The sequence below is a fragment of the Homoserinibacter gongjuensis genome (assembly GCF_030161875.1).
GTDB lineage: Bacteria > Actinomycetota > Actinomycetes > Actinomycetales > Microbacteriaceae > Homoserinibacter > Homoserinibacter gongjuensis.
On the sequence record NZ_BSVA01000001.1, the window covers coordinates 221,616 to 277,260 of the forward strand.

The 55,645-nt window shown below is 70.5% G+C and carries 56 protein-coding genes, 1 tRNA gene and 7 pseudogenes (2 of these 64 only partly in view); 20 read left to right on the top strand and 44 right to left on the bottom strand.

Translation table 11 applies throughout. The annotated features are described in order from the left end of the window. Positions 1–52, bottom strand: a pseudogene (locus tag QQK29_RS01290) (acetylxylan esterase); it reaches 916 nt to the left of the window's first position. Positions 53–104: 52 nt separating this feature from the next. Between QQK29_RS01290 and QQK29_RS18325 the strand changes: the two are divergent. Further along, positions 105–745: pseudogene (locus QQK29_RS18325) on the top strand (MBL fold metallo-hydrolase). Beyond that, positions 742–1,068 (top strand): rhodanese-like domain-containing protein, encoded by a 327-nt coding sequence (locus QQK29_RS01300; RefSeq protein ID WP_284297140.1) that lies wholly within the window; start codon positions 742–744, stop codon positions 1,066–1,068. Before QQK29_RS18325 ends, QQK29_RS01300 begins: the two are co-directional and overlap by 4 nt. Here the strand turns inward: QQK29_RS01300 and QQK29_RS01305 are convergent. Together QQK29_RS01305 and QQK29_RS01310 are read right to left on the bottom strand one after the other, a co-directional pair. Next, positions 1,062–1,295 (bottom strand): sulfite exporter TauE/SafE family protein, encoded by a 234-nt coding sequence (locus QQK29_RS01305; protein ID WP_284297142.1) that lies wholly within the window; start codon positions 1,293–1,295, stop codon positions 1,062–1,064. The two genes, QQK29_RS01300 and QQK29_RS01305, sit on opposite strands and share 7 nt — an antisense overlap. Positions 1,296–1,387: 92 nt before the next feature. After that, a complete protein-coding gene (locus QQK29_RS01310; RefSeq protein WP_284297144.1) occupies positions 1,388–2,356 on the bottom strand; it encodes a hypothetical protein in 969 nt (322 codons plus the stop codon). Between the two features lie 311 nt (positions 2,357–2,667). On the opposite strand from QQK29_RS01310, the gene QQK29_RS01315 reads away from it, so the two are divergent. After that, positions 2,668–3,087, top strand: coding sequence for a GNAT family N-acetyltransferase (locus tag QQK29_RS01315; RefSeq protein WP_284297145.1), 420 nt, complete (start codon positions 2,668–2,670; stop codon positions 3,085–3,087). Between the two features lie 16 nt (positions 3,088–3,103). Here the strand turns inward: QQK29_RS01315 and QQK29_RS01320 are convergent, their stop codons facing one another. The 5 genes from QQK29_RS01320 to QQK29_RS01340 form a co-directional block, all read right to left on the bottom strand. Beyond that, positions 3,104–4,054 (bottom strand): alpha/beta fold hydrolase, encoded by a 951-nt coding sequence (locus QQK29_RS01320; RefSeq protein WP_284297147.1) that lies wholly within the window; start codon positions 4,052–4,054, stop codon positions 3,104–3,106. A gap of 52 nt (positions 4,055–4,106) precedes the next feature. Next, positions 4,107–4,463, bottom strand: coding sequence for an alpha/beta fold hydrolase (locus QQK29_RS01325; protein WP_284297149.1), 357 nt, complete (start codon positions 4,461–4,463; stop codon positions 4,107–4,109). After that, complete coding sequence (locus QQK29_RS01330) at positions 4,460–4,843, bottom strand: alpha/beta fold hydrolase (protein WP_284297151.1); 384 nt, start codon at positions 4,841–4,843, stop codon at positions 4,460–4,462. Before QQK29_RS01330 ends, QQK29_RS01325 begins: the two co-directional genes overlap by 4 nt. Positions 4,844–4,880: 37 nt before the next feature. Next, positions 4,881–5,732: an alpha/beta hydrolase gene (locus tag QQK29_RS01335; protein ID WP_284297153.1), complete on the bottom strand. Its 852-nt coding sequence runs from the start codon at positions 5,730–5,732 to the stop codon at positions 4,881–4,883. A gap of 187 nt (positions 5,733–5,919) precedes the next feature. After that, positions 5,920–6,870, bottom strand: a complete 951-nt coding sequence (locus tag QQK29_RS01340; RefSeq protein WP_284297155.1) for an RNA polymerase sigma-70 factor — start codon at positions 6,868–6,870, stop codon at positions 5,920–5,922. Positions 6,871–6,962: 92 nt separating this feature from the next. Here QQK29_RS01340 and QQK29_RS01345 point away from each other — a divergent pair, with 92 nt between their 5' ends. From QQK29_RS01345 to QQK29_RS01365, 5 genes and pseudogenes are all read left to right on the top strand, one after another. Continuing rightward, positions 6,963–7,514 carry a MarR family winged helix-turn-helix transcriptional regulator gene (locus QQK29_RS01345; protein WP_284297156.1) on the top strand — a complete coding sequence of 184 codons (552 nt, stop codon included), beginning with the start codon at positions 6,963–6,965 and terminating at the stop codon, positions 7,512–7,514. Then, the gene (locus QQK29_RS01350) at positions 7,511–8,392 is read left to right on the top strand and encodes an RNA polymerase sigma-70 factor (protein WP_284297158.1); all 882 of its coding nucleotides are present in this window, start codon (positions 7,511–7,513) and stop codon (positions 8,390–8,392) included. The genes QQK29_RS01345 and QQK29_RS01350 overlap by 4 nt, the downstream gene beginning before the upstream one ends. Positions 8,393–8,435: 43 nt before the next feature. After that, a complete protein-coding gene (locus tag QQK29_RS01355; RefSeq protein ID WP_284297160.1) occupies positions 8,436–8,744 on the top strand; it encodes a sigma-70 family RNA polymerase sigma factor family protein in 309 nt (102 codons plus the stop codon). Between the two features lie 86 nt (positions 8,745–8,830). Then, positions 8,831–8,890 (top strand): annotated as a pseudogene (locus QQK29_RS01360) (hypothetical protein); the annotation flags it as partial. A gap of 140 nt (positions 8,891–9,030) precedes the next feature. Further along, the gene (locus tag QQK29_RS01365; protein ID WP_284302041.1) at positions 9,031–9,588 is read left to right on the top strand and encodes an SDR family oxidoreductase; all 558 of its coding nucleotides are present in this window, start codon (positions 9,031–9,033) and stop codon (positions 9,586–9,588) included. A 9-nt stretch (positions 9,589–9,597) separates the two neighbouring features. On the opposite strand, the gene QQK29_RS01370 is transcribed toward QQK29_RS01365, so the two are convergent. The 4 genes from QQK29_RS01370 to QQK29_RS01385 are packed head-to-tail and all read right to left on the bottom strand — an operon-like array spanning position 9,598 to position 11,682. Then, positions 9,598–9,870: a DUF6510 family protein gene (locus QQK29_RS01370; RefSeq protein WP_284297162.1), complete on the bottom strand. Its 273-nt coding sequence runs from the start codon at positions 9,868–9,870 to the stop codon at positions 9,598–9,600. A gap of 2 nt (positions 9,871–9,872) precedes the next feature. Then, positions 9,873–10,568 (bottom strand): FAD-binding oxidoreductase, encoded by a 696-nt coding sequence (locus QQK29_RS01375; protein ID WP_348533769.1) that lies wholly within the window; start codon positions 10,566–10,568, stop codon positions 9,873–9,875. A 32-nt stretch (positions 10,569–10,600) separates the two neighbouring features. Beyond that, positions 10,601–11,191 (bottom strand): molybdopterin-dependent oxidoreductase, encoded by a 591-nt coding sequence (locus QQK29_RS01380; protein ID WP_284297166.1) that lies wholly within the window; start codon positions 11,189–11,191, stop codon positions 10,601–10,603. A gap of 23 nt (positions 11,192–11,214) precedes the next feature. Next, positions 11,215–11,682, bottom strand: a complete 468-nt coding sequence (locus QQK29_RS01385) for a carboxymuconolactone decarboxylase family protein (protein WP_284297168.1) — start codon at positions 11,680–11,682, stop codon at positions 11,215–11,217. 130 nt (positions 11,683–11,812) lie between these two features. On the opposite strand from QQK29_RS01385, the gene QQK29_RS01390 reads away from it, so the two are divergent. Next, positions 11,813–14,200 (top strand): phosphoketolase family protein, encoded by a 2,388-nt coding sequence (locus tag QQK29_RS01390; protein WP_284297170.1) that lies wholly within the window; start codon positions 11,813–11,815, stop codon positions 14,198–14,200. Between the two features lie 48 nt (positions 14,201–14,248). Here QQK29_RS01390 and QQK29_RS01395 read toward each other — a convergent pair whose 3' ends face one another. The 10 genes and pseudogenes from QQK29_RS01395 to QQK29_RS01440 form a co-directional block, all read right to left on the bottom strand. Then, complete coding sequence (locus tag QQK29_RS01395; protein WP_284297171.1) at positions 14,249–15,487, bottom strand: ROK family transcriptional regulator; 1,239 nt, start codon at positions 15,485–15,487, stop codon at positions 14,249–14,251. Continuing rightward, positions 15,484–16,935, bottom strand: coding sequence for a glycoside hydrolase family 5 protein (locus QQK29_RS01400; protein ID WP_284297173.1), 1,452 nt, complete (start codon positions 16,933–16,935; stop codon positions 15,484–15,486). Before QQK29_RS01400 ends, QQK29_RS01395 begins: the two co-directional genes overlap by 4 nt. Positions 16,936–16,950: 15 nt before the next feature. Continuing rightward, positions 16,951–17,834 (bottom strand): annotated as a pseudogene (locus tag QQK29_RS17615) (carbohydrate ABC transporter permease). Continuing rightward, positions 17,821–18,699, bottom strand: a complete 879-nt coding sequence (locus QQK29_RS01410; RefSeq protein ID WP_284297175.1) for a carbohydrate ABC transporter permease — start codon at positions 18,697–18,699, stop codon at positions 17,821–17,823. Before QQK29_RS01410 ends, QQK29_RS17615 begins: the two are co-directional and overlap by 14 nt. Positions 18,700–18,755: 56 nt before the next feature. After that, entirely contained in the window at positions 18,756–20,000 is a 1,245-nt protein-coding gene (locus QQK29_RS01415) for an extracellular solute-binding protein (RefSeq protein WP_284297177.1), read from the bottom strand. Positions 20,001–20,036: 36 nt separating this feature from the next. Then, a complete protein-coding gene (locus QQK29_RS01420) occupies positions 20,037–21,395 on the bottom strand; it encodes a GH1 family beta-glucosidase (RefSeq protein WP_284297179.1) in 1,359 nt (452 codons plus the stop codon). A 212-nt stretch (positions 21,396–21,607) separates the two neighbouring features. Continuing rightward, positions 21,608–21,679: transfer RNA gene (locus QQK29_RS01425), tRNA-Gln, on the bottom strand. Between the two features lie 175 nt (positions 21,680–21,854). Next, a complete protein-coding gene (gene gltX / locus QQK29_RS01430) occupies positions 21,855–23,366 on the bottom strand; it encodes a glutamate--tRNA ligase (RefSeq protein WP_284297182.1) in 1,512 nt (503 codons plus the stop codon). Between the two features lie 35 nt (positions 23,367–23,401). Continuing rightward, positions 23,402–23,788, bottom strand: a complete 387-nt coding sequence (locus QQK29_RS01435; RefSeq protein ID WP_284297184.1) for an EamA family transporter — start codon at positions 23,786–23,788, stop codon at positions 23,402–23,404. Next, the gene (locus tag QQK29_RS01440) at positions 23,788–24,273 is read right to left on the bottom strand and encodes a hypothetical protein (RefSeq protein ID WP_284297186.1); all 486 of its coding nucleotides are present in this window, start codon (positions 24,271–24,273) and stop codon (positions 23,788–23,790) included. Before QQK29_RS01440 ends, QQK29_RS01435 begins: the two co-directional genes overlap by 1 nt. Before the next feature lie 98 nt (positions 24,274–24,371). On the opposite strand from QQK29_RS01440, the gene QQK29_RS01445 reads away from it, so the two are divergent. Beyond that, positions 24,372–24,794, top strand: a complete 423-nt coding sequence (locus QQK29_RS01445; protein ID WP_284297188.1) for a pyridoxamine 5'-phosphate oxidase family protein — start codon at positions 24,372–24,374, stop codon at positions 24,792–24,794. A 21-nt stretch (positions 24,795–24,815) separates the two neighbouring features. On the opposite strand, the gene QQK29_RS01450 is transcribed toward QQK29_RS01445, so the two are convergent. From QQK29_RS01450 to QQK29_RS01465, 4 genes are all read right to left on the bottom strand, one after another. Then, positions 24,816–25,232 (bottom strand): hypothetical protein, encoded by a 417-nt coding sequence (locus QQK29_RS01450; protein ID WP_284297190.1) that lies wholly within the window; start codon positions 25,230–25,232, stop codon positions 24,816–24,818. Between the two features lie 90 nt (positions 25,233–25,322). Then, on the bottom strand, positions 25,323–26,096 hold the full coding sequence (locus tag QQK29_RS01455; RefSeq protein WP_284297191.1) for a DarT ssDNA thymidine ADP-ribosyltransferase family protein: 774 nt from the start codon (positions 26,094–26,096) through the stop codon (positions 25,323–25,325). Positions 26,097–26,201: 105 nt separating this feature from the next. Then, positions 26,202–27,809, bottom strand: coding sequence for a M28 family metallopeptidase (locus tag QQK29_RS01460; protein ID WP_284297193.1), 1,608 nt, complete (start codon positions 27,807–27,809; stop codon positions 26,202–26,204). Positions 27,810–27,930: 121 nt separating this feature from the next. Then, positions 27,931–28,308: a DUF5997 family protein gene (locus QQK29_RS01465; protein WP_284297195.1), complete on the bottom strand. Its 378-nt coding sequence runs from the start codon at positions 28,306–28,308 to the stop codon at positions 27,931–27,933. 23 nt (positions 28,309–28,331) lie between these two features. Here QQK29_RS01465 and QQK29_RS01470 point away from each other — a divergent pair, with 23 nt between their 5' ends. After that, positions 28,332–28,862, top strand: a complete 531-nt coding sequence (locus QQK29_RS01470; RefSeq protein WP_284297197.1) for a LysR family substrate-binding domain-containing protein — start codon at positions 28,332–28,334, stop codon at positions 28,860–28,862. 364 nt (positions 28,863–29,226) lie between these two features. On the opposite strand, the gene araA is transcribed toward QQK29_RS01470, so the two are convergent. From araA to QQK29_RS01490, 4 genes are all read right to left on the bottom strand, one after another. Further along, complete coding sequence (araA, locus tag QQK29_RS01475) at positions 29,227–30,732, bottom strand: L-arabinose isomerase (RefSeq protein ID WP_284301875.1); 1,506 nt, start codon at positions 30,730–30,732, stop codon at positions 29,227–29,229. 11 nt (positions 30,733–30,743) lie between these two features. Continuing rightward, positions 30,744–31,457 (bottom strand): L-ribulose-5-phosphate 4-epimerase, encoded by a 714-nt coding sequence (locus tag QQK29_RS01480; RefSeq protein WP_284297199.1) that lies wholly within the window; start codon positions 31,455–31,457, stop codon positions 30,744–30,746. Then, a complete protein-coding gene (locus QQK29_RS01485; protein ID WP_284297200.1) occupies positions 31,454–33,061 on the bottom strand; it encodes an FGGY-family carbohydrate kinase in 1,608 nt (535 codons plus the stop codon). Before QQK29_RS01485 ends, QQK29_RS01480 begins: the two co-directional genes overlap by 4 nt. Before the next feature lie 257 nt (positions 33,062–33,318). Further along, positions 33,319–34,311 carry a LacI family DNA-binding transcriptional regulator gene (locus tag QQK29_RS01490; protein WP_284297202.1) on the bottom strand — a complete coding sequence of 331 codons (993 nt, stop codon included), beginning with the start codon at positions 34,309–34,311 and terminating at the stop codon, positions 33,319–33,321. Between the two features lie 301 nt (positions 34,312–34,612). Between QQK29_RS01490 and QQK29_RS01495 the strand changes: the two genes are divergently transcribed. From QQK29_RS01495 to QQK29_RS01525, 7 genes and pseudogenes are all read left to right on the top strand, one after another. Next, entirely contained in the window at positions 34,613–35,587 is a 975-nt protein-coding gene (locus tag QQK29_RS01495; protein ID WP_284297204.1) for an ABC transporter substrate-binding protein, read from the top strand. An 87-nt stretch (positions 35,588–35,674) separates the two neighbouring features. Next, the gene (locus tag QQK29_RS01500; RefSeq protein ID WP_284297206.1) at positions 35,675–37,225 is read left to right on the top strand and encodes a sugar ABC transporter ATP-binding protein; all 1,551 of its coding nucleotides are present in this window, start codon (positions 35,675–35,677) and stop codon (positions 37,223–37,225) included. Then, positions 37,222–38,250: an ABC transporter permease gene (locus tag QQK29_RS01505; RefSeq protein ID WP_284297209.1), complete on the top strand. Its 1,029-nt coding sequence runs from the start codon at positions 37,222–37,224 to the stop codon at positions 38,248–38,250. Before QQK29_RS01500 ends, QQK29_RS01505 begins: the two co-directional genes overlap by 4 nt. Beyond that, positions 38,247–39,266 (top strand): ABC transporter permease subunit, encoded by a 1,020-nt coding sequence (locus tag QQK29_RS01510; protein ID WP_284297210.1) that lies wholly within the window; start codon positions 38,247–38,249, stop codon positions 39,264–39,266. Before QQK29_RS01505 ends, QQK29_RS01510 begins: the two co-directional genes overlap by 4 nt. 46 nt (positions 39,267–39,312) lie before the next feature. After that, a pseudogene (locus QQK29_RS18330) lies at positions 39,313–40,844 on the top strand (sugar ABC transporter ATP-binding protein). Continuing rightward, entirely contained in the window at positions 40,841–41,152 is a 312-nt protein-coding gene (locus tag QQK29_RS01520) for a LacI family DNA-binding transcriptional regulator (protein ID WP_431308641.1), read from the top strand. The pseudogene QQK29_RS18330 and the gene QQK29_RS01520 overlap by 4 nt, the downstream one beginning before the upstream one ends. Positions 41,153–41,161: 9 nt before the next feature. After that, positions 41,162–41,851 carry a substrate-binding domain-containing protein gene (locus QQK29_RS01525; RefSeq protein ID WP_284297211.1) on the top strand — a complete coding sequence of 230 codons (690 nt, stop codon included), beginning with the start codon at positions 41,162–41,164 and terminating at the stop codon, positions 41,849–41,851. Between the two features lie 13 nt (positions 41,852–41,864). On the opposite strand, the gene QQK29_RS01530 is transcribed toward QQK29_RS01525, so the two are convergent. The 4 genes and pseudogenes from QQK29_RS01530 to QQK29_RS01545 form a co-directional block, all read right to left on the bottom strand. Further along, positions 41,865–42,083, bottom strand: coding sequence for a hypothetical protein (locus QQK29_RS01530; protein WP_284297212.1), 219 nt, complete (start codon positions 42,081–42,083; stop codon positions 41,865–41,867). A gap of 155 nt (positions 42,084–42,238) precedes the next feature. Next, on the bottom strand, positions 42,239–43,312 hold the full coding sequence (locus QQK29_RS01535) for a YeiH family protein (RefSeq protein WP_284297213.1): 1,074 nt from the start codon (positions 43,310–43,312) through the stop codon (positions 42,239–42,241). Then, the gene (locus QQK29_RS01540; RefSeq protein WP_284297214.1) at positions 43,309–44,565 is read right to left on the bottom strand and encodes an MFS transporter; all 1,257 of its coding nucleotides are present in this window, start codon (positions 44,563–44,565) and stop codon (positions 43,309–43,311) included. The genes QQK29_RS01535 and QQK29_RS01540 overlap by 4 nt, the downstream gene beginning before the upstream one ends. Next, a pseudogene (locus QQK29_RS01545) lies at positions 44,562–45,343 on the bottom strand (fumarylacetoacetate hydrolase family protein). Before QQK29_RS01545 ends, QQK29_RS01540 begins: the two are co-directional and overlap by 4 nt. A gap of 62 nt (positions 45,344–45,405) precedes the next feature. Here QQK29_RS01545 and QQK29_RS01550 point away from each other — a divergent pair. Next, on the top strand, positions 45,406–46,035 hold the full coding sequence (locus QQK29_RS01550) for an alpha/beta hydrolase family protein (RefSeq protein ID WP_284297215.1): 630 nt from the start codon (positions 45,406–45,408) through the stop codon (positions 46,033–46,035). A gap of 3 nt (positions 46,036–46,038) precedes the next feature. Here QQK29_RS01550 and QQK29_RS01555 read toward each other — a convergent pair whose 3' ends face one another. Next, the gene (locus QQK29_RS01555) at positions 46,039–47,145 is read right to left on the bottom strand and encodes a branched-chain amino acid aminotransferase (protein ID WP_431308764.1); all 1,107 of its coding nucleotides are present in this window, start codon (positions 47,143–47,145) and stop codon (positions 46,039–46,041) included. Positions 47,146–47,201: 56 nt separating this feature from the next. Continuing rightward, a pseudogene (locus QQK29_RS01560) lies at positions 47,202–48,247 on the bottom strand (3-isopropylmalate dehydrogenase). A 165-nt stretch (positions 48,248–48,412) separates the two neighbouring features. Here QQK29_RS01560 and QQK29_RS01565 point away from each other — a divergent pair. Beyond that, positions 48,413–48,667, top strand: coding sequence for a DUF6458 family protein (locus QQK29_RS01565; RefSeq protein ID WP_284297220.1), 255 nt, complete (start codon positions 48,413–48,415; stop codon positions 48,665–48,667). A gap of 92 nt (positions 48,668–48,759) precedes the next feature. Here the strand turns inward: QQK29_RS01565 and QQK29_RS01570 are convergent, their stop codons facing one another. The 8 genes from QQK29_RS01570 to QQK29_RS01605 all read right to left on the bottom strand — a co-directional run. Then, the gene (locus tag QQK29_RS01570) at positions 48,760–49,017 is read right to left on the bottom strand and encodes a hypothetical protein (RefSeq protein WP_284297222.1); all 258 of its coding nucleotides are present in this window, start codon (positions 49,015–49,017) and stop codon (positions 48,760–48,762) included. A 179-nt stretch (positions 49,018–49,196) separates the two neighbouring features. After that, positions 49,197–50,792 carry a phosphoglycerate dehydrogenase gene (gene serA, locus QQK29_RS01575; RefSeq protein WP_284297224.1) on the bottom strand — a complete coding sequence of 532 codons (1,596 nt, stop codon included), beginning with the start codon at positions 50,790–50,792 and terminating at the stop codon, positions 49,197–49,199. 177 nt (positions 50,793–50,969) lie between these two features. After that, complete coding sequence (locus QQK29_RS01580; RefSeq protein ID WP_284297226.1) at positions 50,970–51,239, bottom strand: hypothetical protein; 270 nt, start codon at positions 51,237–51,239, stop codon at positions 50,970–50,972. A 51-nt stretch (positions 51,240–51,290) separates the two neighbouring features. Further along, positions 51,291–51,785: a hypothetical protein gene (locus QQK29_RS01585; RefSeq protein ID WP_284297228.1), complete on the bottom strand. Its 495-nt coding sequence runs from the start codon at positions 51,783–51,785 to the stop codon at positions 51,291–51,293. A gap of 133 nt (positions 51,786–51,918) precedes the next feature. After that, the gene (locus QQK29_RS01590; protein ID WP_284297230.1) at positions 51,919–53,049 is read right to left on the bottom strand and encodes a mannitol-1-phosphate 5-dehydrogenase; all 1,131 of its coding nucleotides are present in this window, start codon (positions 53,047–53,049) and stop codon (positions 51,919–51,921) included. 87 nt (positions 53,050–53,136) lie between these two features. Next, the gene (locus QQK29_RS01595; protein WP_284297233.1) at positions 53,137–53,376 is read right to left on the bottom strand and encodes a helix-turn-helix domain-containing protein; all 240 of its coding nucleotides are present in this window, start codon (positions 53,374–53,376) and stop codon (positions 53,137–53,139) included. Continuing rightward, a complete protein-coding gene (locus QQK29_RS01600; protein WP_284297235.1) occupies positions 53,373–53,966 on the bottom strand; it encodes a tetratricopeptide repeat protein in 594 nt (197 codons plus the stop codon). Before QQK29_RS01600 ends, QQK29_RS01595 begins: the two co-directional genes overlap by 4 nt. Next, positions 53,948–55,645, bottom strand: partial view of an AAA family ATPase gene (locus tag QQK29_RS01605; protein ID WP_284297237.1) — the 3' portion only. 234 nt of this gene lie beyond the right edge of the window; only the last 1,698 of its 1,932 coding nucleotides appear in the window; its start codon lies beyond the right edge, outside the window; it ends in the stop codon at positions 53,948–53,950. Before QQK29_RS01605 ends, QQK29_RS01600 begins: the two co-directional genes overlap by 19 nt.

A 55,645-nucleotide genomic window follows, 5' to 3' on the forward strand; every position in this document is an offset into this window, starting at 1 on the left:
CCTGCGCGCTGCGGTAGGCGCGCAAATCGGCTTCGGGGAGATCGACGAACATGGCATCCCTTCACTACGGTCCGCCCTCACCCTAGAGGCATAGAGTCGGCTGCATGAACGTGACGAAGTACGAGCACTCCTGCATGGTCGTGAGCAAGGGCAACGCCCGACTCGTGATCGACCCCGGCATGTTTCTGGCCACCCTGCCCGACGCCGCGGGGGTGGTCGCGATCGTGATCACGCACGAGCACGCCGATCACTTCTCCGTCGACCGCGTGAGCGAGCTGCTCGAGGCGAATCCCGATGCCCGCGTCTTCGGGCCGCAGGGGTCGCGGATGCCGCTGCGGCATCCGGCATCGAGGTCGAGGTCGTGCACGCGGGCGACACCGTCGAGGTGGAGCCGTTCTCCCTGCGCTTCTTCGGCGAGACGCACAACGTGATCCACTCCTCGATCCCCGTGATCGACAACGTGGGCGTGCTCGTCGACGACGAGTTCTTCTACGGCGGCGACTCCTACACCGAACCCGGCGTCGAGGTCGAGCTCATGGCGGCCCCGGTCGGGGCGCCGTGGCTCAAGATCGGCGAGGCGATGGACTACGTGCTCGCGGTGAAGCCGCGGCGGGCCTTCCCGGTGCACGACATGACCCTTTCGGTGGCAGGCAAGAAGATGCAGGCCGACCGGCTCGCGTGGGCGACGGAACAGGGCGGTGGGGAGTTCCACGTACTCGAGCCGGGCGAGTCGATCGACCTGTGAACGAGCCCGAGGAGGTCACCCCGAGCGAGCTCGCTGCGCTGATGGAGTCGGGCGAGCCGCTGCAGCTCGTGGATGTGCGGGAGACCTGGGAGGTCGAGCTCGCGGCGATCCCCGGCGCCATGGTGCTACCGCTCGGGCGCTTGCCCGAGCTCGTCGACGCGCTCGATCCCGAGGTGCCGATCGTGGCGTACTGCCACCACGGCATCCGTTCTGCGCAAGCCGCGAGCTACCTGATGGCCCGGGGCTTCGACGAGGTGCGCCACCTCGCGGGCGGGATCGACGCGTGGGCCGAGGAGATCGATCCGCAGTTGCGACGCTACTGAGTCGCCTCGCGGTTCGCCTCAGAGCAACCATCCGGGCAGCGCGGGGCATGCAGCCCCGCGGTGAAACCCACGATGACGACGGCGAGTCCTGTGGCGTAGCCGATGAGATAGGCGAACGCGGATGCCTGACCACGCGGTGCGAGCAGCAGCACGACCATCGCTATGATCGGCACGCTCGAGAGGGCGACGGCGATCGAGATCGGCAGCAGTACGCCGAGCACGTCCATCCGAGCGCTCCTTCCCCGGATGGGGTCACCCTACTCGCGGAACGCCGAAGGCCCCCACCCCCGGACAGGGTGAGGGCCCAGCGGCGCGAAGCTCAGCCGATCGCGACGAAGATGTCGTTTCCGAAGATCGAGTTGAGTTTGAGCTGCGACCCGGCGACCGCGCTCGTGGGCACCTCGAAGACGAGGTTCACCTCGGCGGTGTCACCGGTGCCGAGCTCCGCCGCGTCGTAGATCGAGTTCGGGTACTCGGCGTAGCTCGTGTCGTAGAGCTCGGCGTCACTCCCGACGATCTGGGTGAAGATCAGGAACGGCGAGCCGCTGTCGGATCCCACGTAGGTGTAGGTAACCGGCACGACGAGGTACTGGTTGCCGGCCGCCGGCTCCGCGTTGTACTCGTCGGCGGCGAGCACGTCGGCCGTCGCGTCGAGCACCGGGGCGCCGACCACGACCTGCCACTCGTCGGTGCCCTCGAAGTCGGTGAAGGTGATCGTGTCGCCGGGCGACGCGGGGTTGTTGGCCGAACCGAGGGCGTTCGGGTCGCCGTCGTTCTGCGTCTGACCGCCGTCGGGGTCGGTGATCACCGGGTCGTCGGGACCGAAGTCCTCGATGCTCTGCTGGATGCTGGTGAACACCACGAGCATGAAGATGCTGATGATCGCGGTGAGCAGCAGGGCGATGCCCGACACGATCGTGCCGGCGATCGCGAGACCCTTGCCCTTGTTCTTGGCGAGCAGCCCCACGATTCCCAACACGAGGCCGACGAGGGCGATGAAGACGAACGCGAAGCCGACGAACGGGATCCATCCCGCGGTCACGCCCAAGAGGAACGCGAGCCCACCCGCGATGAGCGAGATGAGCCCCATCACGTTGAGACGCGAGGGCGCGGCCGGAGCCCCGGTGTAGACGGGGGCCGCGGGAGCGGCACCGTACGGGTTCGGCTGCTGCTGCGGGGCCGCGTACGGATTCTGTTGCGCCTGCGGCTGGCCGGCCTGCGCGGCGTAGGGGTTCTGAGCGGGCTGCGCGTAGGGGTTCGCCGGGGCCGCGGGAGCGGCATCGGTCACGGGCGGGGCCGGAGGCACCGGGGGCGCGGGCGGTGCCGGGGGCGCGGGCGGTGCCGAGGGTGCCGGCGGCACCGGCGGAACGGGCGGCACCTCGGTGCCGGAAGCGGGCGGGATCGGGGGATCTGGTCGCCGGTGGCGCCAGGCTGCTGCGGATCGGACATGAGCACGAGTCTGCCGTGTCGAGGGCGCCGCGACCAATCGAAGTGCCGGGGAGGGCTCCCCATGTGCCGATCGGCGTCACAACCCGCCCCGCCGCACTGTCTTCATCGGTATGAAGTTCGTCCTCACCCGCTTCAGCGAAGGGATCCACGATGTCACGTGACGGTTTCGAGTACCCCGATGCGGCCGGCTATCCCGACGGCATGGGCTTTCTCGATGAGGGAACGGCAGAGGAGCTCGCCGAGGGTGCCGGCTCCGCCGAGTACGTGACCCCGAGCGCCGACGCGGCCGACGATCTGCGCATCGTCGACGACGCCGCTGTGGGCCGGTATCGAGCGCTCATCGGCGACCGCGAGGTGGGTGTCATCCGCTACTCGCAATCGGGCACGCACACCGTGCTGCACTCCACCTACGTCGACCCCGAGCTGCGTGGCTTCGGCATCGCCACCGCGTTCATCGTGCACGTGCTCGACGAACGCCGCGACCGTGGCGAGGCGCTTGTCGTGGAGTGCCCCGTCATCCGCCGCTTCCTCACGAGCCACAGCGACTACGCCGACATCGTCGTGCGTTGACGCGGCGCCTCGCGGGTCAACTCACCGCGAGACGCCGCGCTCCCTCGATCTCGGCGAGCCGCGCCACCTCGAGCACGGCCTGCGCGAAGGCGAACGGCGCCTCCTGTGGCAGGTTGTGCCCGGCGTGCGGAATCTGGTGATGCACCCGCGGCCCCGCGAAGCGCGAGGCGGATGCCGAGCCGTCGCCGGCCGGGAAGTTGCCGTCCGCCATGCCGTCGAGCGTCACGGCGGGCACGCGGATCGGCGGCAGGGCCGCGAGCGCCGACTGCTCGGCCACGTACTCGTCGGCCCCGGGCGCGTAGCCGAGACGATGCCGGTAGGAGTGGATGACCACGTCGACGTAGTCGGGATTGCGGAAGGCCTCGGCCGCCCGATCGAGCATCGCCTCGTCGAAACGCCAATCGGGCGAGTTGCGCCGCCAGATGACCTCGGCGATCTCGCGGCGGTGGCGGTCGAGACCCGCGAAGCCGCGATCGGTGAGGAAGTAGAAGAAGTACCAGAAGCCGGCCTCGAGCTCGGCGTCCAGCGGCATCATCGCGGAGGCCAGATCCTGGATGAGGTAGCCGTTCACCGAGACGAGACCCTCGACCCGTTGCGGCCACAGGGCCGCGGCGACGCACGCGGCACGCCCGCCCCAGTCGTAGCCGGCGAGGATCGCGCGCGGCACGTCGAGCGCGTCGAGCAGCTCGACCACGTCGCGTCCGAGGGCGGCCTGCTCGCCCGAGCGCGGCGTCGTGCGCGAGAGGAAGCGGGTCGGCCCGTGCCCGCGCAGGTACGGCACGAGCACGCGGTAGCCGCGCCCGGCGAGGATCGGCGCCACGTCGATGTAGCTGTGGATGTCGTAGGGGTAGCCGTGCAAGAGCACCACGGCGGGGCCGTCGGCTGGTCCGAGTTCGGCGTAGGCGATCTCGAGCACGGGCGTCGTGACCGTGTGCAGCGGTTCGAACCGCGTCTGCGCGTCTTTCATGGGCGGGTCCCGTCGAACGGGTGGCGCCGCGCGCGACGCCACCCGGATCGGATCAGGCGACGGCGGCGCCGCGGTCGGCCGCACGCACGGTCGCGACGGCCTCGAGGATGACCTCGGCGACCTCGACCGGCTGCGAGACGCTGATGGCGTGCGACGCACCCGGCAGCTCGCGCACCACGCGGGCGCCGGCGCGCGCGGTCTGGAAGCGCTGCAGCTCGGCGGGGATGTTGAGATCTTCATCCCCGTAGACGAACCACGTCGGCCGCGCACGCCAGGCGGGCGTCTCGGTGGGCAGCGGCTCGGTGAGCGCCGCCTCGGTGACGGGGCGCTGGGTCGCGCCCATGAGGCCCGCGACCTGCACAGGGACGTCCGCCGCGAACTGGTGGTGGAACGCGTCGCGACGGATCACGAACTCGTTGCCCCCGTCGACACGGGGTGCGCGTCGAGCGCCTCACCGAGGCTGCTGCCGGGGAACTTCGTCGAGAGCTCGAAGGCGTTCTCGCCGTGATCGGGCGCGAACGCGCCCACGTAGACGAGCGCCTCCACCGACGGGTGCGATCCCGCCTCGGTGATGACGAAGCCGCCGTAGGAGTGCCCCACGAGCACGATGGGCCCGGGGATGCTGTCGAGCACGTCGCGCAGGTAGGCCGCGTCGATCGTCACGCTGCGCAGCGGGTTGGCGACGGCGACCGAGGTCACCTCGTTCTGATAGAGGTGCCGGATGACGTCGTTCCAGCTCGCGGACTCGGCGAAGGCGCCGTGCACGAGCACGACCGTGGGTGTAGCCATGGTTCTCTTCTTTCTGTTGGGGTGGATGGATGGACGATCAGTCGGTGCCGAGAGCGTGGCGCAGCACGGTGACGGCCTGCGCGATCGCGGCCGAGGTCGCGGCTGTCGCGCGCAAGGGGTTCAGCATCATGAAGTCGTGAACCGTGCCGTTGTAGCGCACGCTCACGGTGCGCACGCCCGCCTCGGTGAGCTTGCGCGCGTACGCCTCGCCCTCGTCGCGCAGCACGTCGTTCTCATCGACGATGAGGAACGCCGGCGGGAGTCCCGCGAGCTCCTCGAGGCTCGCGCGCAGCGGTGACGCGGTGATCTCGGAACGCTTCTCGGCATCCGGCAGGTAGGCGTCCCAGAACCAGGCCATGCCCGCGGCGGCGAGGTACCAGCCCTCGGCGTACTCGCGATAGCTCGCGGTGTCCTGGGCGGCATCCGTGACCGGGTAGTACATCGACTGGTGCACGAAGCGCACCGTGCCGCGCTGCTTGGCCATGAGGGTGACGGCAGCCGTCATGTTGCCGCCGACCGAGTCACCGGCCACGGCGAGACGGCTCGCGTCGAGCCCGTGCTCGGCACCGGATGCCGTGATCCACTCCGCGACGGCGTACGCCTGCTCGATCGCCACGGGGTAGCGCGCCTCGGGTGAGCGGTCGTATTCGACGAACACGAGGGCGGCACGCGCCCCGACGGCGAGCTCGCGCACGAGGCGATCGTGGGTGCCGGCGTTGCCGAGCACCCACCCGCCGCCGTGGATGTAGAGCACCGCGGGCAGCGGCCCCTCGGCACCCTTCGGCGTGACGATGCGCACCCGCACCTCGCCGACCGACGCGGGCACGGTGACCCAGCGCTCGTCGACCTCGGCCAGCTCGGTGGGGGCGGCCTGCAGCTCGTCGAGCACCTTGCGGGCAGCCGCCGGGTCGAGCTGGTAGATGAAGGGGGACGCGAGGTCGCGTCGACGAGCTCCGCCGCGGCGGGTTCGAGAGCGTGCGCGCTCATGGCTGGTGCCTTTCGTTCGAGAGAAGATCCCTCGGACGAGGGGCCTCACGAGGAAAGACAAGACCCCGCCTGCGGCTGTGACGCGCTGATCAGGCGAAGTGGATGCGCCCCAGCTTCTCGGGGTTGAGCAGCCAGAACAGCCGCGCGATCCCGTCGCCGGACGGGCACAGCGAGAGCACGGTGACCGCCTCGCCGTCGGCGACGATCGCGATGGCGGGCTCGCCGTTGATCTCGACCTCGCGCACCTCGATGCCGTCCCAGAACCAGCGCGAGAAGGCGGCGACGAACTTCACGACGCGTTCCGTGCCGACGATCGGGATGCGAGCCGCATGCACGGCGTCGCCGCCGTCGGAGTAGCTGATGACGTCGGCCGCGAGCAGGCTCTCCAGCTGCTGCACGTCGCCCGAGCGCGCGGCGGCGACGAAAGCGCGCAGCAGGCGCCGGTGCTGGGTGGTCGAGACGGTTCGGCGCCGCCCCGAGGCGATGTGCTCGCGTGCGCGGCTCACGAGCTTGCGCACGGCCATCTCGCTCATCTCGAGGATCTCCGAGACGGTCGCGTACTCGTATCCGAACGCCTCGCGCAGCACGAAGGCGGCTCGCTCGGTGGGCGAGAGCGCTTCCAGGAGCACGAGCAGCGCGAAGGAGAGCGACTCATTGAACTCGGCCTCGACCTCGGGGTTGGCCTCGGTGTCGATCGGCTCGGGCAGCCACGGGCCCGTGTAGGTCTCGCGCCGCACACGCGCCGAGTGCAGCACGTTGATGGCCACCCGGGTGGTGGTCGTCACGAGGAACGCCTCGGGGTGCTCGACCTGCGAGCGGTCGTAGGCGTGCCACTTGAGCCAGACGTCCTGCACGACGTCTTCGGCATCCGCGACCGTGCCGATCACGCGGTAGGCGATGCCGAACAGTCGCGGCCGGAGCGCGTGGAACTCGCGGGCCGCGGTGTCGAGGTCGGCGTGGGATTCGGGGGTGGGCGGCGCGGGTGCTGTCTCAGCCTGGTGCTCGCGCCGGATTGCGAGGTTCTCGGTATGTGAGCGCATGGGGGAGTCTCCTCGTCGTTTGGGCGAAACAGTACTCTCCTTCGAACGCGTGTCAATAGCTTTCTTTTATTTAGAGTGCTAGGTTTTTACGCATGGACGAACCCGACGGCGCGATCCCCCTCAGCGAGATGGTGTGCTGGAACCTGTATCAGGCATCCCGCGCGGTCATCGCCGAGTACCGGCGGCTGCTCGAGCCGATCGGGTTGTCGTACCCGCAGTACATCGCCCTCGCGTGCCTCTGGGAGTACGGCGACCACACGGTCGGCGGTCTCGCTGACCGGCTCCAGCTCGAGTACGGCACGGTCACTCCCCTGCTCAAGCGCCTCGAGCAGCGTGGCCTCGTGACCCGCACGCGCAGCGCGCACGACGAACGCACCGTCATCATCTCGCTCACCCCCGAGGGCGCGGCGCTCAGCCGCCACGTGCCCGAGATCTACGGCGAGATCCGCTCGATCTTCGGCTTCACCCCCGACCACTCGGCCGTGGCGCTCGAGGTGCTGCGCGGGATCGCGGCGAGGGCCACCCCGACCCGGAGGAATGAGGCCACCGGACTTTTTTCGTCAGATCGGTCACAACCACGCGCGTCGTCCTGTCTCTCTACTGGGACCGGTGTGCCCCGAGCACCGGCGAAGGGGATGTCGTGACCGACGCCGAGTTGGCCGATGCACTGGCCGTCTACCAGTCGGCGCGTCCGCGACTGTTCGGCGTGGCCTACCGGATGCTCGGCAGCGTCGCCGAGGCGGAGGACGTGCTGCAGGAGGTCTGGATGCGGTGGCAGCGCATCGATCGCGCACCCGTCGTCGACCCTCTCGCCTTCCTCGTCGCGATGACGACCCGGCTCGCGATCAACGAGCTGCAGTCGGCGCGCGTGCGGCGCGAATCGTATGTAGGACCGTGGCTGCCCGAACCCGTCGACACGAGCGCCGACCCGACCCTGGGGGCCGAGCGCGCCGAGGCGCTGAGCTTCGCCGTGCTGCTCATGCTCGAGCGCCTGACCCCCACCGAACGCGCCGCCTATGTGCTGCGCGAGGCGTTCGGCTACGACTACGCCGAGATCTCCTCCGTCGTGCAGGTGTCGGAGGTGGCCGCACGGCAGCTCGTGAGCCGCGCCCGCAAGCACCTCGCCGAGGAGCGTCACCGCGAGGTGAGCACGGGCGAGCAGCGGCGCCTGCTCGACGCCTTCGTGACCGCCGCGTCGACGGGCGACCTGCGCCAGCTCGAGCAGCTGCTGACCGAGGACGTCGTGTCGTACTCCGACGGCGGCGGGGTGGTGCGCGCCTCGCGCATCCCGGTTGTGGGCCGCGAGACGGTCGCCAAGTTCGTACGCGCGTTCCAACCGCGGTTCTGGGAGGGCGTCGAGGTGACGGTCGCCGAGGTCAACGGCCGTCCCGCGGCGGTGCTGCGCCGCGACGGCGAGGTCGTCGCGGTGCTCGCCCTCGTGACCTCGCAGGCCGGCATCCGGAACCTGCTGTGGATGATGAATCCGCACAAGCTCGGGGCCGTGGCGTCCCGTGTCGCGTGAGCTCGAGATCGCTCGAGCGCTCGCCGCCCTCGAACGATCGGATGTGAGGGGCGTCGCCGCGGCGCTCAGCGCCCGGGCGCACCTCGTGCACGACGCCGGCGACACGACGGGAGGCGAGACGCACGGGCGGGCAGCTGTCGCGCGCGCGCTCGTCGGCATCCGGATGCGGTTCCCGGGGGCCCAGGTGCGGCCCGCGCGGGTGAACGGCGCGCCCGGCGGCATCATCAGCTCGGCCGGCGGACAGGTGGTCGCGGTGCTCGCGCTCGACGGTCGCCACCGCATACGCGAGGTGTGGCTGACGACCGCGGAGTCGAAGCTCGCGCGCTGGCAACCGCGGCCGCCCCAGCTGTGACGCGCGCCCGTGATCCGTCACATCCGTGGGCGCCGCGCTGTCCTCTCTGTAGCGGTCGCATCCGACCGCCCACGAAAGGGGAGATCATGAAAATCGTCGTCATCGGCGGAACCGGCCTCATCGGGTCGAACCTCGTCAGGCAGCTCACCGAGGCCGGCCACGACGCCGTCGCCGCGGCACCCAGCACGGGGGTGAACACGCTCACGGGCGAAGGCGTCGCCGATGCCCTCACCGGTGCGCAGGTCGTGGTCGACGTGTCGAACTCTCCTCGTTCGAGGAGAAGGCCGTGCTCGAGTTCTTCACGACCTCGACGCGAACGCTGCTCGATGTGGCGCGCACGGCGGGAGTCGGCCACTACGTGGCGCTCTCGATCGTCGGCACCGACCGGCTGCCCGACAGCGCCTACCTGCGCGCCAAGGTCGCGCAGGAGGAGCTCATCCGCGCGGGCGGGGTGCCCTACTCGATCGTGCACGCCACCCAGTTCTTCGAGTTCGTGCGCGGCATCGCCGACTCCTCGACGGTCGACGGCGTCGTGCGGCTGCCGCACGCCGGCATCCAGCCGATGGCGAGCAACGATGTCGTGGCAGCCGTGAAGCGGGTGGCGCTCGGCGCACCGACGAACGGGATCGTCGAGATCGGCGGCCCCGACCACTGGTACCTCGACGACCTCGTGCGTACGGGCCTCGCCTTCATGGGCGATGATCGCACCGTCGTCACGGATGACGAGGCCACCTACTTCGGAACGCAGCTGCACGGCGACGAGCTGGTTCCCGGCCCCGATGCGCAGCTCTCGACGCTCGGCTACGAGCAGTGGCTGCCGGACAACCCGCCGCCCGCGCGCTGAGGCGCCGCGCTACGCCGCATCCGGCTCGTCCGGCGTCAGTTCGAGGGAGCTGACGCCGGGCATCGAGAAGCGGATGCGCGCCCCCGGTCCGGGGCCCAGCACCAGCAGTGCGCGGTCGCAGGTCGGGCAGCGCGCCACCGAGCCCATTGCCGTGACGTAGACCATCGCGCGCGCGATGACCGCGCTCTCGTGGCATCCGGAACACGTCATGACCGCGAGCGTGACGTCACGGCCGAACACCTCGGCGAGCGGACCCGCGATCGCATTCCCGTCCAGTTTCACGCTCAGCCTCCTCCGAAGCGCTCGGTGCGGATCGCCCGCGGCTCGTGTCCGAGCTCGGTCAACCAGTCGGCGACCGTCTCGACGAACGGCGTGGGACCGCACACGTAGATGCGCGGGCGTCGATCGACCGGCCAGGTGGCCGCGGCGAGCGCGTCACGGGTGACCCGGCCAGGCGCGCTGTGCCAGCCCGCGGGCACGGCGCGCGTGTAGACGTAGCTCGCCTCGAGCCGCCCGCGCGCGGCGATCTGCTCGAGCTCGGATGCGAAGAAGCGGTCGTCGGGCGTGCGCACCGAGTACAGCAGCCGGAACGGGGTGGAGTCCTGTTCCCGGTCGTGCAGCTCCGCCATCGCGTAGAGCGGCACGACACCCGACCCGCCGGCGATGAGCTGCACCGGGCGCTCGTCGCCAGGCGTCCACACGAAGTAGGCACCGAGCGGACCGTGGATCTCGACCTGGTCGCCGGGTTGCAGCTCGTGCACGAGGAACGGCGACACCTCGCCGCCCGGCACCTCGTCGACCGCGAGCACGACGCGCCTCGAGTCGCCCGACGAGGCGATCGAGTAGGAACGGCTGGCCTGATAGCCGTCGGGTGCGGTGAGGCGAACGTCGAGGTGGGCGCCCGCGTCGTTGCCGGGCCAGGTGGGCACCTCGAACTCGATCCTGCGCGCCGACGCCGTCTCGCGCGAGACGGAGCGCACCGTCGCTGCATGCCACGCCGCCGGTCGGTGGGTCACCAGTAGCGCTCTTCCGCCCATGGGTCGCCGTGCAGGTTGTAGCCGTTCTGCTCCCAGAACCCGGGGTCGTCGCTCGGCATCATGACGAGCCCGCGCACCCACTTGGCGCTCTTCCAGAAGTACAGGTGCGGCACGAGCAGCCGGGCCGGTCCGCCGTGCTCGGGAGTCAACGGCTCGCCATCGGCCTCGAAGGCGATCCAGGCCTGGCCGTCGAGCAGCTCGTCGAGCGGCACATTGGTCGTGTAGCCGCCGTAGCTGTGCGCCATGACGTAGTCGTACGAGGTCTCGACGTTCTCGAAGATCTTGTCGAGCGGCACCCCGCGCCACGCCATCTCGAGCTTCGACCAGTGGGTGACGCAGTGGATGTCCACGGTGATGTCTTCCACGCCGAGGGCGTGCATCTCATCCCAGTTCCAGGTGTGGCGGCCGTTCTCGGTCGCCACCACGAACTCCCAGTCGGCCGGGTCGATGTCGGGGGTCGGACCCGCCGAGAGCACCGGCCAGTCCTCGACGAGGGTTTGGCCGGGAGGCAGCCGGGGGTCTCGATCGCGCCCGCGTCCGGAGAACCCGCGTGTGATGAACGACATGGGCTACCGCCTTTCGTTGGGGATCACGATAGACCCGTGACGGGCGTCGCGCCTTGGGCGAGTTTCCATCTCGTCCAGAGGTTCATGTTGATGACCACCGCCGCGATCTCGGCGATGCCCCGCTCGTCGAACAGCTCGGTCATGCGCTCGTGGGCTGCGGCGACACCCTGCTGGTCGAAGACGGTCAGCGCCTCGGTGTAGGCGAGAGCCGCCTGCTCCTGCTCGCTGAACATCGTGCTCTCGCGCCAGCTGGGGAGGTGGGCGATCTCGGCGGCGCTGACCCCGACATCCGCGGTGGCCCGGGTGTGCAGGATGAGGCAGTACGAGCAGGGGTTGAGCTGCGCCACCCGCAGGCGAAGCAGTTGTGCGAGGCGTCGGTCGATCGACAGCGTCGCGGTGTAGCCGACGGCGGCAGCCAACTGCGCGAAGATGTCACTCACACCGGCCAGCTCGGGGTCGAAACGGGTGGTGAGGTAGTGCACGTCGTCCATGGCTCGTCCTCGTTCCTCGAAGACATGTCTACCGTTAATAGGACGGGATCGTCCAGTTGCCTTCGGCAACACGAACGCGGATGTGACCTCCGGCCTAGCCTCCGCGGCCGCCTGAGCGGAGGATGGGCGCGTGACCACGGATGACACGACGATCGATCAGCTCGACGCCTGGTGGCGGGCGGCCAACTACCTGAGCATCGGGCAGATCTACCTGCTCGACAATCCGCTACTCCGCGAGCCGCTCGCGCCCGAGCACGTCAAGCCGCGTCTGCTCGGGCACTGGGGCACGACGCCGGGACTCAACTTCCTCTACGCCCACCTCAACCGCGGCATCCGGGAACGCGACCTCGACACGCTCTTCATCACCGGACCCGGTCACGGCGGGCCGGGCATGGTGGCGAACGCCTGGCTCGACGGCACCTACAGCGAGGTCTACTCCCGGATCGGACGAGACGCCGACGGCATCCGCGATCTGTTCCGGCAGTTCTCCTTTCCCGGCGGCATCCCGAGTCACGCCTCCCCCGACACCCCGGGGTCGATCCACGAGGGCGGTGAGCTCGGCTACTCGCTCAGCCACGCCTACGGCGCCGCGTTCGACAACCCCGAGCTGCTCGTCGCCTGCGTGATCGGCGACGGGGAGGCCGAGACCGGGCCGCTCGCGACCGCATGGCACGGCAACAAGTTCGCCAACCCCGCGCAGGACGGCGTGGTGCTGCCGATCCTGCACCTCAACGGCTACAAGATCGCCAACCCGACGGTGCTCGCCCGCATCCCCGACGAGGAGCTGCTGGAGCTCATGCGCGGCTATGGGCACGAGCCGTTCCTCGTCTCGGGCGGCTTCGACGGCGAGGACCCGCGGCTCGTGCATGCCCGGTTCGCCGACACGCTCGACGTCGTGCTCGACCGGATCGCCGCGATCAAGGAAGCCGCCCGGAACGGCACCCTGACCGAGCGTCCGCGCTGGCCGATGATCATCCTGCGCACCCCGAAGGGCTGGACCTGCCCCGAGGTCATCGACGGGCACCAGGTGGAGGGCAGCTGGCGCTCGCACCAGGTGCCGCTCGCGAACGCCCGCGACACCGCGGAGCACCTGCGCATCCTCGAGGACTGGATGCGCTCCTACCGCCCGGAGGAGCTGTTCGACGCCGAAGGGCGGCCCTTGCCGACGACCGTGGCCCTCGCCCCCGAGGGAGAGCGACGGATGAGCGCGAACCCCGTCGCGAACGGCGGGCTGCTGCGCACCGAGCTCGAGCTGCCCGACTTCCGCGACTACGCCGTGCCGGTCACCGAGCCGGGCGCGACCGCACTCGAGTCGACGGCCGTGCTCGGCCGGTGGCTCGCCGACGTGATCCGCGAGAACCCCGAGACGTTCCGCATCTTCGGGCCGGACGAGACCGCATCCAACCGGCTCGCGCCCGCCATGTACGAGGCCACCGACAAGCAGTGGAACGCCGAGCTGCGCCCGGGCGACGAGCACCTCGCCCGCGCGGGCCGCGTGATGGAAGTGCTCAGCGAACACCAGTGTCAGGGGTGGCTCGAGGGCTATCTGCTCACCGGGCGGCACGGCCTCTTCAACACCTACGAGGCGTTCGTGCACATCGTCGACTCGATGTTCAACCAGCACGCCAAATGGCTCGAGGCATCCCGGCACATCCCCTGGCGACGCCCGATCTCGAGTCTCAACTACCTGCTCTCGAGCCACGTCTGGCGGCAGGACCACAACGGCTTCAGCCACCAGGACCCCGGCTTCCTCGACGTCGTGGCCAACAAGAGCGCCGAAGTGGTGCGCGTCTACCTGCCGTTCGACGCGAACACGCTGCTCTCGACCTACGACCACTGCCTGCGCTCCGTCGACTACGTGAACGTCGTCGTCGCGGGCAAACAGCCGGCCCCGCAGTGGCTCGCCATGCCCGAGGCCGTCGAGCACTGCACGCGCGGGCTCGGCATCCTGCCCTGGGCGGGCACCGAGGTCGACGGACGGGAACCGGATGTCGTACTCGCGGCGGCCGGAGACGTCCCGACGCTCGAGGTGCTCGCGGCAGCCTCGATCCTGCGCGAGCGCATCCCCGAGCTCGCCGTGCGGGTCGTCAACGTCGTCGACCTCATGCGCCTGCAGACCGCGGGCGAGCATCCGCACGGCATGCCCGACGCGGACTTCGACGCGATCTTCACCACCGATCGGCCGATCATCTTCGCCTTCCACGGCTACCCGTGGCTCATCCATCGGCTCAGCTATCGGCGGCACGGTCACGACGGCCTGCACGTACGGGGCTTTGTCGAGCGGGGCACCACCACGACCCCGTTCGACATGGTCATGCTGAACGACCTCGATCGCTTCCACCTCGTGATGGACGTCATCGACCGGGTGCCGGGCCTCGCGGCAACCCATGGCGCCCTGCGCCAGGAACTCGCCGACGCCCGCACCCGCGCCCGCGCCGCCACCCGCGAGTCCGGCCAGGACGCCGAGTGGGTGCGGGAGTGGCAGTGGCCCGAGTCGGCCCTGCCGATGAAGCCCTGACATCGCTGCGCGCGGTGCGAGCCGTGGAGGGGATCGCCCAGAACTCGGCTAGTGGGTGGGAGTGCGGATCAGGGCCTCGATCGGCATGAGGGCCGAGCCCAAGGCGACGGTGTCACCGCCGAAGCTCGCGACCGCCAGCTCGAACTGCGTCGCGGCGCGGTGCAGGCTGTTGCGGTCGATTGCGTCGCGGATCCGGTCGGCGTAGCGCTCCATGAGCCGCAGCCCGACCCAGCCGCCCACCACCACACGCTCCGGGTTGGTCAGGTTGACCATGCTGCCGAGCGCAGCGCCGAGCGCCTCGAGCGCCTCCGCGAGCACGCCCGACGCCGAGGGATCCCCCTCGTCCGCGGCGTCCAGCAGCGCACCGAGCGCCTGCCAACCGCTGCCCGCGAAGACGCCGCCTGCTCGTCGCCAGGCGCCCAGCATCGCGTCGGCCCCGAGATACGCCTCGACGCATCCGCGATCGCCGCACCGACACCGCTCGCCGCCGAAGCGGATCTTGGTATGACCCCACTCGGTGGCGCTCGAGTGCGCGCCCCGGTAGAGCTCCCCCTCGGCCACGATGCCGAGGCCCACGCCGCGCCCGAGGAGCGCGACGAGGGCGTGACCGACACCGCTCGCGGCGCCGAACCACAGCTCGGCGCGCGCCTGCGTCTTCGCGCCGTTCTCGGCGAAAACTGCCAGCTCGGGGTCGAGGTCGCTCGGAATCGGAAGCGCCGGCCACCCGAGGCTCTGTGCATAGAGCGTCTGCTCCCCCGCAGCACCGGTCTCAACGACCCCGGGCAGGCCGAGGCCGATGCCGAGAACTCGCGGCCAGCGCTCGGGATTGCGCGTACGCAACGCGGTGATCGCCTCGCGTAGATCCGCGACGATGCCCGACGGCGTCTCCTGCTCCCGGCCGCCGCGGAACTCGCGATCCACCATGGAAAGGCTCAGGTTGAAGAGCTCGACGGCCACGCCGCGCTCGCCCACGTCGGCGCCGATCGCGTAAGCGCCGTCGGCGTGCGGGGCGATGAGCGAGATGGGCCGGCCACCGCGCGAGCTCACGGTTCCGGTCTCCACCACGAGACCGTCGGCGATGAGCTCGGCCACGAGGTTCGCCGCAGATGCCGCCGACAGTCCGCAACGTCGGGCGACCTCGGCGCGCGTCGTCTCGCGCTCGCGCAGGATGACCTGCAGGGCGGCGGCACGATTGCGCTGGCGCAGTGACGTGACGGTCGATGCCTCGGGAAGAGGCGCTCCCGGCACGGTGTCGCGCAGCGTCATGCTGAGACCGTAGCGGGTCATGGCATCACGTCGACACCGCGGACGCGAGCCGCAGCGCGTGCCTCGAGCACAAGCGCCGCGCCCTCCCAGCGCGCTTCCAGGGCGCCAGGATCGTCCGCGTCGACGGTCCAACTGCCGGGGGCCTGCGCAAGCGGGAACACGAGTCGCGAACCTGCTTCCATCCGGACGGCCACCGCGACCTCCTCCTCCGAGTACGGTGCGCCGCCCGTGTGGTGCCAGAGGCCCTCCGGCAGTGGTCGATCGGCGAGCGCCGCGATCGGCGTCTCCACGCCGTCGCGCACGCCCGCCCACGCGGGGATGCGGAAGCTCGGTCGCGCGAAGACCGCGTCGAGCACAGGCTGCCGCCGCTCACAGCGCTGCAACTCGACCGCGTCGAGGAACGCGTCGAGCACGCCCTGCGCCTCCGCCGCGCCGAGCATGGCCGAGGGATCCGCGATGAGCTGCCAGCCCTCAGGCACGACCGCCGAGTACGGCGAGGTGCGCGTGCCGAGCTTCTTCCACGGCCAGAGGTTCCAGCCGATGCCGTGGCGTTCGTACAACTGCGTCGCCGCGTAGAGCCAGCCCGGGGTGTTCTCACCGCCCTCGCCCATGTAGATCGGCGTCTCGAGGGAATCCCGCACCTCGAGATATTCGGCGATGCTCGTCGTGTCCGGCGGACACCAATAACGGTGGAACTGCAGCAGCTGGTTGTCATCGAAACGCTCGCGCAGCACCGACCAGTTGGTGGCCCAGTGACTGCCCTCGTAGACGATGAGGTGCCGGTCGTCGATCGCGCGGATGGCGTCAGTGAGATCGCGGTACAGCTGAACGAGCTCCGCGGGGTAGCGGTGCTGCCAGTCGTTCGGCAGCGGTTCGTTGAGCAGGTCGTAGCCGATCACGCTGTCGCGGTCGCGATAGCGACGCGCGAGTTCCTCCCAGAGGGCGATCGTCTGGGCGCGATAGGTCTCGTTCTCGAAGAGCTCGGGCCGCCCGTTCGGTGAGTCGTCGATGTTGGTGCCGGTCTGACCGCCCGGGGCGCCATGCACGTCGAGCAGGACGCGCAGTCCGTGCGCCTCACCCCACCCCACTGCGCGCTCGATGAGGGCGAAGCCGTCCTCCCGCCACGAGCCGTCGTCGGCGAGCACGCCCCGCGCGTTGATCGGCAGCCGCACGTGGTCGAAGCCGGCCTCGGCGATCGCTCGGATGTCGGCCTCGGTGATGAAGACGTCGCGGAACCGGCGCCAGAACACCGCTGCCGCATCCGCCCCCACGAGGCTCTCGATGCGGGCCTCGATCTGCCGCGGCGAGGATTGCTCGTCGCCGAATCGCCACATGTACCCCTCGGCGAGCAGCCAGTTGCCGAGGCCCACGCCGCGCAGCAGCAGCGGCCCCTGATCGTCGACGAGTTGGGCCCCCTCGGCTCGGACGAGGCCGGTGCGAACGGTGGGCGCGGTGCCGGTTCGGGACATGCGGGCGGGCTCCTCTTACTTGAGTCCGGACAGGGCGAAGCCCTGCACGACGTAACGCTGGAAGACGATGAAGACGATGAGGATGGGCACGACCATGAGGGTCGAGGCGGCCATCTGCAGGGACGGGTTGGTGGCGAGCTGCTGGTTGAGCAGCGCCACTCCGACCGAGAGCGTGTAGAGCTTCTGGTCGTTCGCGATGATGAGCGGCCAGAGGAAGCTGTTCCAGCCCGCGATGAACGTCAGCACGACCTGCACGGCGAGGATCGGCCGTGACATCGGCAGGATGATGCGGAAGAAGATGCGCCACTCCCCGCCCCGTCGATGCGCGCCGCCTCGATCACCTCGGTGGGGATCGTCGACATGAACTGCCGGAACAGGAAGATGCTGAAACCCGACACGAGGGTCGGCAGCGCGATGCCCAGCAGCGTGTTGGTGAGCTTCACCCCGTTGAGGATCAGGTAGGTCGGGATCATCGTGACCTGCACCGGGATCATCATCGTGACGAGCACGAGGAAGAACAGCGCGTCGCGTCCCGGGAAGACGAACTTCGCGAACCCGTAGCCGCACGCCGCCATCAGCACGAGCCCCACCATGCTGATGAGCACGATGGCGAGCGTGTTGACGAGGTACCGCCCGAAGTCGAGCTCCACGAAGAGCTGCTGGAAGAACTCGAAAGTCGGGTCCTGCGGAAGCAGCTGTGGCGGGTAGGCGACCGATTCGCTGCGGGGCTTGACGGATGCGAACACCATCCAGATGAAGGGGAACGCGGTCGCGAACGCGCCCACGGCGAGCAGGGCCCCGACGACGACGGTGACGACACGGCCCTCGCGGCGGCCGCGGGAGCGAGTCGGGCGTGCGACGGTCGCGGCTCCCCGCATGCGGATCTCAGTACTCGACATCGGCCCTCCTCGCGCGGATCTGGATGAGCGTCACGATCGCGATGATCGCGAACAGCACGACCGACCCCGCGCTCGCGTAGCCGAACTGGCTCGAGCTGAAGCCCTTCTGATACAGGAAGAGCGCGATCGAGGTGGAGGCGCCGAGCGGGCCGCCCTTGGTGAGCACGAACGGCTCGTCGAAGAACTGCAGCCACGCGATGACGGTCGTGATGGTGACGAAGAAGATCGCGAAGCGCAGCAGCGGGATGACGATCGACCAGGTACGGCGCAGCGACCCGGCCCCGTCGATCGAGGCCGCCTCGAGGTACTCCTTCGGCACCCCCTGCAGCGCCGCGAGGAAGATGATGACGTTGAGGCCGAGCCCGCGCCAGATGGCGACCGCGGCCACCGAGAACTTCACGACGACGGGGTCGGAGAGCCACGGCACGGGCGGCAGCCCCACGAGCGAGAGCAGGTGGTTGAAGAGGCCGAACTGGGTGTTGTAGAGGTAGCCCCAGACGAGGGAGACGGCGACGATGGCCGTGATCGCCGGCACGAAGTAGAACGAGCGCAGCGCCCGGAAGAAGCGGCTCTGCGAGCGGTTCAGGGCCAGCGCGATCACGAGCGACACGATGATGACGCTCGGAACGCCGACCAGGGCGAACAGGGCGGTGTTGCCGAGCGCCTGCCAGAAGGCGGGGTCGCGCAGCAGCTCGACGTAGTTCTCGAATCCGATGAACCGGATGCGCGACCAGTTGCCGAGGCCCGCGAGGTTCATATCGGTGAAGCTCACCAGCAGGGCGACCCCGATGGGGAGCACGCCGAAGGCGATGAGCAGGATCATCGCGGGCGTGATGAAGCCGTACGGCGCGAGACGAGTTCTCATGGGTCCACCGTGGTGGGGCGAACCGGCGAGATGCCGGCCCGCCCCACCGTGTCGGGTCAGTTGACGGAGGTCCCGCTCGTCGCGCTCACGAGCGCGTCGATGGTCTGGTCACGGTCGGCGCCGGTCAGCACGATCGCGTTGAGGGCGTCGAGCAGAGCCTTGCCGGTCTCGCCGTCCCAGTTCGGCACGAGAGGCAGGATCGCGGCGTTCGCGAGTTGCTCCGAGTACACGGCGACGAGCGGGTTGGCGGTCAGCGTCGCGTCGGCGAGGGCCGCCTTGGCTGTGGGCAGCTGACCGTCGATGCCGAACCAGGCGACCTGCGTCTCGGGCTTCGAGAGGAAATCGAGCAACTGCAGCGCGCCGTCCTGGTTCTTTGTCGCGCCCCACACGCCGAGGTTCGAGCCGGCGAGCAGCGAGGTGTTGTCGGCTGCGCCGGGCAGCACCGAGACGGCCCACTTGCCGTCGAGCTCGGGAGCGGCATCCGCGATCGCCGCCGCGAGGTACGGACCGCTCACGAGCATCGGCGCGATGCCCGAGACGAAGCCCTGCGTCTGGTCGAAGTCGCTGTTGGTCGGAACGCTGCCGTCGGCGTAGAGGCCCGTGTAGAGGTCGACCGCCTGGGCGAACTCCGGGGTGTCGAAGTCGATCATGCCGTCGCCGTTCACGATCTCGCCACCCTGGTCCCACGTCATGACGACCGGGAGCGCGCTGTCCCACTGGGGGATGTAGTAGCCGTACTGGCCGGCGCCGCGGGCCGCGAGCGTCTTCGCGTCGGAGCGCAGCTGGTCCCAGGTGGCGGGCGGGGCGTCGATGCCGTTCTCGGCGAGGATGTCGGTGCGGGTGAACAGCACGCGCGTGTCCGACACCCACGGGATCGAGACGACCTCGCCGCCGATGGCCGTGGCATCCCCCGCGACACCGTCGATGAAGTTCGAGGAGGCGAGGTTGGGGTAGTCGGCGAGGACGCCGTCGTCGAGGGTCAGCAGCGCGCCGCTGTCGGCGAAGGTGCGCAGCTTCGAGATGCCGATCTGCAGGATGTCGGGACCGTTGCCGGAGGCCACCGCAGTCGTGAACTTCTGGTCGATCGAGTCCCACGGGACGGCGACGGTCTCGACGTCGATGCCCGTCTCGTCCTCGAAGGGCGCGACGAGTTCGTCGAAGTGCGCGGAGCTGTCGCCCATGATCCACACGGTGAGCGACGTCGCGGCGGCGCCGTCGCCGCCGTCGCTTGTGGTGCAGCCCGCGAGGGCGAGGCTGGCGATGGCAACCGTGCTGACGGCGACCAGGCTCTTTCTCTTCATTGAGGTTCCTTTCGGATGTGATGCAGGGTTGTCCGTCTAGCCGCGCACGGCGTCGACGGTGGCGGATGCCGTGGAGGCGGAGGTCGTGCGGAAGCGTGCGAGCAGCTCGCGGTACCAGTGGGCGCTCGCCTTAGGCAGACGCTCCTGGGTGCGGTAGTCGATGTAGACGAGGCCGAAGCGCTTGCTGTAGCCCTCGCCCCACTCGAAGTTATCGAGCAGCGACCACACGAAGTAGCCGCGGAGGTCGACGCCGTCGCTGATCGCGCGACCGGCCGCCTCAAAGTAGCCGGCGAGGTAGGAGATGCGCTCGACGTCGTCGATGCCACCCTCGGGGTCGACGTAGTCGTCGAAGCTCGCGCCGGATTCGGTGATGTAGAGCGGCAGCGAGGTGTAGTCCCGGGCCACGCGCAGCAGCACGGCGTGCAACGAGTCGGGGATGACCGACCAGCCGAACGAGGTCGCCGCCGGTTCGGCAGGCGTCTCGGAGAAGCCGAACGGATGTGCGGCGTCGGTGGGCACCGCGCTCACGATGACACGCTGGTAGTGATTGACGCCCGCGAAGTCGACGGGCTGCGAGATCGTCTCGAGGTCGCCGCCGCGGATGACGTCGGCGAGCCCGTGTGGATCGAGTCGGGCGTGCACGCCGTCGCCATACGCCCCCAGATACACCGGGTCGAGGAAGGCACGGTTGCTCACGGCATCGAGTCGGTCCGCCGCGTCATGATCGGCGGGAGAATCGGTGGCCGCCACCACTTCGGTGACGATGTTCGTGATGCCGACACGGGCGGTCGGGGCGACCTCCCGGATGGCGCCAACCGCCAGCCCGTGCGCGAGGTTCAGGTGGTGGGATGCGGCGACGGCGGCCCGGATGTCGGTGCGTCCCGGCGCGTGCGGCCCGTAGCCGTAGCCGAGGAACGCCGAACACCACGGCTCGTTGAGGGTGATCCAGTCGTCCGCGAGGTCGCCGAGCGCCGCCACGGTGCGGCGGGCGTAGTCGGCGAAGCGCACGGCGGTGTCGCGCACCGGCCAGCCTCCGGCATCCTCGAGCGGCTGCGGGAGGTCCCAGTGGTAGAGCGTGACGAAGGGCCGGATGCCGCGCGAGCGCAGCCCTGCGAGCACCTCGCGATAGAACGCGACCCCGTCGGGGTTGAGCTCGCCCGTGCCGCCCGGCTGCAGCCGCGCCCACGACACCGAGAGCCGGTAGGAGTCGACCCCGAGCTCGACGAGCAGATCCAGGTCGTGCTGCCACCGGTGGTAGTGGTCGCACGCGATGTCCCCCGTGTCGCCGCGGTGAACGCGCCCGGGCGTGTGCGCGAAGGTGTCCCAGATACTCGGCCCGCGCCCGCCCTCGTCGACCGCGCCCTCGATCTGGTAGGCGGCCGTCGCAACCCCCACGCAAACCCGGCGGGGAATGCGTCGAGTTCGACCGACGGCGACCCCGCCGGATGCGCGGGGGTTCGGAAGAAGTAGGTCATCAGGGCACCTTCGCTCTTTGTCTACGGCTTAGAGTAAGTCGTAGACAAGTGAAACGCAAGTGGTGCCGCGCGGCATCGCGCAAGCCCACCCCGTCCAACGAGAAAACCCCCGCCGAAGCGAGGGTTTCGAAGCTGGGGTACCTGGACTCGAACCAAGAACAACTGAACCAGAATCAGCCGTGTTGCCAATTACACCATACCCCAACGGCTCCGACCGGAGTCGGTCCGCGAGGCCCGGCGAAGCCGGACCGAGTAGCCACTTTACCCTACGGAGGGAGGGGCGCCGAACCGGCAGTGGGGGTCTCGATACGCCGCTCCGCGGCTACTCGACCAGCGGGCAGGTTAGCGACTCATCCGCCACGGGATTGCCGGGTGGCGGCTAATCGCCGAGCGCGAGGCGCAGCCGCTCCATGCGCGCGAGCGTCGAGGCCTTGCCCAGGATCTCCATCGACTCGAAGAGCGGCGGGCTCACCCGGCGCCCCGAGATGGCGGTGCGCAGCGGTCCGAACGCCGTGCGCGGCTTGAGGCCGGGGCCGCCCTCCTCGACGGGCGTCAGCAGCGCCGCGCGCAACGCCTCCTCGATCTCGACGCGGCCGAACTCGCTCAGCGGCTCGAGCGCGGCCTCGGCGGCATCGAGCACGAGGCGCGCCTCGTCGACGTTCTTGGGCATCGCATCCGGCTCGAAGGCGAGCTGGTCGTCGGCGGTGAAGAGGAACCCGAGCATGTCGCGCGCCTCCCCCAGCACCGTCACGCGCTCCTGGATGAGCGGGGCGGCCTCGCGCAGGATCGCCCACTCGGCCTCGGTGGGCGGGTCGGCGACGAAGCCCTCGAGATACGGCACGATGCGCTCGGTGAAGTCGGCGACGTCGAGCATGCGGATGTGGTCGCCGTTGATCGCGTCGGCCTTCTTCTGGTCGAATCGGGCCGGGTTCGGGTTGACGTCGCGGATGTCGAAGGCCGCCACGAACTCCGCCTGCGTGAACACGTCGCGGTCGGGCGCGATCGACCACCCGAGCAGCGCGAGGTAGTTGAGCAACCCCTCGGGCACGAAGCCGCGATCGCGGTGGTGGAAGAGGCTCGACTCGGGGTCGCGCTTGCTGAGCTTCTTCGAGCCCTCGCCGTAGACGAGCGGCATGTGCGCGTACTGCGGGATGAAGTCGGTCACACCGATCTCGATGAGCGCGAGGTACAGGGCGATCTGGCGCGGGGTGGAGGAGAGGATGTCTTCACCGCGGAACACGTGCGTGATCCCCATGAGCGCGTCGTCGACCGGGTTCACGAAGGTGTACAGCGGCGCGCCGTTCGGCCGCACCACGACGAAGTCGCTGAAGCTGCCGGCGGGGAAGGTGATCTCACCGCGGATGAGGTCGTGGATCGTGATGTCGCCGTCCGGCACGCGCAGCCGCAGGCTCGGCTGCCGCCCCTCCGCGCGGAACCCCGCACGCTGCTCCGCGGTGAGCTCGCGCTCGAAGTTGTCGTAGCCCTGGCGCGGATCACGGCCGGCCGCACGGTTGCGCGCCTCCATCTCCTCCGGGGTCACGAAGCTCTCGTAGAGGTGGCCGGCATCCTTCAGGCGCTCGATCATCGCCCGGTAGATGTCGGAGCGCTGCGACTGCCGGTAGGGCGCGTCGGGGCCGCCCTTCTCGACGCCCTCGTCCCAGTCGATGCCGAGCCACTCGAGCGCGTCGACGAGCTGCAGGTAGCTCTCCTCGGAATCGCGGGCGGCATCCGTGTCCTCCACCCGGAACACGAGCTTGCCGCCCGTGTGTCGGGCGTAGGCCCAGTTGAAGAGTGCGGTGCGCACCATGCCGACGTGCGGGGTGCCGGTGGGAGACGGGCAGAACCGGACGCGCACATCGGCGCCGGTCGCCTCGGAGAAGGGGAGCGACATCCCTCCGATCCTACCGGCGGGCCGGCGGCGTCGGCTCAGCCGAAGGCGAGTGCCGCGGATGCCGCGAGCGCGAGCACGACGCCGACCACCTGCACGCGGGTGAGTCGTTCACGCAGCACGGTGAGCGCGAGCAGCACGGTGCCGAGCGGGTAGAGCGAGCCGAGTACGCCCATGATCGCCAGCTCACCCTGATGCAGGCCCCACACGAGCAGCGCGTTCGCGACCGCCACGAGCAGCCCCGCGCTCACCGCGAACCGGAGCCCGGGCGTGCGGTCCGAGACGGCGGGCGCGGCGGGTCCGCCCCACCACGAGTCGCCACGGACGACGCGCAGCACCGCGAGCACCACGGCGAAGAGCGCGGCGCCCACCACGAGGTCGACGAGCAGCGGGGCGAACTGCGACTCGGGCGGCGTCGCCTCCATCACGACGTTGTAGCCTCCGAACCCGACTCCGGATGCCGCGGCCAGCACGACCGCGCGCACGCCGACCCGGCCCCCTGCTGCTCGCGGGTGATGCCGAGCAGCACCGCCGCGACCACGAGCCCGCCGAGGGCGAGGTAGCCGAGCGGGCTGAAGCGCTCACCACTCGCGACGCCGAACACGGCCGGGATGAGCGCCGCGACGGCGGCCGTGGTCGGGGAGATCACGCTCATCGGCCCGATCGCGAGCGCCACGTAGAAGGCCCAGATGGCGCCCGCGCCCGCGATCCCCGCGACGGCGCCCAGCCAGACCGCCTCGGTCGACCACACCGATCCCACGAGCGGGGTGAGTACGGCGATGGGCGCGATCGCGACCAGAAAGCTCACGAGGCTCACCAGCAGCGGCGAGATGCGGCGCGAGCCGAGGCCGCCGAGGAAGTCCGAGACGCCGTAGACGATCGCGCTCGTGAGCCCCAGCAGTACGATCACCCCGTCATTCAACAGGATGCACCCGACGCGGGCCGAAGGACCCTAGCGCCCGCCCTCCCCGCTCGGCACCCTGGAGCCATCCTGCGGAGGAGGTCACCATGATCGGCAACCGGGACGCCGTCGAGTCGCTCGACGAGCGCGAGTGCTGGGAGCTGCTCGAACTCGCGCCGATGGGGCGCATCGCGCTCGCCGCCGCCGGCGAGATCGACATCTTCCCCCTCAACTTCGCAGTGCATGCCGGCTGCCTGTGGTTCCGCACGGCCCCCGGCACCAAGCTCGTCGAGCTGACGGTGAACCCCGAGGTCGCTCTCGAGATCGACGGGTGGGACGAGGGCGAGGCCTACAGCGTCGTCGTGAAGGGCATCGCCGAGCGCCTCGAGCATGGAGCAGAGATCGCCGAGGCGGAGCAACTCGGCCTGCGGCCCTGGATTCCGACGCCGAAGACGCGGTGGGTGCGGGTGCGCCCGCGCGTCATCACCGGGCGGCGGTTCCGCCGCGCGGCGAACGACGTCGACGACTGACGCTCGCTTCGTCGCCCGGGCTCAGACGAGGTCGTCGGGGGCGATCCAGCGGATGCCGCCGTCGTGCACGAGCAGCGGGCCGCGCAGCCGGATCCCGGCGTGCGCGCACGCATCGCGCACGAGCTGGAGCCAGGCCCGATCGACACTCGAGAGCGCCTCGGTGCCGCGCCGCTCGTAGGCGACGACCATACTGTCGGCCTCGGCATCCTCGAACAGCACGCCGAGCACCCGCGCGTAGTTCTCCTGGTGCCCCGGGCCGGGGCGGCGGGGCACGTAGGTGGGCATGAGCAGCGGCAGCTGCCGGTCGTACTCGTCGAGGAACATCAGCCACAGCTGGCGGCGGATGGCGTGGCCGAGCAGCAGCTCCGCACGCTGGAGCACCTCCTCGTCGGTGGCGAGCGGCGCGTCTCGCACGTCGTCGAATCGTGGGATCGTCATGCCGCCATCGTGCGGTGAGGCGACGGTGCCACGAGCTCCGCTGTCGCGATTCGTGGATAGATCGGTCAGCTCGGAGCTGTGGAGGACAGGTCAGTCGTTCGCGAACGCGGGCGGGTACACGGCGATGCGCGGTGCCGGGCGCCCGGCGGTGTCGAACAGCGCGCGCACCTCGTCGCGCACCCGATCGTTGGCCACGGTCACGACTGCCACCGCATCCAGCGACACCGGGCCCGCCGCGAGCAGCTCGGCATCGCGGAAATCGGGGTCGACCGCGTGGAGCCGCCGCAGTGCCTGCGTTCCGGCCTCGACGCCGGCAGCGAACCGCGCCGCGACCCCGCCCGCGTCGCTGTCGACGAACACCACGTCGCCGCCGAGCGCGTCGACCGGCACCGAGATGATCACGAAATCCGTCGGACGGGCGGCACGCGCCGCATGCGACCAGTGGGTTCCGAGCGCGCCGTGGCGCAGCTCCTCCCACCGCGTCGAGTCCTGGGCGAGGTGGAACGCGACGAAGGATGCCACGCTGCGTCCATCGGGAACCGTCGCCGAGGCGCGCAGCTCGCGCGTCGTCGCCGAACTCACGTCGACATCCGGAACCGCGTCGGCGCGCAGCTCGCCATCGAGGGCGATCGACTCGAGCGTGCGCAGGTGCGTCACGTGGTGCACGCGGCGGCCCGCGAGGCGAAGCGTCGCCGGGGCTGACGGGGTGCCCGCCGCACGGGTCGTGGTGCCGGCGCGTGGCCCGCGCGTCGTGGTCGAGCGCGCCGCCCGCACCCGTGCGACCGGGGCAGGCGCGGGGGCCGGAGTGCGCGGGTAGCACACATCGCAGAGACCCTCATCGAAACCGTGGATGCATTCCGCCACGCCACCACGCTACGTCACGCGTGACGGCGCGGCGAACCGCCGGCCGAGCGACCGGGGGTGGTGGCTCGGCCGGCGGGGTCTCGATACGCCGCTACGCGCGGTGCCTCACCCGCGACCGTGACGGTCACCGTGAGAGCCGTGGAAGCCCCATCCGTCCCAGCCGTTGTGCTGGTGCCACTTGCCCCACGAGCCCCACTTGCCGTGGTGGTGACCCCATCCGGCGGTCTTCACGGCGCCGAAGGTGTAGACGGCGTGTGCGACGCCGTCCGCCATCTCGTCGAGCACGGTCGCGTCGATGTTGTCGGTCGTGTCGCACGCCTGGTGGTAGCACGGGTCGTAGGGCTCACCGGCGGTGCCGCCGAAGATCGCGGCCTCCTCGTCGGTCTTGATGCCCTCGGCTCCCGTGAACAGGCCACCGGCCGGGATGCCGGCGTCGATGAACGCGAAGTAGTCGCTGCGTCCGTCGAAGGCGGTCGGCGCGGTCTCGAGCCCCTGCGAGGCGAAGTAGTCCACGAAGGTCTTCTCGATCTCGGCCGAGCCCTCCGGCCCCGCCTCACCGAACGCGTCGCCGTCACCGTCGTAGACGAAACGCACGGGGTTCGGCGAACCCACCATGTCGAAGTTGAGGTTGAGCGCCGTGTTCGCGGCCCCCTCCTCGCTCAACTGCGAGACGTAGTAGTTCGACCCCTGCAGGCCGTCCTCCTCGCCCGACCACCATGCGAACACGAGCTGATTCGCGGGCTTCGACTTCGTGACCGCGAGCTTGAGGGCCACGTCGAGGATCGTCGCCGAGCCCGAGCCGTTGTCGTTGATGCCGGGCCCCGCGGGCACCGAGTCGAGGTGCGCACCGACGACGACCTGCTTCGTCGGGTCACCCTTGCGGCTCTTCGCGATCAGGTTGAAGGTGTCGACCGTCACCTGGCTCGTCTCGAGCACGAGGCGCGCCGTCGGGTCGGCCGCGAGCGCGAACGACTCCCCGAGCTCGAAGCTCGTGCCGACCACGGGGAGGCCGACACCGAGCTCGCCGAGCGTGCCGAAGAGCACACCGAATCGGTCATCTCCCGGAACGTCGTTGCCCTGGTTGAACACGATGACCGCGGATGCGCCCGCGGCTTCGGCGTTCGTCGCCTTGACCGCGAAGTCGCAGCTGCCACGCTGGATGAGGGCGATGTCGCCTGCCGGGAAGTCGGCAAAGTCCTCCGCCTCGCAACCCGAGGTGGAGGCACGATCGCCGTCGAGGTTGATGTCGACCGGCGTCACCGCGGCGCTCTCGACGGCACCCTCGCCCGAGTAGTCCATCGGATAGAAGTCGTCTTCGAGCACGTAGTCGGCCGGGGTCGGGGTGAGTTGCGAGAACTCGGCGCGGTCGATGTTGACCTTCTCGTAGCTGAACGGCTGCCGCTCGGTCTGATAGCCGGCGAGCTTCATGAGCTTCTCGATGTAGGCGGCCGACTTCTCATGTCCGGGCGTTCCCGCGGCGCGCGTGCCGCCATTGGCATCCGCGATCCGCTGGAGCGCGTTCAGATGGAACTGGATCGATTTCGCGTTGACGGCCTTGCGCAGCGTGGCCGAGCTGTTGCGATCGCCTCCGTTGTGCCCGCCACCGTGGCCGGGCCATCCGCCCGCGGTGGCTGGCGCTGCGAACCCGACGGTGAGGATCGCCCCCGTCAGGATTCCCGTGGCCGCCAGGATGCGGCCCTTCCGTGTTCTCACGTGTTCCCCTTTCCACGTCGCCGCCCGCGGTTCGGACGGCACGGTCTAGGGAAACGTACCCCCATCCGGGGGTAGACAGATGAGAAAGTCCTCACGTGAGCGGATGCGGGGGCTCCGCAGGTCAGGCGCCGGTCGCCTTCCGGGCGCGAGCGCGCTCGGCGTGCAGCCACTCGGGCGGGTTCGCGATGAGGGCCTGGATCTCGGCGGTCGTCATGGCATCCGACACACCCGCCCGCGCGAACGCCGAGTTGGTGACGCCGAGCCGGTGGGCGACCTCCGAGCGCGGATGCGGCCCCTCGGTGCGCAGGGTGCGCAGCCACTCCGGCGGGTCGGCCTGCAGCGCTGCGAGTTCATCGCGGGAATGCTGCGCCTGCTGGAACTCGGCGGGAGCCGCCGGCAGGTAGATGCCGAGTTTCTTGGCGGCGTTCTGCGCCGAGAGGTACTGGGGCTTCGGAGGCTTGGGCTGCTGGCGGCGATCCTCGCGCGGCGCGTCGGTCATGCTCCGAGGGTAGCCTCGTGCAGGTGACCGCCCCCTTCGTCGTCGCCTTCGTGCCCGGCGTCACCCCCGGCAAGTGGGAGCGCATCTGGCGCGAGCGGATGCCGCGGTCGCCCCTTGAGCTGCGCGCACTGCCCCCGGATGGCGCCCTCGCATCCGTGCACGCGAGCGAGGCGCACATGGCGTTCGTGCGCGACGTGACGGCCGACGACGCGCTGCACGTCATTCCCCTCTACCGCGAGCGCGCGGTGGTCGTCGCCCCGAAGGACCACCCGGTGGCCGCGTTCGACGAGCTCACCCTCGCCGACCTCGCCAGCGAGACGCTGCTCCCGGGTCAGGGCACCGGCACCGTCGAGCTCGTCGCCGCGGGCGTCGGGCTCGCGCTCATGCCGATGTCGGTCGCGCGCGCCCATTCCCGACGGGATGTCGTCGCCCGCCCGGTGAGCGACGCCCCCGACACGGGCATCGGGCTGGCCTGGCTGCGCACGGCCGACGACCCCCGCGTCGACACCTTCATCGGCATCGTGCGCGGCCGCACCCCCAACTCGAGCCGCTGACCCTGCTGTTCCTCTGTTCTGCCAAACGCTGTAGCGGTTGACCAGGCGCGCCAGTAGTTGCTGCAGCGCGACGTCAAGAGGTGTAGCGCGGAGAGGCGGGTGCCCCCGCGACGAACCGGCTGCTCGCCCCGCGAAGAGCCGCATCGGTCGGTCGCGAAGCACCGCCGGATCGCCCCGCGAGCCGCTCACGACCCCGGGCCGCGCTTCGCGTGCGGATGCCGCATCCGCCGACGCGGGTCCGCATCCGTCTCGCGCGCCACCGTTCGGCATCGCGCGCCACCGTTCGGCATCGCGCGCCAGCAACTCCTGGCGCCCGGCGCCGACCGCTACAGCGTTTGGAATCGGGAACGAGAGCCGAAGAGGGTCAGAGCCCCTGCGCGAGGCGGAAGTAGGCGGCGTTCGCGCGCACCTGGTCCTCGAAGGAGCGCACGGTCGTCGCCTCGTCGATCACGAGCAGCTCGACGCCCGCGATGCGTGCGAAGTCCTCCCACGCCTCGATGCCCACCTGAGTGGTCATCACGGTGTGGTGCGCGGCGCCCGCGATGAGCCACGAGGTCGCGCTCGTGCGGAAGTCGGGCGCCGGCTTCCAGACGGCGCGCCCGACCGGCAGCTTCGGCAGCGCAGCAGGCGGCTCGACGTTCGTCACGGCGTTCGCCACGAGGCGGAACCGCTCGCGCTGGTCGCTCAGCGCGACCACGACGGCCGGCCCGGCATCCGCCGTGAACACCAGACGCACCGGGTCGTCCTTGCCGCCGATGCCGAGCGGGTGGATCTCGAGGCTCGCCTTCTTCGACGACAGCGACGGCGCCACCTCGAGCATGTGCGCGCCGAGGATCAGCTCCGCGCCCGGCGTCATGTCGTAGGTGTAGTCCTCCATGAGGCTCGCGCCGCCCGGCAGCCCCGCCCCCATGACGGCGGCGATGCGCACGAGCACGGCGGTCTTCCAGTCGCCCTCCGCGCCGAAGCCGTAGCCGTCGGCCATCAGGCGCTGCACGGCGAGGCCCGGCAGCTGCTTCAGGCCCCCGAGGTCCTCGAACGAGTCGGTGAAGGCGCTCGCCCCCAGCTCCTCGAGGATCGAGCGCAGCCCCAGCTCGGTCGCGGCCCCGTAGCGCAGCGACTCATGGCGCGCGCCGTCCGGCCGCAGCTCCGGCACGACGTCGTACTCGGCGAGGTACACCTCGACGAGCGCGTCGATGTCGGCATCCGTCTGCGCATCGACGCGCGCGACGAGCTCGTTGATGCCCCAGGTATTGACGCTCACGCCCAGGCGGATCTCGGCCTCGGTCTTGTCGCCCTCGGTCACCGCGACGTTACGCATGTTGTCGCCGAAACGCGCGACCCGCATCCCCTGCGACGCCTTCCAGCCGGATGCCGCGCGCGTCCAGGTGCCGATCTCGGCGGTGACCGCGGCGTCGGAGGCGTGCCCCACGACGGTCTTCCGCGGCACCGACATGCGGCTCAGGATGTAGCCGTGCTCGCGGTCGCCGTGCGCGGCCTGGTTGAGGTTCATGAAGTCGAAGTCGATCTCGCTCCACGGGAGCGCGACGTTCGCCTGCGTGTGGAAGTGCAGCAGCGGCTTCTGCAACGCGTCGAATCCGTGGATCCACATCTTCGACGGGCTGAAGGTGTGCATCCAGGTGATCACGCCGACCACGTCGTCATCCGAGTTCGCGTCGATCATGGCGCGGCGGATGGCATCCGAGCTCTTCAGCACGGGCTTCCACTCGATCGTGACGGGGATGTCGGATGCGGCCTGCAACTGCTCCACGACGCCGCGCGACTGCTCGGCCACCTGGCGCAGCGTCTCCTCCCCGTAGAGGTCCTGGCTGCCGGTGAGGAACCAGACGACGTTCTTCGTGAGGTCGGGGATGATGCTGCGGCTCACTGGAGTTCTCCCTGGGGCTTCTGGCCATAGACGTTCTGATAGCGGTCGAAGAGGGCGTCGATCTTGTCCTGCGGGATGGGGATGAGTTCCCCGCCCTGCCGTGCGATATGGATCGTGCGGGCCACGTCCTCGCACATCACCGCCGCCTTCACGGCGTCTTTCGCATCCCGGCCGATCGTGAACACGCCGTGGTTCTGCATGAGCACGGCGCGGGAGCGGTGCCCGTCGAGGGTCGCGACGATGCCGCGGCCGATCGAGTCGTCGCCGATGATCGCGAACGGGCCCACCGGGATCTCCCCGCCGAACTCGTCGGCCATGCCCGTGATGACGCACGGGATCGCCTCGCCGCGCGCCGCCCAGGCGGTCGCGTAGGTGGAGTGGGTGTGCACGACGCCGCCGATGTGGGGCATATTCCGGTAGACGTATGCGTGGGCCGCGGTGTCGCTCGAGGGGCTGCGCTCCGAGCCCGGGCTTCCGGGCACGACGTTGCCGTCGAGGTCGCACAGGATCATGTTGTCGGGCGCGAGCTCGTCGTAGGAGACGCCGCTCGGCTTGATCACGAACAGTTCGGCGCCGGGCACGCGACCCGAGATGTTGCCGCCGGTCCAGATCACGAGCCCGTAGCGGGTGAGCTCGGCATGCAGCCGGGCCACCTCCTCGCGCGTGCGCTGGATCGCCGTGTTCACCTCGGCGCCCTGCTCAGTGCTCATGAGCCGGCCTCCTCGGTGCCAGCAGTGTCGGTGCCCGCGATGTCGGTGAGCGCCGCGATGGCCGCCCGCTCCACCGCGAGGCCCGCCTCCCAGCGCTCGAGGTAGCCCGCGTAGCCGGCGATGTCGGATGCCGTCGGCGCGATGGTCGTGACCGGTGCGGCCGCGAACACCGTGGCATCCAGCCAGTCGGGAAGCGCGCGCGTCTCGCCCTCGGCGACCGCACGACGGTAGGAGGCGAGCAGCGCGATGCCCCACGCTCCGCCCTCGCTCGCGCTCTCCCCGACCGCGACCGGGGTCGCCAGGGCGGCCGCGAGGGCGCGCTGGGCGACACCGCCGGTGCGGAAGAGTCCGCCGTGGGCGACCACGGCATCCACAGCCACCTGCTGCGCGGCGAGTTCCCGCATGCCGATCGCGAGCGCCGCGAACACCGAGAACAGCTGGGCGCGCGCGAAGCCGGCGAGGCTGAGCCGCGAGCCGGGCGTGCGCACGATGAGCGGCCGGCCCTCGTCGGTGCCGACGATCGGCTCGCCCGAGAGCAGGTTGTACGCGAGCAGGCCGTTCTCGACCGCGTCGGGTTCGAGCGCGCCGCCGAGCACGGCCGCGAACACCTCGTCGGAGCTCGGTCTCGCGCCGATCGCCGCGGCGAACTCGGCGAAGACGCCGACCCAGGCACCGAGTTCGCTCGAGCCGTTGTTGCAGTGCACCATCGCGACGGGACTGCCGTCGGGCGTGGTGACGACGTCGATGTCGGGGCTCGGGGTCGGGAGCGCGCCCTCGAGCACGACCATCGCGAAGATGCTCGTGCCCGCCGACACGTTGGCGGTGCGCGCGCGCACGGCGTTCGTCGCGACCATGCCGGTGCCGGCGTCACCCTCGGGCGGCGCGAACGGGATGCCCGGCTGCAGCGTGCCGCTGGGGTCGAGCAGTGCGGCGCCCGCCGCCGTGAGCGTTCCGGCATCCGCGCCCGCGGTGAGCACAGGAGGCAGCAACTCGAGCAGGTCGTATTCGGCCCCCGCCGCGGCCAGTCGCTCCTGCGCGAGGTCGATCAGGCGGGTGTCGTAGTCGCCCGTCGCGGGGTCGATCGGGAACATCCCGGATGCGTCGCCCACGCCCAGACAGTCGCGCCCGGTGAGCAGACGGTGCACGTAGCCGGCGAGTGTCGTGATGCGTGCGATGAGCGGCACGTGCGGCTCGTCGTCGAGTACGGCCTGGTGCAGGTGGGCGATCGACCAGCGCAGCGGGATGTTGACTCCGAGCGCGTCGGAGAGCTCGGTCGCGGCGGCCGCGGTGCTCGTGTTGCGCCAGGTGCGGAAGGGAACGAGCAGCTCGTCGTCGGCGTCGAAGGCGAGATAGCCGTGCATCATCGCCGAGACGCCGATCGCCCCGAAGCTGCTCGGGGGCGCGCCGAGCTCGGCGACGAGGTTCGCGTAGGCGGCGCGCAGGCCCGCGTGAACTGCCTCGAGCGAGTAGGTCCAGCGGCCGTCTTCGAGCTGGTTCTCCCAGCTGTGCGAGCCGGTGGCGAGCGTGCGGCCGTCGGCGTCGATGAGGCACGCCTTGATGCGGGTCGATCCGAGTTCGATGCCGAGAGACGTCGTCTCACTCATGCGTCGCGGCCTCCTCGCCGGTCGGGGCTGTGCTCGATGTTCACGTTAACGAACGACCCCGGTGGCGTCAACTCCGCGCCGGCGGGGCGCCGCCGGAGCGCCGCCGGGGCTGTCGCTCTCGCGCCCCGTTTGTGTCGAAAATGCAGGAGTCGTCAGGCACGACGCCCCCGCATCCGGGCGCCGCCGGGAGGACACGCCCGAGATCTCCTGCATTTTCGACAATGGGGAGTCGAGCAGGAGTCGGCGCATCCGCGGCATCACGCACGCCGCGCAGGCGCCGTCGAGGCGCGCACGATGAGGCGCGGAGGGATGACGTCGGCAGTCGCCCCCGGCTCCCCCGCACCCTCCGCCTCGTCATCCCGGAGCCGCGCGAGCAGCACCTCGACGGCGCGGCGGCCGACGAGCTCGAAGTCCTGGTGCACCGTCGTGAGCGCCGGGCGAACGTAGGCGGCCTCCGGCACGTCGTCGAAGCCGACCACCGCGACCTCGCCGGGCACCGCGCGCCCGGCATCCGCGAGCGCCGCCATCAGCCCGATCGCCATCTGGTCGTTGGCGGCGACGACCGCGGTGGTCTGCGGCTCGAGACGCGCCGCCGCCGCGAAGCCGGATGCCGCACTCCAGTCGCCCGAGAGCGTCGCGCCCGCTGTCAGTCCGGCGCGCGCCATGGCATCCGCGAACCCCGTGCGCCGGGCTGTCGCCTCGAGATAGCGCTCGGGCCCCGCGAGATGCTGGATGCGCGTGTGCCCGAGTTCGAGCAGATGCTCCGTCGCGAGCCGGGCCCCCGCCGCCTGGTCAACGCCGATCCCGCCGGGGCGGTCGGGCGCCTGCAGCGTCACGAGCGGCACCCGGATGTCGAGGTCGCGGATCGCGCCGAAGACCGTCTCGTGCGGCGCGATCACGACGAGCGCCTCGACGGCCTGGTCGAGCAGGAACTCGAGGGCCGCGACGGTGGCGTCATGCTCCACCGCCGCGGCGGTCACGAGCGGGTGGTAGCCGTGCGCGCGGGCGGCCGATTCGACCGCGAGCACGCTCGAGGCCGGACCGTGCTGGGCCACCGCGGGCGAGAGCACGCCGATCGCGCGGGTGCGGCTGGTGACGAGAGCGCGCGCGGCGGGGTTGCGACGGTAGCCGAGCTGGGCGATCGCGGCGAGCACCCGATCACGCGTCTCGGGGCGGATCGAGGGGTAGTCGTTCAGCACGCGCGACACGGTGATGTGGCTCACCCCGGCGAGCGCGGCGACGTCGTGCATGCTCGGGTTCCGTCTCGCCTGCGCCACGGCGTCAGGGTAGCGCGGCGCACGGGGCCGCCATGCGGATTCCGGATGTGAAGGCTCACGGGAACGCTCACACCGAGCGGGGCGCGCATCCCCGCTTTCCTCAGCGAATTCGCCGACGTTACCGAAACGTTACGCCCGAATGCTTGCGCTGATGAGAATTGTGAAGGCTAACATTTGGCCGACGGCTCGCCTCAGCGCGAGCGTCGCGCCAAGAGGCACCACCACCCGGGCACCCGGCACAGCTGCCGGCCCCCAGAACGAGGAGGTTCTGTACATGAAGAAGATCCTGGCGAGCGTGGCCCTCGTGGGAGCCGTGGCTCTCGCGATGACCGGCTGCGCGACCGATGGCGGATCCGGCGGAGGCGGCGGAGGCGGTGGCGACGAGCTCATCACCGTCGGCTTCGCCCAGACCGGCTCCGAGTCGGGCTGGCGCTCGGCCAACACCGAGTCGCTCAAGACCGCGCTCTCGGAGGAGAACGGCTTCAAGCTCGTCTTCAACGCCGCCGACAACAAGCAGGAGGCCCAGATCGCGGCCGTCCGCAGCTTCATCAACCAGGGCGTCGACGCCATCGTCATCGCGCCCATCACGGTCGACGGCTGGGACGACGTGCTCAAGGAGGCCAAGGACGCCGGCATCCCCGTCATCCTCGAGGACCGCACGGTCTCGGCGAGTGACGACCTCTACGCCAGCTGGGTCGGCCTCGACTTCGAGAAGGAGGGCGAGCTCGCCGGTCAGTGGGCGGTCGAGAACGCCGACGGCTCCAACCTCGTCGTGCTCGAGGGCACGACGGGTTCCTCGGCCGCGCTCGATCGCGCGACCGGCTGGAGCAAGGCGCTCGAAGGCTCCACCATCAAGACCCTCGACTCGCAGACGGGTGACTTCACCCGCGACGGCGGCAAGAAGGTCATGGAGGGCTTCCTGCAGAAGTACGGAAGCGACATCAACCTGCTGTTCGCTCACAACGACGACATGGGGCTCGGCGCGCTCGACGCGATCGAGGCCGCCGGTCTCGTTCCCGGTCAGGACATCAAGATCGTCACGATCGACGCTGTCCACGACGGCATGCAGGCACTCGCCGACGGCAAGTTCAGCTTCATCGTCGAGTGCAACCCGCTGCTCGGCGAGAAGGTCGCCGACCTCGTGAAGAAGGTGCTCGCCGGCGAGTCCGTCGACAAGCGCACCATCGTCGAGGACCAGACCTTCACGCAGGACCAGGCGAAGGAAGCCCTGCCGACGCGTCCGTACTGATCGGTCACGTCACGCAGTAATCCATCCCTCCGCCGGGGACCGGGGCGCACCGGTCCCCGGCGGAACCACCACTCACGCAAGGAAGCCATGTCAACGGCCAAGGAAGCCCGTGCGATCGTCGAGATGCGCGGCATCACGATCGAGTTCCCGGGCGTGAAGGCGCTCGACGGCGTCGATCTCACGCTGCGCGGCGGCGAAGTGCACACCCTGATGGGCGAGAACGGCGCCGGCAAGTCCACCCTCATCAAGGCGTTGACCGGCGTCTACGCGATCGACGGCGGCTCGATCATCGTCGAGGGCACCCCGCGTGAGTTCCGCGGAACCGCGGATGCCCAACTCGCCGGCATCTCGACCGTGTATCAAGAGGTCAACCTCTGCACCAACCTCTCGGTCGGCGAGAACGTCATGCTCGGCCACGAGGTGCGCGGCCCGCTCGGCATCAACTGGGCCGCCACCCATCGCGAGGCGGCGCGCCACCTCGAGAACCTCGGCGTGCGACTCGACACGCGCTCGATGCTGAGCGCCCACTCGATCGCCGTGCAGCAGCTTGTGGCGATCAGCCGCGCGATGGTCACCGACTCGCGCGTACTCGTGCTCGACGAGCCCACCTCCAGCCTCGACCGCGGCGAGGTCGACCAGCTCTTCGGCGTCATCCGGGGACTTCGCGACCGCGGCGTCGCGATCCTGTTCGTGACGCACTTCCTCGACCAGGTCTACGAGATCTCCGACCGCCTCACCGTGCTGCGCAACGGCACGCTCGTCGGCGAGTACCCCGTCGAGGACCTCCCCCGCGGCCAGCTCATCTCGAAGATGATCGGCCGCGAGCTCGACGAACTCGACGCGATCTCGCAGAGCGCCGCGCGTGCGATCGACCGCACGAGCGATCCCGTCATCCGGGCAACCGGTGTGGGTCGCCGGGGCGTGCTCCATCCGGCAGATGTCGAGGTGTACGACGGCGAGGTCGTCGGCCTCGCCGGCCTCTTGGGCTCCGGTCGCACCGAGCTCGTGCGGCTGCTCTACGGCGCAGATCGCGCGGATGCCGGACGCGTCGAGGTGCGCGGTCGCACGGCTCGCATCACGAACCCCCGCCACGCGATCGACCGCCGCATCGCCTTCTCCTCCGAGGACCGCCGCGCCGAGGGACTCGTGGGCGACCTCACCGTGGCCGAGAACATCGTGCTCGGCATCCAGGCCAAGCGCGGCGCGCTGCGCAAGGTGCGCAAGTCCGAGCAGGACACCATCGTCGAGGAGTACATCCAGGCTCTCGGCGTGCGGCCCGCGAACCCGAACGCGCTCGTGCGCAACCTCTCCGGCGGCAACCAGCAGAAGGTGCTTCTCGCCCGCTGGCTCGCCACGGCGCCGCAGCTCATCATCCTCGACGAGCCGACGCGCGGCATCGACGTCGGCGCCAAGGCCGACATCCAGCGCAAGGTCGCCGAGCTCTCCGAGCAGGGTCTCGCGGTCGTCTTCATCTCTTCGGAGCTCGAAGAGGTCATCCGCATCGCCCAACGCATCGTCGTGATGCGCGATCGTCGTAAGATCGGCGAACTGACCTCGCACGACATCGGCGTCGACGACCTGGTCGCCTTCATCGCCGATGAGCAGCCCCAGCCCGACAGCCCGGAGAGTGCGGCATGAAGAAGATCCTCACCCACCGCCTCATGCTGCCGATCGCGGCGCTCGTGGCGCTCATCGTCATCAACACGATCGCCCGCCCGAGCTTCGTGAGCGTGACGGTCAAGGGCGACCAGCTCTACGGCCCGCTGATCGACATCCTGCGCAACAGCGCCCCTCTCATGCTCGTCTCGCTCGGCATGATGATCGTGATCTCGACGCGCGGCATCGACCTCTCCGTCGGCGCCATCATGGCCGTCTCGGGCGCCGTTGCGCTCACCATCATCGACGGCTCGCCGACTCCCAACGACCTGGGCACGGTGCTCGGTGCGATCGGCATCGCGGTGCTGATCGGCATGCTGCTCGGCGCCTGGAACGGATTCCTGGTCGCGGTGGTCGGGGTGCAACCGATCATCGCGACGCTCGTGCTCATGCTCGCCGGGCGCGGCGTCGCGCTGCTGATCACGGGCGGCTTCATCACGACGATCAACTCGGCGCCCTACAAGTTCATGGCGCAGGGCTACGTCATCGGCCTGCCGTTCGCGTTCTTCGTCTCAGTGGCCGCGGTCGCGCTTGTCGCCCTCATCGAACGTCGCACCGCACTCGGGGTGCTCACCGAGGCTGTCGGCATCAACCCCGAGGCGAGTCGCCTGGCGGGCGTGCGCTCGCGCGGCATCATCTGGGGCGCGTATGCGGCCAGCGGCGTGCTGGCGGGCTTCGCCGGCATCCTCTACAGCTCCAACACGATGGCCGCGGACTCCAACGCGGCCGGCCTCTACATCGAGCTGTACGCGATCCTCGCGGTCGTGCTCGGCGGCACCTCGCTCATGGGCGGCAAGTTCACGGTCGCCGGCACCGTCATCGGCGTCTTCACGATCGAGACGCTGCGCTCCACGATCCTCTTCCTGGGTGTGCCCTCGGCCGTCGCCCCGCTGTTCCTCGCGGTCGCCGTGGTGATCGTGGTGCTCATCCAATCGCCTCGACTGCGCTCCCTCGTCACCCGCACCGCGCAGGGCGCGCGGCCCAACACCTCGGAGGTCGCCCGATGACCAGCGTTCAGGCACCGCTCGAGAAGGCGGATGCGTTCGGCCCCCTCAAGCGGTTCGTCAGTCGCCGCGCCTCGTGGATCCCGGTGTTCGCGGCTCTCGCCCTGCTCATCCTCATCTTCATCGCGGGGCAGGCCTACTTCGGCAACTTCCTCACGCCGCGCGTCATCTCGGCGCTGCTGCTCGACAACGCCTACCTCTTCATCCTCGCGGTCGGCATGACCTTCGTGATCCTCACGGGCGGCATCGACCTCTCGGTCGGCGCGGTCATGGCCTTCACCGGCATGTTCGGGGCGAGCCTCCTGCGCGACGGGGTGCCATCCGGCATCGTCGTGCCGGTCATGCTGCTGCTCGGCGCGGCGTTCGGGCTGGCGATCGGCGTGCTCGTGCAGTACTTCGACGTGCAGCCCTTCATCGCCTCGCTCGCCGCGATGTTCGCGGCCCGCGGGCTCGCCTTCATGGTGAGCCTCGACTCGATCAAGGTCGAGACGCCCGAGATCCTCTGGCTGCAGTCCACCCGCATCCAGGGCGCGCCCGGCAGCTTCTACATCACCCCGACCGGCATCATCGCCCTGCTCGTGGTGCTGGTCGCGGCGCTCGTGCTGGCCTACACGCGCTTCGGTCGCACGATCTACGCGATCGGCGGCAACGAGCAGTCGGCCCGTCTCATGGGTCTGCCCGTCGTGCGCAGCAAGCTGCTCGCCTACGTCGTGAGCGGCGTGTGCGCGGGACTCGCCGGGGTCGTGTTCACCGCCTACACGGGCGCCTCGTATCCGCTCAACGGCATGGGCACCGAGCTCGACACGATCGCGGCCGTCGTCATCGGTGGCACACTGCTGCTCGGCGGCTCGGGATTCGTGGTCGGATCGATGATCGGCGTGTTCGTCTACGGCACGATCAAGACGGCGATCTCGTTCATGGGTGCCGACCAGTCGTGGACGCGCATCTCCGTCGGACTGCTGCTTCTGCTGTTCGTCGTGGTGCAGCGCATCATCGTGGCGCGATCCGATCGGCGCTGACACACTCACCCGGATGCGCGAGCAGGCGCCGTCGCCGGGCATGATGATGCCTATGGTCGATGAGACCCACCCCGTCGTCGAGGTCGTGGGAGCAACGGTGCGCTTCCCCGCGGAGCTCGCGCTCGACCGCGTCGACTTCCGGATGTTCCCGGGCGAGGTGCACTCGCTCATGGGCGAGAACGGCGCGGGCAAGTCGACCCTCATCAAGGCGCTCACCGGTGCATTGCCGCTGGATGCGGGCGTCATCCGGTTGAACGGCGAGCGGATGCGGTTCGGCACCCCGCACGACGCGCTCGCCGCCGGCATCAGCACGGTGTACCAGGAGATCGACCTGCTGCCGAACCTCACCGTGGCGGAGAACATCTGGCTCGGGCGCGAACCGCGGCGACTCGGGGTGATCGACTGGCGGCGGATGCGCGCGGAGGCCCGCGAGGTGCTCGCGAGCCTCGGACTCGAGATCGATCCGGCATCGCTGCTCGGCAGCCACTCGCTCGCCGTGCAGCAGCTCGTGGCGATCGCGCGCGCCATCCGCTCGGAGGTGAAGGTGCTCGTGCTCGACGAGCCCACCTCGAGCCTCGACCTCGACGAGGTCGGCGAGCTGTTCCGCGTGATCCGCGAGCTCAAGCAGCGGGGGTGGCGATCCTGTTCGTCTCGCACTTCCTCGACCAGGTCTACGAGATCTGCGACCGTGTCACGGTGCTGCGCGGCGGTCGGCTCGTGGGCGAGTACCTCACGCGCGAACTGCTGCGCATCGACCTCGTGCAGAAGATGCTCGGCCGCAGCACGAGCGAGCTCATCACGCGGCAGCGCAGCGATCCTCCGACGGGCGAGGTGACGACACCGTACCTGAGCGCGCGCGGGCTCGAGGCGCACGGACTCGATGCCGCGGATGTCGACCTCGTCGAGGGCGAGGTGCTCGGCGTCGCGGGGCTGCTCGGCTCGGGGCGCACCGAGCTCGCGCGCGCGATCACGGGCGTCGACCGGATCAGCGCAGGTCTCATCCGGATCGCGGGCACCGCCGCGCACCCGCGCCAGCCGCGGCAGGCGATCGCGCTCGGCGTCGTCTACTCCTCCGAGAACCGCCGCACCGACGGCATCATCAGCGAGCTGTCGGTGCGCGAGAACATCACGCTCGCCCTGCAGGCGCAGCGTGGGGTGCTGCACCGCATCCCGGCCGCGCGCGAGCGCGAGCTCGCCGCAAGCTGGATCGACGCCCTCGACATCCGCCCGGCCGACCCGGAGCGGCCCGCCGGAACCCTCTCGGGCGGCAACCAGCAGAAGGTGCTGCTCGCGCGCCTGCTCGCCCTCGCCCCGCGCGTGCTCGTGCTCGACGAGCCGACCCGCGGCATCGACGTGGGCGCCAAGGTCGAGATCCAGAACCTCGTGACCGAGCTCGCCGACAACGGCCTCTCGGTGATGTTCATCTCCGCCGAGCTGGAGGAGGTGCTGCGGGTCTCGAGTCGCGTGCTCGTGATGCGCGGCGGCGAGCTCGTCGCGAGCCACGCCGCCGACTCGCTCACCGTCGACTCGCTGCTCGCGATGGTCGCCCGCCCCGACGACGAGGTGAGGGGGCTGTGAGCCAAGACGACAAGGGGGCGCGGGCCGCCAACATCTTCGATGTCGCGCGCCTTGCGGGAGTATCGCATCAGACGGTGTCGCGCGTGCTCAACGATCTGCCGAACGTGCGGCCGGCCACGCGTGCCCGCGTCGAGCAGGCGATCGCGCAGCTGCGCTACAGCCCCTCCCCGCGGCTCGCGCGCTCGTCACGCGGCGCACGCGAACGATCGGACTCGTCTCGCCCGGCGTCTCCGACTACGGCCCGAGCTCGATCGCGATGCACTTCAACTTCGCCGCCCGGGCCGCCCGCTACAACGTCGAGACCGTGAGCTCGCTCGATGACGACCCCACCGCGATCAAGCTCGTCGTCGAGTCGCTGTTGCGGCAACGCGTGGATGCCATCGTGCTCATCGTGGTGGATGTCGCGGTGCTCGAGGTGGTGCGCGGTCTCGATCTGGCGATCCCCGTGGTCGCGGTGGCGGCATCCCCGCGCCCGAGCCCGCTCATCGTCTCGATCGACCAGTACCGGGGGCGCGCGCCGCCGTGCGGCACCTCGCGGAACTCGGGCACACCCGCATCCTGCACCTGGGCGGCCCCCGCACAATCCCGACACCCTCGAGCGCGAGCGCGGCTGGCGCGACGAGCTCATCGCCCACCACCTCGACATCGTCGAGCCGCCGCACGGCGACTGGTCGGCCGAGAGCGGCTACCGGCTCGGCCCCGAACTGGGTGTGGAACCGGGCGACGCCGTGTTCGTGGCGAACGACCACATGGCGATCGGCCTTTTCTCCTCGCTGCGCGAGCGCGGGCTGCAGGTGCCCACGGATGTCAGCGTTGTCGGCTTCGACGACGTGCCGGAGGCCGGCTACCTCTATCCCCCGCTCACGACGGTGCGACAGGATTTCGCCGCGCTCGGCGGCCTCATCATGCAGAAGGTGCTGCTGGCCGTGGAGGATCCCGAGACGGTCACCGAAGACACGCCGCTGCCCACGAAGCTCATCGTGCGCAAGTCCACGCGCGAGGCCTGAGCCGGCGCTCGGTTCAGACGAGCGTCGCCCGCTCGGCGACCAGCAGCACCGCGAGCAGCGACACGAAGGCGATCGCGAGCATGTCGACCGCGAGCAGGGCGAGGCGCAGGCGGCTGGGAGGGGTCGCGAAGCGCACGATGATCATGCACAGGTAGAGGATGCCGACGACGACCGCCGCCGTCCCCGCAACGCCCAGGGGCGGCATCCGGAGCACGGCCATCGGCACGAGCACGCCGAGTGAGATGAGCGTCAGTAGCCCCCGAGGATGAGCCAGGAGAGGCCGCGCGAGGTCGTCAGCGCCGGCTGATCACGCACGCGCGTGGGATCGACCGGGGTTCCGCCATGCCTCCAGGGTGCCCTGTGCGCCTGGATGGATGCCGGAAACGTCTAGAGCGTCACGACGGCCGCGACCGCCAGGCCGAGCACGAGGATCACGAGCCACGCGAGCGCACCCGCCGCGATCGCCCGCCCGCCCGAGCGCACGAGCTTCTCGAGGCGCAACCCGGCCCCGATGCCGACGAGCGCGGCGGCGAGCAGCGCGTTCCGCACGATGTCGACGGCGTCGACGACCGCATCCGGAACCGGAACCAGCGAGCGCACGAGCACGAGCACCACGAACCCGACGATGAACAGCGGCACGACGGGTGGCAGCTTGCCCGCCGCCACCCCGGCTGCCCGCGCGGCCCGGCGGCTGTGCAGTGACGCGATCGCCACCATCGGCGCGAGGGCGAGCACGCGCGTGAGCTTCACGACGACCGCCGCACCGAGCGCCGTCGCCCCGGCCGTCTGCGCCGTCGCCACGACCTGGCCGACGTCGTGCACGCTCGCGCCGGCCCACGCACCGAAGAACGCAGGGCTCATGGGCAGCCCCACCGCATCCGCCACTGTCGAAAATGCAGGAAGAACGACGATGGCGAGCGTGCCGAACAGCGTCACGAGCGCGGTCGGGGTCGCCGACTCCTGCATTTTCGACAGAGAAGCGGATGCCGGGGTCGCGCCGTCGACGCCGGGTGCCGTGAGCCGCGGGCGCGCCGCCGCCATCGCGCCGATGGCGGAGACACCGCAGATCGAGAAGCCCGCCGCGAGCAGCACCGGCTCATCGCCAGGCAGGCGCAGCATCCGGGCGATGCCGTACGTCGAGACGAACGCGACGCCCACGAGCGCCGCGATCGCAAGCACGCCCCACCAGCCGAGCGCCGCGATGTCGGCAAGGGCGAGGTCGAGCCCGAGCAGTACGATGCCGACCCGCAGCAGGGTGCGCGCCGAGAAGCCGAGGCCCGGTCGCAGCGCGCCGTCGAGGGCGGGGCGCACGGGCGGCAAGCAGGCGACGACGATCCCGACGGCGAACGCCGCGGTCAGCCAGGGCACCGCGGGCACTGCGAGCTGCACGAGCCACGCGAGCGCAGCACCGACCGCGGCGACGATCAGGCCCGGAGCGATCCCGCGGATGCGCGCGTTCACGCCACCGCTCGCCGCCGCAGCCCACGCCAGGCGAGGGTGGCGAGCACGATCGCGCTGAGACCCGTCGCCGACAGCGCGAGCCCGCCGTAGCCCAGCGCGGCGAGCACGAGCCCCGCGAAGCCGCCGCCGAGCGCGCCCGCCGACGACATGAGCAGGTCGGCGCGACCCTGGATGCGCGCGCGGTCGATCACGTCGACCGACTCGCTGATGAGCGTGGCACCGGCGACGCTCGCGGCACTCCAGCCGAGGCCGATCATGACGAGGCCGACGGTCACCCACAGCTCCGACTCCGCGCCGACCGCGAGCAGCAACAGCGCCGCGAGCAGCAGCACCTGACCCAGAGCGATCGTCACCTCGCGCCCGACGCGGTCGGCGAGGGTGCCCCACACGGGCGACAGCGCGTACATGCCGAGCACGTGCAGGCTGATGGTGAGGCCGACCAGCTCGAGCGACGCGCCGTGACTCACCAGATGCACGGGCGTCATCGCCATGACCGACACCATCGTCGCGTGGCTGAGCGACGTCGCGACCATGCCCGTCGCGATGCCGCCGACGTCGGCGGTGCGCGGGGCGGCCTCCGGGGATGCCGGACGCTCGAGCCCGATGCGGGTCGCCAGACGCAGCGGATCCGGTCGCAGACCCACGACGTAGACGACGGCCGCAAGCAGCTGCGCCCCGATCGTGAAGAGGTACGGTCCCGCGAGCGGCGGCAGGCCGAGCGCCGCGCCGAGATCGGCACCCGGGCCGATGAGGTTGGGGCCGAGCACGGCGCCGACGGTCGTGGCCCATACGACGACCGAGAGATCGCGCCCCCTGCGGTTCGGCTCGGAGAGGTCGGTCGCCGCGAAGCGCGCCTGCAGATTGACGGCCGTGCCGACGCCGAGCAGCACGATCCCCGCCAGCAGTAGCAGCGTCCAGCCGAGGATCGCGGCCACGAGGCCGACGCAGGCGCCGACCGCAGCGATCACCGCCCCGGTCGCGAGCGCCGGCGCGCGCCCGCGCGTGGTGGCGAGCGCCGCGAGCGGCACCGCGGCGATCGCCGCGCCGATCGTGGCCATCGTGGCCGCCATCCCCGAGAGGGTCTCCGAGCCCGAGACCTCGGTGATGAGCAGCGCGCCCGCCGAGAGCGTGGAGCCCATGCCGATTCCGGCGAGCACCTGCCCGGCGATGATCGCGGCGCGGCTGCGGCGACGAACGCGCGCGACCTCCGACTCCGTGAGTCCCGTCGGTGCGGATGCCGTGGCTGGGCTCACGCGGTGGACTCGTCGCGGTTGAGCGCGGGGTTGCTGAGCGTGCCGATGCCGCTGATCTCGATGTCGACCGACTGGCCGTGCAGGAAACCGCCGAGGCCCGACGGGGTGCCGGTCATGATGATGTCGCCCGGCAGCAGCGTCCAGACGTCGGAGATGTAGGCGATGAGCTCGGGCACCTTGTGGATCATGTCGTGCGTGTTGCCGTGCCGCCGCGGCTCGCCGTCGACCCACGTGCGGATCTCGAGCCCGTCGGGGTCGAGCTCCGTCTCGATCCACGGACCGATCGGGGCGAAGGTGTCGTAGCCCTTCGCGCGCGCCCACTGGCCGTCGGCGAACATCTGGTCGCGCGCCGAGACGTCGTTGCCGATCGTGTAGCCGAACACGTAATCGGCCCAGTCCTCGGCCTTGACCTGCTTGGCGATGCGCCCGATCACCACCACGAGCTCGCCCTCGTGCGTGATGCGGCCCTCCACCGGCGGGATGCGGATGGGGTCGCCGGGCCCGACGACGGCGGTGTTGGGCTTGAGGAAGATCAGGGGTTCTCGGGGGCGTCGATGTTGCCGAGATCCTTGCGATGCTCGGCGTAGTTGAGCCCGACGCAGACGACCTTGGAGCGCGGGATGACCGGTGCGAGCAACCGCGCATCCGCGAGCGGCACCCGCTCACCGGTCGGGGTGAAACCGGCGAACATCGGATCGCCGTCGAGCACGACCAGGTCGTCATCGTCGACGATGCCGAACCGTGGGTCGCCTCCGGTGCTGAAACGTGCGACTCTCACGCTGAGAGCCTAGCCCCGCCCGCCGCTCGGTCCTGTCGCCGTGCGACGGGATACTGGATGCCGTGAACCAGTTGCTCTGGACAGGCCCGGCCGACAGCGACCGCGTTCTCGTGCTCGCCCACGGCGCCGGCGCGCCCATGGACTCGCCGTGGATGGACGACATGGCCGCGCTGCTCGGCGACCGGGGCATCCGGGTCGCCCGCTTCGAGTTCGCGTACATGGCGGCGCGGCGTGAGGGCACCCGGCGCCCGAACCCGCGTGCCGAGGCGGTGCTCGACGAGTACCGCGCGATCGTCGACCAGCTGCGCGCGCGCACGGATGCGACCCCCGCAATCGGCGGCAAGTCGTTCGGCGGCCGCGTCGCCTCCATGATCGCCGACGAGCTGTACGCGGCGGGCGGCATCCGCGGGCTGGTGTGCCTCGGCTACCCCTTCCACCCGATGGGCAAGCCGCAGCAGTTGCGCACGGCGCACCTCGCCGAGCTCGCGACGCCGACGCTCGTGTGCCAGGGCGAGCGCGACATCATGGGCACGCGCGAGGAGGTCGCGGGCTACGCGCTCTCCCCGTCGATCGACATCTTCTGGGCGCCCGACGGCGACCACGATCTCAAACCGCGCAAGGCATCCGGCCACAGCTTCGCCGACAACCTCGCGGCAGCAGCGGATGCGGTGGCGAGGTGGTGGCCTCTGTGAGTCTCAGCCGTCGAGGCGGCGCAGCCAGCCGTGGCGGTCGTCGATGCGGCCGTACTGGATGCCGGTGAGCTCATCGCGCAGCGAGAGCGAGACGCGGTCGTCGACCTCGGGCATCCGGATGCCGAACGAGGTCGACCTGATCTCCGAGATGGGCGTGATGACCGCCGCCGTGCCGCACGCGAAGGCCTCGACGATCTCGCCCGATTCGGCGCCCTCGCGCCACTCGGTGATCGAGACGGGACGCTGCTCGACGGCGTACCCGCGGTCGCGCCCCAGCTGCAGGATCGAGTCGAGCGTGATCCCCTCGAGGATCGAGTCCGAGTCGGGCGTGATGAGGCGCTTGTCGCGGGTGACGAGCACGACGTTCATGCCGCCGAGCTCCTCGAGGTACTCGCCCTGCTGCGCGTCGAGGAACAGCACCTGCTGGCAGCCGTTGTCGTAGGCCTCCTGCTGGGCGACGAGCGATGCCGCGTAGTTTCCGCCGGTCTTCGCCTGCCCCATGCCGCCGTGCCCCGCGCGCGTGTAGTTCGTCGAGAGCCAGATCGCGAGCGGCGTGATGCCGCCCGTGAAGTACGCGCCCGCGGGTGAGGCGATCAGGTAGAAGTTGACCTTCTTGGCCGGGCGCACCCCGAGGAACGCCTCCTTGGCGAACATGAACGGGCGAAGGTAGAGGCTCTCCTCCTGCTGGGAGGGCACCCAGTCGCCGTCCACCGCGATGAGCTGTTCCAGGGCGTCGAGGAAGTACTCCGTGGGCAGCTCGGGCATCGCGAGGCGCTTCGCCGAGCGCTGCATGCGCGCGGCGTTCTGCTCGGGCCGGAAGGTCCAGATCGAGCCGTCCGCGTGGCGGTAGGCCTTGAGCCCCTCGAACACCTCCTGCGCATAGTGCAGCACGGCGGCGGCGGGGTCGAGCTGGATGGGGCCGTACGGCTGCACGCGCGGGCGGTGCCACCCGCCGCGCTCCGACCAGCAGATGTCGACCATGTGGTCGGTGAAGTGCTGCCCGAACCCGGGGTTCTCGAGGATGGCGGCGCGCTCCTCGGGCGTCTTCGCGTTCTCATTGCGGGTCACCTGGAACTGCAGGTCCTGGGTGGCCATGGGGAGGAGGTTCATGGTCATGACTGGCTCGTCTTCCGCTGGGTGTGGATCTATTGTGCCCCGGAAGCGCCTCAGCCGAGTCGGGCGGCGATGGCGCTGCCGATCTCGGCGGTGGTGCGCGGGGTGCTTCCTCGTTCGGCCAGATCGGCGGCGACCGCGGCCTCGACGCGACGGGCGGCATCCGGAAGCCCGAGATGGTCGAGCAGCAGGGCGGTCGAGCCGATGGCGGCCGTGGGATCGGCCTTCTGCTGGCCCGCGATATCGGGCGCGGATCCGTGAACCGGCTCGAACATGCTGGGGAACGTGCCGTCCGGGTTGATGTTGCCCGAGGCCGCCAGCCCGATGCCGCCGCTGATGGCGCCGGCCAGGTCGGTGAGGATGTCGCCGAAGAGATTGTCGGTGACGATGACGTCGAATCTAGCAGGGTCGGTCACGAAGAAGATCGTCGCGGCGTCGACGTGGAGGTAATCCCACGCCACGTCCGGATGATTGGCCGCCTCGGCCTCCACGAGCCGCGCCCACAGCCTGCCCGCGTTGGTGAGCACGTTCGTCTTGTGCACGAGGGTGAGCTTCTTGCGGCGCTTCTCGGCGAGGTCGAAGGCGTACCGCACGACGCGTTCCACGCCGTACGCGGTGTTGACGCTCACCTCGTTGGCGATCTCGTGGGGGTGCCGGTGCGGATGCTGCCGCCGTTGCCGACGTACGGCCCCTCGGTACCCTCCCGCACCACGACGAAGTCGACGTCGCCCGGATGCGCGAGCGGACTCTGCACGGTGGGATGCAGCACCGTGGGGCGCAGGTTGACGTAGTGGTCGAATGCGAAGCGCAGCTTGAGCAGCAGCCCGCGCTCGATGATGCCGCCCGCGAGCCGCGGATCGCGGGGGTCGCCGCCGACCGCACCGAGCAGAATCGCGTCGTGGCGGGCGAGAGCCGCGAGGTCGTCGGCCTCCAGGATGCGTCCCGTCTCGAGGTAGTGCGCCGCACTGAACGGGTACGCGGTCGTGGTGAGCTGCGTCTCTTCCGCGAGCGCGGCATCCAGCACCTTCACCGCCTCGGCTGTGACTTCCGGTCCGATGCCGTCTCCGGCGATCACGGCGAGGTCGATGGTGCGCGTCATGCCCCCAGATTATCGGCCGCCTCATGCCCGCCCGAGCCTCTGCGCGCCGCCTGCGCGCGCGGTATAGCGCGTGGCATCGCCCACGTCAACGGGCTGCCCGGATTCGCACTCGCTCCCTATGTTCGAATCGGCCCCGTCGAGGGGCCTCGAACCAAGGAGGCCAACATGAGCATCGGGCTCGGCATCTTCCTCTTCGTCGTCGGCGCGATTCTGACGTTCGCGCTGAACGTGCAGACCGACTGGATCGACCTGGATCTCGTCGGCTACCTGCTGATGGGCGCCGGGATCGTCGTCACCATCATCGGCATCGCACTCCTCGTGCGTCGCCGTCAGTCGATCACGACGGTGCGATCCGACGTCGACCCCGCCACCGGTACGCGCGTGGACCAGCGCGCCACGGAGACCGACCCGCTGCCCTGAGGGCAGCCCGGGTCTCGGGCGGCACGTGTCTTTCGGGTGGACACGTGCCGCCTTTTTCGTGCCCGCTCGCCTGAGGGACGAGACGGTGCGGCCTAGGACAGGCTCAGGATGGCCGAGACGGCGAATCCCACGATGATCGAGATCGAGACGGCCGCACCGATGCCGATGCCGATGCCCGCTCGCAGCCGACCCGTGGAACGACGGCTCGCGACGAGGCCGAGGATGAGCGCGGCCAGCGCGAGAAGCAGCACGAGCACCGACACGCCGCCGTTCACGAGGCCGTAGAGATCGAAGTTCGCCGCTCTCAGTAGTGCGATCGCCGCCAGCTGGTTCACGACACCGACGACCACTGCGACGGCTCCGCAGATCAGGGCGGCGAGCGCGAGCGGGTTGCCCGCGCCACGATCCGGCGCCGGCGTCGGGTACGGGCTCGGGTTCGGGTTCGGCGCGACGTGGATCGCCGCGGGCGGGGGACGGCGGAGGGGATTCGCTCATGCGGTCAGCCTATTGACCCCCACCGGACCGCGGCTCACACCGCGACGATGTCGATCTCGCGCACCTCGTCGGCCTCGATCGCCACGCGCACCCGCTCGAGCACCTCATCCGGCACCGGCGAGTCCACCGTGATGATCGACAGCGCCTGTCCGCCGGCGCTGCGGCGTGCGATCTGCATGCCCGCGATGTTGATACCGGCCTCACCGAACTCACGCCCGTAGATCGCCACGATCCCGGGGCGGTCGGCGTAGAACATCACGACGTGGTGGTCGGCGATCGGCACCTCGATGTCGTAGCCGTTGAGACCGATGATCTTCTCGGTCATCTTCGTGCCCGCGAGAGTGCCCGACACCTCGACCGCGGTGCCGTCGGACAGCACACCCCGGAGCGTCGTGGTGTTGCGGTAGTCCTTGCTCTCCTCCGAGACGTTGAGGCTCGAGGCGATGCCGCGCTGCTCCGCGAGCAGCGGGGCGTTGACGTAGGAGACCGCCTCGGTGACGAGGTTGGTGAAGTAGCCCTTGAGCGCCGCGAGCCGGTACACGCTCACGTCGTAGGCGGCGAGCTCACCACGCACGTCGATCTCCAGATCGGTGAGGGCCCCGTGGCCCGCGACCCCCGCGAGCACCTGGCCGAGCTTCTCGACGAGCGCGATGCCGGGACGCACGAACGGGTCGATGATGCCGCCCGCGACGTTCACGGCATCCGGAACCAGCTCGCCTTCGAGGGCGAGCCGCACCGACTTGGCGACCGAGACACCCGCCTTCTCCTGGGCTTCGTTGGTGGATGCGCCGAGGTGCGGCGTGACAACGACATTCGGCAGGCCGAGCAGCGCCGAGTCCGTCGGCGGCTCCGAGCTGAAGACGTCGAGCCCCGCGCCGGCGATCGTGCCGGCCTCCAGCGCCTCGGCCAGCGCCGCTTCGTCGATGAGGCCGCCGCGCGCGACGTTCACGATGTAGGCGGTCTTCTTCATGCGTGCCAGCTGCGGCCCCGCGATCATGCCGGTTGTCTCGGGGGTCTTCGGCATGTGGATCGTGATGAAGTCCGACTCCTCGAGCAGTTCGTCGAGGCTCACGAGACGCACGCCGAGCTGCTGCGCGCGGGCCGGGCTCACGTAGGGGTCGTAGGCGACGACCTCAACCCCGAACGCCTGCAGTCGCGCGGTGATCAGCGCGCCGATGCGGCCGAGGCCGACGATGCCGACGGTCTTCTCGTAGAGCTCGGTGCCGGTGTACTTCGAGCGCTTCCATTCCCCGGCGGCGAGGCTCGCGTGGGCGGCCGGGATATGACGGGCGAGGCTCAGGATGTGGCCGATGGTCAGCTCGGCGGCGCTGATGATGTTCGAGGTGGGCGCGTTGACGACCATGACGCCCGCCTCCGTGGCGGCCTTGATGTCGACGTTGTCGAGGCCGACGCCGGCGCGCGCCACGACCTTGAGTGCCGGGGCCGCCGCGAGCGCCTCCGCATCGATCTGGGTCGCGGAGCGGATCAGCACCGCGCTCGCGTCGGCGAGCGCCGCGAGCAGGGCTGCGCGATCGGTGCCGTCGACGGCGCGGATGTCGAAGTCGGGACCGAGGGCCTCGACCGTGGCGGGAGAGAGTTGTTCGGCGATCAGGACGACCGGCTTTGCCACAGATGTTCCTTCGTGCGGAGGGGCAGCGGCGAACACGCCGCGAGGATGACGCCACGGCTCGCGCGGGCGCGGCACAGGCAGCCTATCGGACGTCACATGCCCGTTTCGGCGCATGACAGGGCGGTGAGGGTCAGCATGTGTCGCCGAGAGCGACACGCGCGCGCCCCTCGCGACGCCTCAGCCGAACACGTAGAGCGCGAGCGAGGTGGCGGCCGTCGCGGCCAGACCCGCGGCGAACACGAGCACGCGCGTCGAGAGGATGCGGCGACCACCCAGCACGAGTGCCGCCGCATAGAGCAGCGGCGGCGCGACGACGCCCAACACGAGCGGCACCCACGGGGTGAACTCGGCATACCCCTGCGCCGCGTAGAGCGCAGGAAGCGCGATGAGATTGCTCGACGCCGTGAACAGGAACCAGCCGTACAGCAGGGCGAACACGGCGGCCACGGCGACGCGCCAGCCGAGGAGGCTGCTCGTCGGCCTGCTGCTCGAGCGCGCTCATTGCATGCTCCCGATCCAGAAGAGGAGCGCCGGCCACGGCAGCAGCACGAGTGCACCGGCCAGCAGGCCCAGCATCCGCTTGGTGCCCCGACGTGACGCGCCCTCGGGGGTGAGGGTCAGGGCCGCGGCGAACCACAGGGCGGGCCCGACCATCGCGAGGAACTCGCCGAACTGCCACATGATCTCGCCCAGCAGGTCGAGGCTCGGGTACACCAGCAGCTGCGCGGACGAGATCCAGCCGATCGAAAGCGCGAGGTACAGGAGGCCGAAAGCAACCGTGCCGGCGAGCAGAGCGCGCTCGGCGGGGCTGCGTGCCACATCCGCTTCGGGCAACTCCTCCGGTGCGGCGAGGGCGGATTCGGATGCGGCACCCGCGTCACGCAGCCGGGGTGCGGCCTGGCCGCGCGCGTCGTCGCCCGCCCAGTGCAGGGCCTCGTCGTCGGAATCGTCGACGTACGCACCACCAGGGGGATCGACGTCGCGGGGGCTCACCCCTCCATCCTCACATTTCTTGGGGGGCGGCGGTTTCGAGACGCGGCTCCGCCGCTCCTCAACCACCTCATGCCCGCACCGCAGCTGGTTGAGGAGCGACGCGCAGCGGCGCGTCTCGAAACCGGCGTGCCCGCTACGACCCCAGCCGCAGGCGGAACACCTCGGCCAGGTCGTCGTGCAGCGGGTGGCCCTTCTCGATGCCGCAGATGCTGCTCGCGAGCTCGCCCGGGTCGGCGCCCGACGCGAGCTCGGCCTGCAGCTCGACCGCCTCGGGGTCGTCGTCGGGGTCGAAGCGCAGAGCGGCGCCGACCGCGGTCAGCAGGTTCCAGCAGGGCTCGCCGAGCTCCGCGAGCTGCGCCGCGGGGTCGATGAAGCGCTCGTGCCGCCCGAGCTTGCGCAGGGGCGCGCGGCCCACGCGCACGCACGTGTCGGGCAGCTCGGGGTTCGTGATGCGGGTGAGCGTCGTCTCGACGTACCCGCTCTGCTCCTCGGGCGTGAAGCCGTGCTTGGCCACGAGCAGCGCGCTGGTCTCGGCGAGCACGGCGCGCACCTCGGCCGCGATCTCGGGCACCTCGAGTGCCTCGGCGATCGTCTCGATGCCGCGCGCGTATCCGAGATAGGCGGTCGCCGCATGGCTCGTGTTGACGGTGAAGAGCTTGCGCTCGATGTAGGGCTCCAGGTCATCGACCCAATGCACCCCCGCAAGCTCGGGCGTGGCCCCGCCGAATGGGGTGGCATCCACCGCCCACTCCCAGAACGCCTCGAGCGTCACGTCGAGTCCGCCGTGCTGTTCGGGCACGATGCGATCGATCGCGCAGTTCGCCCAGATCGCGCGATCCATGGCGCCGCCGAGCTCACGAACGGATGCGGCGAGCAGGTCGGTGCCGCCGATCGCGTTCTCGCACGCGATCACCACGAGCGGAGCGGCATCCGCGGCACGCTTCGCGAGCCCCGCGACGATGAGCGGCGCCACGAACTGCAGGATGCGGGCGCCCACGGCCGTCGTCACGATGTCGGCCTTCGCGATCTCCTCCGCGACGAGCTCCGGATGCTCGCGCGAGTCGATCGCCCGATACCCGTCGACGACCAGGTCGCGGCCGCCCTCGCCGACCTCGTGCACGCGGTAGGACGGCTGGGTCTGCAGCGCACCGATCAGCTCGTCGCTCACATCCGCGAATACGACCTCGTAGCCGCTCTGCCTGAGGAAGGGCGCCACGAACCCGCGCCCGATGTTGCCCGCCCCGAAATGCACCGCCGTCGCCATGAGCCCCATTCAACCCCGGCCCTTCCCGCATGGCCAGCGCTCCGCCTTCCGCAGCCCCGGAAATGGCGCAGCTGTCGGCCCCGCCCGCTACGACGCCGCGTCGGGCACGACGTCGAGGATCGCCGCGAGCTCGGCGCGGGAGCGGATGCCGAGCTTGCGGTAGATGTTGCCGAGGTGGAACTCGACGGTCTTGATGGTCACGAACTGGGCGCGCGCGATCTCGCGATTGCGCTCGCCGCGCGCCGCCGCCTCCGCGATGCGGTGCTCGCTGGGGCTCAGCAACCCGACCCGCTCATCGGGCGGCAGGATCTCGCCCGGTGCCGTCACGCGTGTCGCGATGGAGCGGGCCTGCAGCGCCAAGGGGCGAGCCCCTCGCGTACCGCGTAGTGGAACGCCTCGCGCGCGTGCCGTCGCGCCTGCTCCAGCTGACCCTTCTCGAGGCTCACCTCGGCGAGGCCGAGCTGGGCCTCCGCCCACTCATGAAAACGGGAGTCGACCAGTTCGAGCGCACGCCGGTAGAGCTGCTCGGCCGACTCGGGCTGCTCGTCGAGGCGCGCGGATGCGATGAGCAGCCGCGCCCGCCCGTGGCGGTAAAGCGAGGGCGGGGCCACCGCAACGGCCTCGCGCAACAGATCACGGGCGCGTTCGAGATCACCGCGCGCCGCGTGGGCCTCGGCCAGCGGCAGGCGCCAGTCCTCGCCGAGCATCGGCAGCGCGCTCGGCTCGGACACGACCTGGCTCTCCGCGAAGGCGATCGCCTCATCCGCGGCGCCGGCGGCCACGAGGTGCAGCAGACGCGCGCCCCGCGCGACGCCGACGAACAGCGGCGGTTGCGGACCGCCGTCGAGCGCGGCGACCTCGCCCGCGGCCTCCACCTCGCCGGCGCGCAGGTAGCCCTTCACGAGGAAGTACTGCATGGCCGGGAAATAGGTGCGCCAACCGAGTTCGGACGCCCCCGCGCGGCCTCGAGGTCGGCGAGCCCCGAGCGCAGGCGTCCATAGGGGATGCGGAGGGCGCCGCGCGCGTAGCTCGCGGTGCCGTAGCCCTGCACGCTGCCCGAGTCGCGAGCGTCGGCGATCGCGGCAGACAGCCACTGCTCCGCGTCGTCGAACATCCCGTGGATGTTGAGGGCGCCCGAGAGCACATAGCTGATCGGGTCGTCGGAGCCGCCCTCGGGGAAGACGCCTCGCGCACGGTGGGCGTGCACCTCGCCGCCGGGAAGCCCGGCGAGTCCCAGCGCGAGCGCGACCACCGCGAAGATCGCCCGATCGGCATCGGTGTCGAACTCGGGCGGCTGCGCCTCGAGCTGCGCGATCTCGGCCATGAGCGCGCCCATCGGCTCGCTCGAGAAGGCGAGCTCGTTCGTCGCGATCTTGGCGAGCACGAGCCGTCGCTCCGCATCCGACACGTCGGCCGCGGAGGCGATCGCCGCGCGCGCGGCCGCATACCCCTCGCCCGCAGCCCCGAAATCGCTTGTCATGTAGGCCGCGTCACCGAGCTCGAGGAACCGTTCGGCGCGCAGGCGCGGGTCGTGCACCTCGCGGGCTGCGGCGCGGATGAGGGCGAGGCCGGCTTCCGACTCCCCCGCCATGACGCGCGCGCGGCCCTCGTCGAAGGCCCACTGCGACGCCGCGGTCGAGGTGAGCGCGCCCTCGGCACGTGCCCGTTCGAAGAGCCGTGCCGCGATCGCGGGCGTGCCCGCATCGAGCGCGAGGCGCGCGGCCTCGGCGAGGGACGCGGCGCGGCGCGCGTCGCAGCTCGGGGTCGTCGCCGCTTCGTGAGCGGCGATCGCGGGCAGGGGCGCACCGGCGGTGCGCAAGGCATCCGCGACGCGCGCGTGCAGGTGCGCGAGCCGATCCGCCGAGAGGCTCGCGAGCGCACCCTCCACCACGATGGGATGCGTGGGCACGACGCGATCCCCGCGTCGCTCCACGAGGCCGGCCGCGTCGAGCTGCGGAAGCAGGTCGAGCAGGCGGGCGAGGCTGACGCCTGCGGCATCCGCGATGACCCCTGGTGCGATGCCCTCTGCCACCACGACGGCCGTCTCGACGACTGACCGGGCATCGGGCGACAGCGCCGCGAGCCGTTCGCGCAGCCCCTCGCGCACGCGCGCCGGTGAGGCTTCGAGGCCGTGATCGATGAGCTCGCGCACGTAGAAGGGCACCCCACCGCTGACCTCGAGCACGCGCACCGCGTCGACCCCGCGCTCGGCGCTCAGCTCACCGATCGCGGCGAGCGTGAGCGGACGCGGTTCGAGCAGCGACGTCCGCGCGCCCGCGAGCATCGCGGCGAAGGCGGGGTCGGCATCCAGCTCGGGGTCGGGGCGGGTGGCCATGAGCAGCAGGATGCGGTCGGTCTGCAGGCGCGCGGCCAGCGTCGTGAGCAGTCGGCGGCTGGCGACATCGGCCCACTGCAGGTCGTCGACGACGAGCAGCGCCGGGCCGTCCTCGTCGAGGTCGCTCACGGCCCACTGCGCGGCATAGGCGAGAGCCACCGGCTCGGCGGTGCGCTCGCCGCGCAACACACCGCGCACGAGCTCGGCCGGCCCGTCGAAGATCGGGGCCCGCTCGTCGGAGTGCGCCTCCTCGCCGAACCA

Excerpts from the sequence above, each read along its gene's own strand:
- QQK29_RS01305 (WP_284297142.1), bottom strand. The coding sequence starts at position 1,295 with ATGGACGTGCTCGGCGTACTGCTGCCGATCTCGATCGCCGTCGCCCTC.
- QQK29_RS01315 (WP_284297145.1), top strand. The coding sequence starts at position 2,668 with ATGTCACGTGACGGTTTCGAGTACCCCGATGCGGCCGGCTATCCCGAC.
- QQK29_RS01320 (WP_284297147.1), bottom strand. The coding sequence starts at position 4,054 with ATGAAAGACGCGCAGACGCGGTTCGAACCGCTGCACACGGTCACGACG.
- QQK29_RS01330 (WP_284297151.1), bottom strand. The coding sequence starts at position 4,843 with ATGGCTACACCCACGGTCGTGCTCGTGCACGGCGCCTTCGCCGAGTCC.
- QQK29_RS01340 (WP_284297155.1), bottom strand. The coding sequence starts at position 6,870 with ATGCGCTCACATACCGAGAACCTCGCAATCCGGCGCGAGCACCAGGCT.
- QQK29_RS01345 (WP_284297156.1), top strand. The coding sequence starts at position 6,963 with ATGGACGAACCCGACGGCGCGATCCCCCTCAGCGAGATGGTGTGCTGG.
- QQK29_RS01380 (WP_284297166.1), bottom strand. The coding sequence starts at position 11,191 with ATGTCGTTCATCACACGCGGGTTCTCCGGACGCGGGCGCGATCGAGAC.
- QQK29_RS01385 (WP_284297168.1), bottom strand. The coding sequence starts at position 11,682 with ATGGACGACGTGCACTACCTCACCACCCGTTTCGACCCCGAGCTGGCC.
- QQK29_RS01395 (WP_284297171.1), bottom strand. The coding sequence starts at position 15,487 with ATGACCCGCTACGGTCTCAGCATGACGCTGCGCGACACCGTGCCGGGA.
- QQK29_RS01400 (WP_284297173.1), bottom strand. The coding sequence starts at position 16,935 with ATGTCCCGAACCGGCACCGCGCCCACCGTTCGCACCGGCCTCGTCCGA.
- QQK29_RS01410 (WP_284297175.1), bottom strand. The coding sequence starts at position 18,699 with ATGAGAACTCGTCTCGCGCCGTACGGCTTCATCACGCCCGCGATGATC.
- QQK29_RS01415 (WP_284297177.1), bottom strand. The coding sequence starts at position 20,000 with ATGAAGAGAAAGAGCCTGGTCGCCGTCAGCACGGTTGCCATCGCCAGC.
- gltX (WP_284297182.1), bottom strand. The coding sequence starts at position 23,366 with ATGTCGCTCCCCTTCTCCGAGGCGACCGGCGCCGATGTGCGCGTCCGG.
- QQK29_RS01435 (WP_284297184.1), bottom strand. The coding sequence starts at position 23,788 with ATGGAGGCGACGCCGCCCGAGTCGCAGTTCGCCCCGCTGCTCGTCGAC.
- QQK29_RS01445 (WP_284297188.1), top strand. The coding sequence starts at position 24,372 with ATGATCGGCAACCGGGACGCCGTCGAGTCGCTCGACGAGCGCGAGTGC.
- QQK29_RS01450 (WP_284297190.1), bottom strand. The coding sequence starts at position 25,232 with ATGACGATCCCACGATTCGACGACGTGCGAGACGCGCCGCTCGCCACC.
- QQK29_RS01465 (WP_284297195.1), bottom strand. The coding sequence starts at position 28,308 with ATGACCGACGCGCCGCGCGAGGATCGCCGCCAGCAGCCCAAGCCTCCG.
- QQK29_RS01480 (WP_284297199.1), bottom strand. The coding sequence starts at position 31,457 with ATGAGCACTGAGCAGGGCGCCGAGGTGAACACGGCGATCCAGCGCACG.
- QQK29_RS01485 (WP_284297200.1), bottom strand. The coding sequence starts at position 33,061 with ATGAGTGAGACGACGTCTCTCGGCATCGAACTCGGATCGACCCGCATC.
- QQK29_RS01490 (WP_284297202.1), bottom strand. The coding sequence starts at position 34,311 with ATGCACGACGTCGCCGCGCTCGCCGGGGTGAGCCACATCACCGTGTCG.
- QQK29_RS01495 (WP_284297204.1), top strand. The coding sequence starts at position 34,613 with ATGAAGAAGATCCTGGCGAGCGTGGCCCTCGTGGGAGCCGTGGCTCTC.
- QQK29_RS01500 (WP_284297206.1), top strand. The coding sequence starts at position 35,675 with ATGTCAACGGCCAAGGAAGCCCGTGCGATCGTCGAGATGCGCGGCATC.
- QQK29_RS01505 (WP_284297209.1), top strand. The coding sequence starts at position 37,222 with ATGAAGAAGATCCTCACCCACCGCCTCATGCTGCCGATCGCGGCGCTC.
- QQK29_RS01510 (WP_284297210.1), top strand. The coding sequence starts at position 38,247 with ATGACCAGCGTTCAGGCACCGCTCGAGAAGGCGGATGCGTTCGGCCCC.
- QQK29_RS01525 (WP_284297211.1), top strand. The coding sequence starts at position 41,162 with ATGACGACCCCACCGCGATCAAGCTCGTCGTCGAGTCGCTGTTGCGGC.
- QQK29_RS01555 (WP_431308764.1), bottom strand. The coding sequence starts at position 47,145 with ATGAACCTCCTCCCCATGGCCACCCAGGACCTGCAGTTCCAGGTGACC.
- QQK29_RS01565 (WP_284297220.1), top strand. The coding sequence starts at position 48,413 with ATGAGCATCGGGCTCGGCATCTTCCTCTTCGTCGTCGGCGCGATTCTG.
- QQK29_RS01590 (WP_284297230.1), bottom strand. The coding sequence starts at position 53,049 with ATGGCGACGGCGGTGCATTTCGGGGCGGGCAACATCGGGCGCGGGTTC.
- QQK29_RS01600 (WP_284297235.1), bottom strand. The coding sequence starts at position 53,966 with ATGCAGTACTTCCTCGTGAAGGGCTACCTGCGCGCCGGCGAGGTGGAG.